A 56,424-nucleotide genomic window follows, 5' to 3' on the forward strand; every position below is an offset into this window, starting at 1 on the left:
GTAGAGATCCTGGCCCGGGTATTTTTTGAGAAAGGAGAACATGGCGACGATGACAAGATGGCAGAACAGCCCGGCGAACAGGACGGTAACCCATGAATCCTGGCCGGTCATTTTATAAATTTTGCGTTGAAAGCTGGCCGCTCCCACACCTATCTGCGCTGTTGTAATGATAAAGAAAAGCAGATAGGCGCGCAGTGAAATACGGGGAGATTCCGGATAGCTGTTCATGTCAGTCACCTAGTTTTCTTCTTGGAATGGTTCGAACAAATCTATATTTTGCCGGTTATCCGGGGTCTCTGCGGTGTCCCCTTTCTTTTTCCGGGCTTGGAAAGAGAAGGTTTTGACAAGGTTGTCCATGAATTTGCCGTAAGGCCGTCTGATAAACAATTCGGTAAATTCGGAGCTGTCAAACGGATAAAACGGCTTCAGGTACGGCGTGCCGAGCGAAGTGAGCCTCAAGAGATGGATAAGCAGAAAAGATACGCCGATGACAATGCCGACCCCGCCCCAGAATCCGGCGATCATGATCATGGGGAAGCGGAGAATCCGGACGGCCGTTCCCATCATATATCCCGGGGAAGTGAAGGAGGCCAGCGCGCCGAGCGCGACAATCATGATGAGCAGGTTGCTGGTGAACCCGGCCTGAACGGCGGCTTGCCCGATGACGATACCGCCTACGATGCCCATCGTCTGACCGACTTTGGTCGGCAGTCTCGCGCCCGCTTCCCGCAGAAGCTCAATGATGAATTCAAGCAGCAGAGCCTCGAATAAAGGCGGGAAAGGAACCTTCGCCCTGGAGGTTGAAAGAGGGTCGAGCAGGGCAGACGGGATCATTTCGTAATGAAAGGTGAGCGCGGCCACATAAAGGGGAGTCAGCAGCATGGAGAAGAAGACGGCCAGCATCCTCAAAGTGAACACGAAAGCGGACATCTGCCAGTGTACGTAACGGTCTTCTTCGGCTTTGAAAAAATCGATGAACGTGGAAGGACCGATCATGACACGGGAGCTGCCTCCGACGAGTACGATCACTTTGCCTTCGAGCAGCGAACCGACGGTCCGGTCGGGCCTTTCCGTCAGGAAATACATGGGGAAAATGCTGTCGGGATTGTCTTCGAGCAGCTTGGCGATCATGCCGCTGTCCAGAATGCCGTCCGTCTTGAGATTGGACAGGCGGTTGCGGACCATTGCGACATACGCGTTATTGTTGAGTCCCTCCATGTAGAGCATGATCGTTCGGGTTTTGGTCTGATTTCCGATCATGAACGATTCGGTTTTGAGCAGCGGATCGTTCAGGATGCTGCGGATCAGAGCCATGTTCTGATCGAGCGATTCCGCGAAACTGACCTGTGGCCCGAAAATCTGGCTTTCGTTCTCGGCAGCAGTCAGATTCCTTCCGGGAAACTGATCCGCCTGAAGGATCACCCCTTTTTCGAAACCCGCCGGATGAACGTAAACCCAGCCTGCGAGCAGCAGAGAAGGGATTTCACCCCATTGGTTCATTTTTTTGCCCCCGCCCACGGGCAGGTACGAAAGAAGCTCATCCGGACCGAGACCCCCGCCGAGTTCCAGCAGCGGATGGAGAATGTCGCGGTGCAGAATATCTTTGTTAATCAGCTGGTCGAGATAAAACAGCTCGTAAGACTCTCCGGGTATCCCGATGATTTTGCTTTGGATCTGATTCGTCCCCTGGGAACAGTACGCTTTGAAATCAGCAAAGCTGCGGATGGTAAAATCAGGCATTGGGCAGACACGTCCTCCCTTGCGGGCTTGGTCCGCTTAGTATGACCGGAATCGGCTCTCTTTACTTACATTTACCGGGAAGAAAGGAAAATAGGCAGGCGGAAATCGTTGTTGCGGGAAGATAAGCCCTCCGGCCTGTGATATAGTGGTTAAAAGCGGAAGGCTAGACTTCGACGACGGAGGGGAAATTCATGGAGCCGAAACCGACAAAAAGCTGCTGCGGGGGAAGCCGCGGACAGTTCACGGAACTTTCAGGCCTGCCGGATGAGACGCGGACCGGGGTCATGACAGGCATGAAAAAGGCGGATACCGATCCGGCCGAGGGGATGATTCTGCTCCCGGGCTGCCGCAAGGAGTAAAAACACTCCGGACAGCTCTGCCGGAAATATCGGGTTCCGGTGTGCGGCCGATGCTTGACGCCGGGCCTCATTGTGCCCGTAAGCAGGTCCGGAAAGGCTGGAATACAGCCTGCGAACCTGCTATAATGTGGGAACCGAGGTGATGAGTGATGGGGAAAAAGAATAGACCCGCCCCTGCGCCGCGTGCCGCCGATACGGATAAGCCCGCAACGCTTAAGGACCTGCTTAACCCGCAGGTTATCGAGAAGTTGAAGGCTCAATCCGATCAGATGAAGGCGGACGAAGCGAAGCGCCGCGAGGAAGAGCAGCGGAAAGCGGCGGAGGCCCGCAAGGCCGAGCAGAAACGGCTGGACAACAATTTCGAACATTTGCTGGCCAACAGCGAGATGGATTGGCGCAAATACAAATAAGCAAGCAACCCCAGGCAGTCTGCTCCGGCAGGCTGCTTTGTTTTTGCCGGGCCGTATGCTCTGCTTCAAGGGGGCGGGACCGCTGTTGCTCCTCAAGCGGATTCATTATATAATTATGTAAGCATGTACACATTCGTAAAGGAGCTTAAAGGGTGGAACAACTGCAAAGCTTGGCCGATACGTTTAAGCTCATGGGAGACAAAACCCGGCTGACGATTCTTGCCCTTCTGCGGGAACGGGAGCTCTGCGTCTGCGACCTGGTGGACGTGACGGGAATGTCCCAGCCGAGCATTTCCCAGCATCTGCGGAAAATGAAGGATGCGGGACTGGTGAGCGAGACGAGAAAGGGACAGTGGATCTACTATTCACTGGCGGCTGATCAGAAGGACCGGACTCTGGAGCTGCTCCGCCAAGTCCCTTCGCTGAGACACAAAATCGCTGAAATAGAAGAGAAAACGGACGGAAACGGACGCTGCGGCTGAGTCCTTCAAAAGTCTTGCCTTCACAAGTAATGGCGGGGGTAACGATCCGTCACGCTTCGTCCCGTAATGGCACGGCCCGGAAATAAATTCCGGGCTTTTTTTGCTGTTGACACTGACATCCATGTGAGAGTTTATAATAGCCTCAGGAACGAATAAAGGCAGAAAGGAGTTTGCCGGAATGAAAATCGGAGAACTTTCCGCCCGTACCGGAGTCAGTATCCGCTCCCTCCGCTACTATGAGGAACAGGGGCTGCTTTCGCCGGTCCGCGGAGACAACGGATACCGGGAATATGCTTCATTCGCCGTAGAACAGGTGCGGACGATCCAACTGTACCTCGGGCTCGGGCTCAATACCGAGCAAATTTCCGGATTTCTTCACTGCGTGCTGATGAACAATGAAGCCTTCTGTTCCGAAGTGCTTCCGGTTTACAAGCAAAAGCTTTCGGAAATCGAAGAGCAGATCGGGGTGCTGCAGAGCATCAAATCGAATCTGGAAGAGAGAATCCATTATATTTTAAACAATAAAACCAAGGAGGAGAAATTTCAATGAGCCTGACAACCGTCAACGATGCAACGTACCTGGACCATATTTCCGATGGAGGCGTGACCGTTATCGATTTTACCGCCGTGTGGTGCCCGCCTTGCAAAACGCTTCTTCCTATTCTGGAAGAACTGAGTAACGAGTATGCCGGCAAAGTGAATATGCTGAAAGTCGATTGCGACGACTCGCCGGAAGCGGCTTCGGCTTTCGGTGTCATGTCGATGCCTACCGTGCTTGTTCTGCATCGGGGCGAGCCGGTGGAGAAGCTTGTCGGCCTGCGGCCCAAATCCGTATACCAATCGGTTTTGTCCCGTTATCTCGGCTGATGGCTCCCTGCTTCGGCGATCCGGAGAATGAAAACGAAAGATTTCGTTCAACTTATACAGAATCGGGGTAAAAGAAGAGAGAGCCTCATTACGAGAAGGAGGGTTACCCATGGCTAACGAGCTCCAGCCCGTCACGGACTGGTTAAATGCCAACACGAACAAGGCAATCCGGATCGCCAAAGAAGAACAGGAAGATATCGACCGGGTCGATCTTCAATTGAGCCAGTTTGAATACCGGGAGTATCAGCCCGATGCTCCGGACGACTATTCGAACGGCAGCGCTTTGCTTCTTTACGGGGAAGGAACGGTCCTTAATAACGGCAGCGAAGAAGCTCTTCCTCAAGGAACCTTTGTTATCCCGCTCGAAGGCCTCTCCGTGGCGGATTTAAGCGAAGACAGCGTCGTGCTGAGAACAGAACGCGCCGTTTATTCGCTGACTCTCGAGTAAGCAGCCGCATGCCAAGCGCATGCGGACGATCGGCAGCCCCCTTTCGGGGGCTATTTTTTTGCCCGTGGCCTTATGGACCGAATAAAGATGTATAAATGGGCGCTGCGCCGCGTCTATTAAAAGAAGAACGTTTTTAAGCATTTGAAGAGGACAGGGAATACTTCCAATCAATTTGTAAGCGATTTCTTTCGAATTAGGAATAATACTCCGTATTTTAAATAATATTAAGGTGGAATTATCCAACTATATTCCGGGGAGGGTTTTTGTTGAAAAGATCTATAAGATGGCTTCCATTGGTTGTCGCCGTACTGCTGCTGTTCACGGCAGCCTGCTCCAAATCCGGAACGGATCCGGGTACGTCCGCATCGCCGGGCGCTTCCGCAGAGCAGTCACGTAAGGGAGATAAGAAGGAAATTACGTTCTGGACGATCGCGTTAAGCCCGACATTCGACGATTACTTAAATGGTGTCATCCAAGATTTTGAAAGTAAAAACCCCGGCGTTACGGTGAAATGGCAGGACATCCCTTTTGAGGCCATAGAACAGAAAACGCTTACATCCGCAGCGTCCGGCTCCTTGGCCGACGTGCTGAACCTGAACACGGATTATTTGAAAAAGCTGGCCGCTCTCGGCGCGGTTGCCAATATGGATGAACTCGCTGCGGACGTGAAAAAGGACTACTTCGAAGGCGTATGGTCGGCCGGCGAGTTTCAGGGAGTCTCGTACGCTCTGCCCTGGTATTTGTCGAACAGCGTCCAGCTTTACAACAAGGAACTTCTTAAAAAAGCGGGCTTCGACGCTCCGCCGAAGACAGAAGAAGAATCGTGGGAAATGTCCAAGGCGATCAAAGAAAAAACGGGCGCCTACGGGAACACCTTGAAAGACATCCACTTATATCTGCCTCAGAACGGGATCAAGCTCGTCAGCGACGATTACAAGAAAGCGGCTTTTAACAACGAAAAAACGCTTGAAATTTTCAAGAAATTCAAGGAGCGGTATAAAGGGGGGCTTATCCCCGATGAAATTTTACTGAACCAGGCAAAGCCCCAGGAGTGGTACGCCCAGGAGAAAATCGCGTTCTGGGGAACGGGCCCGCAGCTGTTCCGGCAGGTGAAGGATTTGTCGCCTCAAGTGTACGCCAAATCGGATTCGGCCGGCGCTCTGGTCGGGTCCAGCGGCAAGGTGAACGTGGCTATCATGAACATCGCCGTTTCCGCCAAAAGCAAACATAAAAAAGAAGCCGCGGATTTCGCCAAGTTCCTGACCAACGGCGAGAACCAGCTGAAGTTCGCCCAAATCGTCGCCATCTTGCCCTCCGTTAAGAAAGCGGCGGAAGATCCGTTCTTCACGAAGGGGAAAGATTCAACGGACCCCGCCGAGAAAGGCTTGTATTACGCGGCCAAACAGCTGGAAATTTCGGAAAACATGTTCCCGCCGGTCGAGAATATTTCGAAAATCAACAAAGCCATCAACGACGAGTTCCAGAAAGTGCTGCTGGAGGATAAAGATCCGGCCAAAGCGCTGCAGGACGCGGAAGCGGCCGTCAACAAGCTGCTTAAATAGGTGAAATCACGCCACCGGACATCACGGTTTTTTTACGGAAGAAGACAAGATCCCGTCACCGGGTTGTACACGTTTACAGCCCGGCGGCTGACGGACTAGGAGGTCTCTTCAAGATGTACAAGACGATTCACGCCTGGGCTTTCCTGGCGCCGGCCGGGATTCTGCTGCTCCTGTTCAGCATTTTCCCTTCCGCGGCGGCTCTTTATCTCAGTTTTACGTCCTATAACGTCTTCGAACCGATGGAATGGGTGGGGCTGGCCAACTACCAGACCCTGATGCGGGATACGGAATTTTGGCGGGCGATGTTCAATACGTTCTATTATTGGATTCTCGTTACGCCCGCGCTGGTTATTCTTCCCGTATTTCTTGCCATCCTGGTTAATCAGGGCCTGACCGGCGTGAAAGTTTTCCGCCTGATTTACTATTTTCCCGCTCTTGTATCCGTTGTCGTCACGGCCTTCTTGTGGGGCTGGATGTTTCAGAGCGAAGGCATTTTCAATTATATGCTGAGCCTGTTCGGAGCGGAGCCGGTGAAGTGGCTGACGAGTAAATATTTCGTGATGCCGAGTCTCGCGATCGTCACCGTCTGGCAGGGTCTCGGCTATTACATGCTGTTTTATCTGGCCGGACTGCAGGCCGTGCCGGAAGATTTGTACGAAGCGGCGGAGCTGGACGGCGCCGGGTTCTGGAGCAAGCATGTCCGCATCACGTTTCCGATGCTGAAGCCGGTTATTTTCTTCGTTTCGGTCGTCTCCACCATGGGCGCCTTCAAAGAGTTTACGCTCATGCTGACCATGACCGAGGGAGGCCCCATCGGGGCTTCGACGACCGTTGTGTATAGGGTGTTCGACGAAGCGTTCAAGCAGCTCGATATGGGCTACGCCAGCGCTATCTCGTTTGTGCTGTTTATCGTCATTCTGCTGTTAACGCTCGTTAACAAGCGTTCGATGGAAGGAGAGTGAGGGACGCGATGCGATTAGAACCGGCAGCTGTGCCGTCCGTCCCGGGCCGGCGGACAAGGCGGAAGAGACGCGTGGGAGTCCGGCGGCTTATTTCTTACGTGTGCCTGACTCTGATTGCGGTCGTCATGATTCTTCCTTTTTTGTGGACGCTGTCCACTTCTTTAAAAGGGCAGAATGAGACCATCTACTCGATGCCGCCCCGCTTTATACCCGAGCTGTTTACGCTGGAAAACTACGCGACGGTGTGGAATTCCCTGCCGCTGCCTTTGTACGTATGGAACAGCACCGTACTCGCTTTCTTCGGAGTGCTGCTTCCGGTCGTATTCTGCTCCATGGCGGCTTTTCCTTTGGCAAGAATGACTTTCAGAGGGAAGGGAGCCGTCTTCCTGATCATTATCGCGACGATGATGATTCCGGGCGAGGTGACCATGATTCCCGTCTATCTGATTCTGAACAAGCTGCATCTTCTCGGTTCGTATACAGGCGTCATTCTGCCCGCCGCCGTCTCGGCCTTCGGCATTTTTCTGATGAGGCAGGGGTTCCTCGGCATCCCCAAAGAAATCGAAGAATCGGCCGTGATCGACGGTGCGGGTGTGATCCGGATCTTCCTGCTGATCATGATGCCGATGGTAAGGCCGATGTTGGCCACGCTTGCCATTCTCAGCTTTATCGGCTCGTGGAACAATTTTTTGTGGCCGTATCTCGTCATTGAGGACGACCGCCTTTATCCGCTCACACTCGGTCTTTACAAGCTCAAAGGCACGTTCGTCACGAATACCAGGCTGATCGCGGCAGGTTCGGTCATTGCTTTACTGCCCATTCTGGCCGTATTTATCAGCTTCCAGAGCTATTTTATAAAAGGCGTCCAATCGGGCGCGGTAAAAGGGTAAGCGCTTTAATGAACGGAATGTGGAGCCGCCGTGCAAGCCGGGCGGCTTTTTCTTTTTTTCATAAAAAGTCCGGAGCCGGGCAGGATAAGAATTCCTTTATAAAACGCGCAAATTGTATTATAATTTCTAATGGATCACTGGACATGAACGCCATTGATTTTTGGGCAGACAAATTTAGGATCCTTGGACGTAGACGCCAACGGTTTAAAGGAAGGTTACTTTTGGAGAAGAAGACTGCACTGAGCCAATTATCAAGCCAGACGGGAAAGATGCTCAGGGAACGTTTTGGCAAAGGACCTGAGTCCATTTTTATCTCGTATAATGAATACGGCATTACTCTACATTTCCGAAATTTCGTGAGTGCAGTGGAAATGATTCTGCTGGATAAGCAGAAAGGCGAAGCCGTCCGCGAAACCCGCCAAATGGTCATGGATGTGCTGCTGCCGGACTTGAAGGAATTCATTACTCAGACCGTAGGTATTGCGATCGAGGAAATCTATTATGACTGGGATTTGGAAGACCACTCGGGCATCATGATCGGCCTGACGAATAAATCCCTCGATGCGGATATACAGGAGAAATACGCCGGATACGAGAAAGTTCATCAGCAGGTGAGCGATGTAACGGCACACGTACAAAAAATTCCCGACCATATTTATTCGTTCTGGACGAATCCGAGAACACTCATTATCGTCAGGGAAGGCTTGCTCATCATGCTGGAGAAAGAGCTGATTAATACGGGGTACGAGAATGCCCTTAGGGTCGCCAAAACATCCCTCGAAAAGAAGCTCTTACTGCATGATGTAGATATGGAACAAGCGATTGGAAGAACGGTGACCGGTTTGTATCTGGACTGGGATTTCGAGAGGGACAGAAGTGTTCTTGTCTATACATTTAAATAAAATCATACGGACTGAATGCCCAGATATCTTACATACGCTGGTCATGAGCCAAGATCGCGCGGAAGCGCGTTTCTTGGCTCTTGCTTTTTTATTGAATCAAATCGTCAAAAGGAGGAATCCGGAACTCTTGATACACGTACATGGAATGAGTAAGCAAATGCCGTATAATCAGGCAGAGAGCGGCAGGCAGACCGGCGGAGCGGACGGAAGTTCCTCCGGACGCAGGTTCGAAAAGCCTAAACCGCGGGGATATACGTACACGTCGGAACGAAAAATCAGGCTTCCGGAGAAAATAGCCGTTTCGAAGGAGCTGGATCTGACCGGCGCCTATCTGTTATTCCGCTTCTCGGATTCACCGGGACCGGCTTATCCGGCTTTGTCTCTGCTGCCCTCGGCTCCTTCGAAGAGAGATTCCCGGAATGGGGAGGACTTGTCCATCCTACTCGCGGAGGACAATCCGATGAACCGGAAGCTCTTGCAGACCATTCTGAGAAAACGCGGGTTCGAACCCGACATCGCGGAGGACGGGGCCGAGGCGGTCGAAGCTTTTGCGCGTAAAGCATACGATCTTATCTTTATGGACATCGCGATGCCCAACATGGACGGCCTTGAGGCGGCAAGAAGAATCCGCGAGGCGGCTCCCGGTGACAACAGTCCCGTAATCGTGGCCGTGACGGCTTACGCCCGCAAAGAAGACCGGGTGAAGTGCCTGGCGAGCGGGATGCAGGATTATGTCAGCAAGCCTTTCCGGATCGCGGAAATCGAGGACGTGCTGACGAAATGGATCGGTTATATCCAAGGGTACAAAAAATAAGAAAAGAAGCTGGTTTTCGGTTGGCGAAAATCAGCTTTTTTTTGTGTTTAGGTGCCCATGGGCTGACTGGGCCGCTTCATTTACTTTATTTGCTTCATTTACAGGAGATTGCAGGATGAAACGGGAGGTTAGCGGAAAAACTTAAAAGGTGCTTTGACAAACCGTTACGGAAATTGTTACACTGGGAGTCCGTCAAAATTCAGGGTTATCCCCGCGGAATAGAACCTTTTACCAAATTCTAACTACGAAAGAAGCGTCTGCATAATGGAAAGCAAATTTGTCAAAGAAACAAGATGTATGAAAGTAGCCCGGGTATTCCCTCCCGATGTTAACAACCACAACACGATGTTCGGCGGTAAGCTGATGTCTTATATCGACGATATTGCCTCCATCTCGGCGTCCAAGCTCTGCCGGGTAACGGCTGTTACGGCATCTACGGACTCCGTCGATTTTCTATACCCGATCCGTCCTTCCGATTCGGTCTCCCTCGAGTCTTTCGTCACCTGGACAGGCAGAACGTCCATGGAGGTGTTCGTTAAAGTCATTACCGAAGACCTGGTGACCGGCGAAAGAAAAATCGCGGCGACCTCTTTTCTGACCTTTGTCGGCCTGGATGATAACAACAAGGCGGTGCCGGTTCCGAGAGTCATTCCCGAGACCGAAGAAGAGAACAAGCTTTACGAGACCGCCGAACACCGCGCGGAAATTCGTAAGGTCAGAAGAGAAGCCAGCAAAACGTTTGCGGACTACCTGCTGACCAAATATCCTTGGGAATAAGCGCAAGGCAGGCTGGGAGCTCCAGCAAAAAGACTTCGGCGGCAATTAACCGGAGTCTTTTTTTGTTTCAGCCCGACTGACAGCGGGTAAAGAAATGGTTTATTTCCTTTCCGGGATTCGATATAATAGCGGGTAAGATTAACGAAGACTATCGAGGAAGGGATTGAAGGATCGGTTGAAAAATCGGTTGATTGAAGATCGTGTCGCACGGCTTTTGCACGAATCGAACAGTCAGGTTCAAGTCACGCTGGAGTCGCATTTTCCCGGAGGACGGATGGCCGGCGGAAAGTACAATATGGGCCGTCATCTCATCACCTTATATATAGAAGAAATCAAAGCGCAGTGCATGCAGCTGTACGGATCGCTCGACCTGCTGGAAGCGTATGTCGACATTGTCCTTGCCCACGAAATCGGTCATGCCGAGGACGCGGATCTGGACCGCCTGGCGTCCCTGATGGACGCGTCGGACAGCGAGCTAGAGCGTAGTCGGATCGCGCTGCGCATCGAAGAAAACGCCTGGGCTTACGCCCGCGCGCTGCTGCCGGAAACGAGCGGTCCCATGCTCGACGAGATCGTCCGGGAGTCGCTGCAGGCTTATCGCGAAGCGATTGACGAACTGGAGCTTGAACTCCAGCCGATCGGAGCTTAATGAACCCGCCTTATGCACGTTTAAAAGAGCGTGGAGGCACGCTAAGCTTGGTTGGTTTCCTACCAATAAAAAAACCGGAAGCTTCCGGTTTTCGAACCCGCAGACCCGTTCCATCCGGAACGGAACCTGCGGTTTTTTTGTTGTGCGGATACGAAAGCGGCAGTGGAAATCTGGCGGCCGGACAACTACCGGACGTGCGGGAGCCGGGGATCTTTTGGCCGGGCGGAGCCGAGAGAGAACGGAACATACATGAGCAGGAAAATGACGAAAGCCGCGGCTTCCAGAGACAGAAGGTACCACGGATACGGGCCGAGATAGTCGATCAGGGAAGCCGTTTCGGGCTTGCGTGCCAGGAACATATAGTTGCCCCCGGTCAGGAGGTTAACGGTCCCGACTCCGAGCAGCAGCACATTGAGGTAACCCATGGCCAGGAACACGGATTTGAAGGTCGGGCGGAAGCCCTCTACCCAGATCAGATAAAGAACCCCGAGAATAATAGCGATATGAGCGGCAAAAAATTCAAAAAAACGGAAATGCGGGAAATCGTACCAGAGTACCGGCGTGGCAAGCGCCATAAGCGCCCCGCCGATTCCGGTGAAATAAACCACCTGAAACAGGAGCCTGCTTTTAAAAAGCAGCATAAACACACTGAGATAAAGGGAAATGCTGCAAAGTTCAAGCGGAAGGGTGTACCGGACGTCGTAGATTCCCTCCGCCGCGTACCACACGTTCAGACCCGTTTCGCACAACACCAGAATGACGGCGATGACGATTCGTCCCCGCAGAGCCCGATTCCCCTGAGTGAACCAATTCCTCGAACCATAGAGCGCAAGAACGAGGGCCGCAAAAACCGTTAAAGCCGCCCAGTGCGCTCCCGAAAAAGCGGTAAATCCCTCCGCTTCGTTTGCGCCGAAAAAGCGCTCCATTTCTTAAGCCCCCTCAAAAAACTCATTTTTTCATTATATTAACATATTTACCTGTGTGTCGAAGGTTTTTTTGCTAAATCGCTCTTTCAAACTATCCGGGATTGGTTAAGTAAGGAGAGAGGAGGTGTTCATTAGATGATGAGTAATCATGAAGAAGCCCGCAAGGCCGATTTTTCCAATGAGACTCCTGAGATAACACCCAAGACACCGCCGGAAATCAAACCGAATGATGTGCCGGAAGTGGCTCCGCGAACGGTACCCGAAACACCGCCGGCCGCTCCGCCGGAAATCAAGCCGACGGTTCCTCCGGAGATCAGCCCGCAGAGAAATCCGGAGTTTCCGGATCAAAACCGATAGATTGAGAGAGACGGGGCGGGCAGCTCCGGACACTGAAAATTTCCGACTTGTCTTTTTCCATTTTCCAACAAAAAATTGGAAAATAATCGCCGAGAGTTTGACAAACATCTCGGCCGACAAGATCTATAATCACATTCATGCGCGTAATCGCACATATCCAAGCGGGTTCCGTCATAGGTATCTTGTAGAGTGTTTTCAAAGAGTAGCTCGACTATGACAGGCAAACGCTAATTGACATGCACAGAAGGAGAAGATTAATTGTTTATGGAGAGAAGAGAAGAACCCGTGATTTTGTTCCAGGCCTCACTGTCTTTAGTCGTGTCCGCAGCTAATAAATCACAGGCTGCCGAAACGGCTGCTTTCATCTTAAACAAGGAAAGCATTGATCTTGGCCCCGTTCAGATGCTTAACGTGCAGGGAGAGAAAGCTGAATTCCGGATGGAGTCCGTAGATGCGGTCGAGTGGACGCGAGTGGAGGATATCCGCGAAGGAGGCCGTTTCAAAGTGTACGGCACGATCAGGCTGAAGCTGAGAGCAGGCAGCCCGGAAGATTACGCGTCCGTGATTCAAGCAGGCTTGTCCGGTTATCACCTGCCGCGCTCGGTCATCCACGATCACACGGTATGGGTCATTCCGACAAACTGCGGTCCGGCATTCGCATGTGTGCTGGATGAGAAAGCGTCCTGGAAACCGGCCGTCCAAGAACCCGCCATGCTGGTTGCGGTTGGTTAACGATAAAGACTGTCTCCCCCCTGGGAGACAGTCTTGTTTTATGTCTTTATTTTTTTCTCATTTCGAAAAACTCGCAGCCGAGACGGTCGTGATAAGTCAGTTCGCTGACCCGGGTCTGCACCACAACCATGGAATCGTCGAAGCGGGTAATGACGGCTCCCGTATCGATAATATGATCGTTTTTGAACACGCGGACCGGCGATTGGCGGTCCATGGCTTCTTTAAAATCCTGGTCGGTCGTTAAACGGCGGTTCTGGGACATGGGCAGCTCTCCTTGATCTTTAAGCACGTTCTTGGTTATAAGTCTTTACCCGCTCTATGTTACCATACATGCCGGAAGGAGTCAGGTCTTTACCGGTAAAAGGGTACCGCCGGGCGCTGGTAGATTGCTGGAAGTTGCCGTCCGCCACCCCCATATCTTCAACGCGGTACGAAAGGTAAAGGAGAAGGGGGATTGGAAGGATGGAAAAAAAACGGTGTTTATTCTGCGATCAAATCGTGCCGATCGGCCGTGAGGACGGGTACGATTTATATACGGGATGCTATTGCTCGCCGGATGGCTCCTACGGACTTCACCGGGACAGCTACGACCCTTACAGTGTTTTGTCTTATCAGACCAAACATCTCATGTTTCCCGTCATATCCGCCTACATCCGGGAGCTTACGGACTGCGGGGAGACGGTTCGCCTTACCATTGACGATCTGGAAGGAATCCGGAACTCGCCCCGTGTCCCGGTTACGATAGAAGACAAAGGCATCCGGCTTCTGCAATTTTTTCACAGGCACAGCGAAGGCCCGGACGAAGCCGTCGTGCTGCAGCAGCTTCCGAAGAGTTACAACTTGACGTATTCGCCCAACCTGCAGGAGCTGATCTATATCATCGAGAAGTTAAAAGAAGAACGGCTGCTCGAACGCATGGGCTCCAGCTTCAAACTGACGGCGCAAGGCTGGAAAACGGCCGAAGAAAGCCTGGGCGGCAAGCGGCTTAAGCCGTGCTTCGTCCTGCTTCCCGAAGACGTGGAGACCCGGCTCCAGTGGACGGAGAAAGTGCTGCCCGTCATTGAGCAGTGCGGCTACGAGCCGCGCACGTCGGAGAGAACCGCCCGGGAAAAGGAAGCGGACTACAGCCTCCGAATGATCGCGGACAGCAAGCTCCTCATCGCGGACTTGGGCGCCCAAGGGCCGGAAGTGTTTCTGGCGGGCGGATACGCGCTCGGGCGCAATATCCCTGTCATCTGGACGTCCAGACGGGTCGGGGATGAGGCGACCGCATCTCCTTCCGAGAAAATCCGGCCTTTCGTCTGGGAGACGGCGGAGGAGCTCGCGTCTATTTTGAAGCAGCGGCTTACGAGCGAAGTGTTTTAAGGAAAGGTTTTAGGGACGGCCATCCGGGAGGATGGCTTTTTTCATGTGCCGTCCGGGAACGGAGACCGTAACTTTTCGTCATTTTCTGCGTCCAATACAAAGTAAACATGGGGAGGGCACATAATGAAGAATAGAAAATGGATGGCGGCAGCCGTCTTAGGCTGTATGCTGACAGGTTCAGCCACGGCGAACGCCTATGAATCGAGATTGAAACCGTTCGGGGACGTGCCGGAGAGCACCTGGTCCGCCGAACATATTTATACGCTAGCGGCCGTGCAGGCGCTGGACGGCTATCAGGACGGCGGGTTTCATCCGCTTGCGGCCATGTCCCGCGAAGAGTTTATCAAGCTGCTCGTCACGGCGGCGAAAACCGGGTATGATGCGGATCATCCCGTCACCCTTAAGGATGTCGGCCGGGAGCGCTGGTCCTATCCGATGATCGGCGCCGCTCTTCAGCGCGGCTGGATCAAAGCGATGGTGGACAGCGGCGGAGCCTTCCATCCGGCAGCACCGATCCGCAGGGAAGAGGTGGCCTACGCGATGGGAAGCCTGCTGCTGGACAAGCTGAGCGAAGCGGAGCGCGCAAGCTGGCTGAAGAGCGGCTGGAAGCGGGAACAGAGCAGCCGGGCGTTCGCGGACGCGGCGGGAGTCGACGAGGCGCTGAAGCCTTACGTCTATTACGCGGTGAACCGCGGAATGCTGGAAGGCAGCGAGAACGGCCTTGAGCCGGACGAGCAGCTCAGCCGACAGGAAGCGGCTGCGGTCATCAACCGGCTGCTGCATAAGGAAGCCGGGAACAAGCCGCTGGAGGTGACGGGGTTTTATGCCGTACAGTCGTACAACAGCCTCGGCAAAATGCCTCTTCTGGACCGCGTTGCCCTCGGCTGGTGGCACCTGAATTACGAAGGTGCCGGCTCCGCGAAGCTCGGTTCGACAGGCGACCCGTTCAAGTTCAACCGGCCAGACGGCTGGGAAGAAGTGACGGCTGCCGCAAGCTCCAGTCACGTTTCCAAAGATTTGATGATTTTTGCCAACAAATCGCACCGTGTGGAAGAGTTTCTGGGGGATGCCGCAGCGCGTAAGGCGTTTACGGCAGCGATTGCGGAAACTCTTTCCGATCCGAAGTACGGCTTCACCGGGGTTTGCATCGACTTTGAGGATTTGTACGGAGCGGACAAGAAAGCGGAGTTTGCCGCCTTCCTGAGCGAAGTCAAGGAAGCGGCGAAAGGCAAAACGCTCACCGTAGCGGTGCCTCCAACCTACTATTTCGAAGGTTACGATCTTCCGTCCATAGGTAAGACGGCGGACACGGTCATTCTCATGGCGTACGATTTTCTGTACAAGCCGGACCGGCTCCCGTCCGCACCGCTTCCGCTAGTGGCCGAAGCCGTGAGGGATACGATTAAGGCGGGCGTCCCGGCGGAGAAACTGGTTCTCGGCGTCAGCAAGAAAACGGACCAGTTTATCGATCAGGGCGGAACGACGACCTACGCCTCGCCGGCGAGTTCGGCCGTGGAAGAGCGTCTGAAGAAACCCGGAGTCCAGTCGACCTTGTCCGTTCCTTATCTGCTCGGGCATATCCGGTACACGGATGGAGGCGCGCACGAATTGTTTTACGAGGATTCCGACAGTTTGGACCGCAAAATCTGGCTGGCGCGCTATTACGGCTTAAAAGGGGTTTCCCTATGGTATATGGGTCAGTTTACGGATAGCGATTGGCAGCGGATCGACGCAGTGAAGTGAGAGATGCCGGAGCTTTGAAAAATAGACAGAAGCCGGGAATGTCCGCGAAAATGCGGCTGTTCAGAGCCGCATTCGCCGTTCTGGCCGCCGTATTGTCCGCGATCATGCTGATTCAGCTCGTTATGACCAAAACGGACGAGAAAAATCTGGAGGAGCTCGGACTGAACAGCGCCCGGTTGTTGACGGGGCTGGACCCGGGAGTCGCCCGGAAAATGGACGAGCTGCTGGCCAAAACGGCGGCTATCGGCATTCAAGTCGTCATTACGGACGATTTCCGCAGCATGGAAGAACAGGACAAGCTGTACAGCCAGGGGCGGACAAGCGAAGGAAAAATTGTGACGCACGCCAAGGCGGGCGAGTCTTATCACAACTACGGCCTGGCAATCGACTTTGCCCTGAAAACGAAATCCGGCAAAATCATTTGGGACATGAACGCCGACTTGAACGGCGACGGCCGCAAAGACTGGACGCAGGTCGTCGCGATTGCCAAGGAGCTCGGTTTCGAATGGGGCGGGGATTGGACCAATTTCCCCGATTATCCCCATCTGCAGCTCAGCTACGGTTTAAGCATCGCCGAGCTTCAGCGCGGCACGAAGACGGCCCGTTCGGGCCCTTAACGGATAAAAAGGCGGTTTCACGGGGACGACACCCCGGAAAACCGCCTTTTGGTATGCAGTTACGCGTTCTCCCGGGAATCGGGGCTGAACGTCATGCAGTTTTTCCCGCTGCGCTTAGACATATACAGAGCCTGGTCGGCTAGGCGCATCGTTTCGATCGGATCCTCATGATGAAGCGGCCATACCGCTGCGCCTATACTGCAGCCGATTCTTAACGCTTGGTCGTCCACGAGAAACGGCTCGTTCATTCTCTCCAGAATGCTCCCCGCCAGACGGATGGCGGCGGGATCGGGCGCGGAAGCGCCTGTCGGAAGGACGATGACAAATTCGTCTCCGCCCACCCGTGTAAGGATGCTGTCCGTACTCATTCCTTGTGTGAGCCTGAGGGCGGTCTGCTGGAGAAGCTTGTCTCCGAATAGATGTCCCAGCGAATCGTTTACTTTTTTGAACCCGTCCAGATCCAGATAAAGAAAGGTCAGTGTCGTACCGTTCTCTTTCGCCTGCCGCATCGCCTGCTCCAGATAAGCGTCCAAGGCGATCCGGTTCGGCAGTCCCGTCAGCTTGTCGTGAAAAGCGAGATCGGACATCTGGTCCAGAGCATTCTCGGTTTTCGTCAAGTTGTCGACGAGGCTGCGCAGGGAATCCGATAAGATGCGGATCTCCCGGATAAACGTGAATGCGGGGAATGCGGCAGGCTCGCCTTTTCGGAGCCGGTCCGCGGACCGGGTAATTTTTTGCAGCGGACGGACGACCCAGCCGGCGAGAAATGCGGCAAACACCGCAAATACGAGGGACAGAATAATACCGGCTGCAGTTATGTACGTTTTCAGTTCGCGAACGGACGTAAACGCGACGTCTGCGGGCTCCCTCACGAGAACGGACCAGCCCAGCCCGGGATAGTCCAGGTAGCCGTCTCCGTACGCGTAGCCGCTCAAATAGGTGTGCCCGCCCGGATATGTTTCCGTCAGCCAGCCGTTGCCGCCTGCCTGAGCCTGACGGATGCCGTCCGTGTCCAGCGGACGATACAGGGATTCTTTCGGTCCGAGAAGGACCGTATTTTCTTTTTTACTCACAATGAGCACTTCGAGCTGTTTCATTTTGTCTTTAAGCGGCTGCAGAAGCGTGGCTTCGACTTCCCGGGACCACTCCCAGCTGAGATGGGCGGCGAGTACACCGGTAAGCTGACCCTGCTTGTTGTAGACCGGGGTGCTGATGTCGACGAACTGAAGTGGTTCGCCCGACGGATTGGGCAGAAGTTTGGCGAGCAGGACGGCTTCGTGGACGTCTCCGATAAACCGCCCTTTCTTCCCTTCGGTAAAAACGGGACGGGAGGCGATGTTGGTTCCCGTCAAAATGCCGTCCGTCGAAGCGGTCACTTTTCCTTCGGGATCGATAAAAGCGACCCAGGTGTAGAAGGGAAAGCTTTTTTTCAATTGTTCGAGCAAATTGTGAAGCTCTTGGGCGTCACCAGAGGCTTCCCGGTCAGAAAGCAGTTCGCTCAGGACGTCGATTTCACCGGCGCGCGACCACATAAAATGGTCCAGCTTGTCCGCCATTTGATAAGCGACCTGAGAGAGCGAGGTGCCGATGGATTCTTCGACCTGACGGGTCGTTTTTTTGCCGATCACCGTACTCAGCACCACTGTCAGAAGACAGATGACCAAGGCGGATACGAGGGCAAACGTAGTGCGTAAACTGAGCGACATTCAAGCGGTCTCCTTGTTCATGTAAATCCGGTTCCCCGACCCCGAAAATTGTAATCGGGAACAACCTTATTTATATCGACATCTTCGGACAGCTTGTTTAGAGGAGGCGGACCGGGATAAGGGGATGTGCAAAATCAGAAGAATTGATCATTGACTTGTGATCAAACGGTGGTTTACAATATCTAATATAATACAAACGAAACTATATATTGTTTAGTTAAATGAAAGAGGAGAGAGCGATGGACAGAAGGGCAGAGCTGATTCGGCAGTTTAGAGAGATGGAGACGGAAGCAGGGGTGTATCAAATCCGCAATACGACGAACGACAAGATTTTTGTGGAGAGCTCCCCCAATTTCAAAAATATAAACGGGCGGACTTTTGAACTCAACATAGGCTCCCATCTGAACAAGGAGCTTCAGAAAGATTGGACGGAGCTGGGTGAAGAGAAGTTTGTCTTCGAAGTCCTGGAAATCGTCGAGAAGAAAAAAACCGGCTATTTCGACTTGAAGGACGCGTTGAAAAAGATGGAGCGGAAGTGGCTGGACCGTCTTCAGCCATACGGTGACAAAGGGTACAACAAGCCGCCTAGAGCGTAAACAAGCGGCCCAAATGCCGAAGTTAAGAGGGGATGCTGTCCGGAAGGGCAGCACGCCTCTTTTTTCTTTGTAGGCGGAGTCCCGATATTGGTATAATGGGTGAAAAGATTTCAGGAGCCGGGGGGAATCGGAATCATGACATACATAGCCTCCTTTGATATCGGTACGACCCAAGTAAAAGGAATTCTCGTCAACAGGGACGGGGAATTGTTTTATGAACAGAACGTTTCCCTGACCTGCCGCCAGGAACCGCCTTTCATCGAGCAGGAACCCGAGCAGTGGTTTAAAGCGGTAGGCACGATTGTGAGCGAGTGGTTCCGGGACGGAATCGGCGCCGGGCAAATCGGCCTCGTCGCGTTCAGCGGGCAAATGCAGGACTGTATCCCGGTGAACGGGCAGGGGCACGCTGTCCGTCCGGCCATCCTGTACTCAGACAGCCGTGCGGGAGCGGAAGCCCGGATGATCCGCGATGAAATCGGGGAAGAAGAAATTTTCCGAAGCGCGGCCAACCGGATGGACGGTACGTTGACGTTCCCTAAGCTGCTCTGGCTGAAAACGCATGAAGCGGACAACTGCGCCCGTACAAGCCGCTATCTGATTTCTTCGAAGGATTACGTCATCGCGCGCCTGACCGGGGCCTTCGTTACGGACCCGACCTCGGCGGCGACCACAGGATGCATGGATATCAGGCGGCGGGAGTGGAGGGAGGACTGGCTCGCGCGGATGGGGCTTCCCGCCGGCAAGCTGCCGGACATTCTCCCTTCCGGGGAGACGGCCGGACGGGTGCACGCGGAAGGCAGCCGGCTTACGGGCCTGGCCGAGGGCACGCCCGTTCTGTGCGGCATCGGCGACGCGGGAGCCGCTACGCTCGGAGCCGGTGTCTACGAGCCCGGCGAGGTGTACGCCTACATCGGAACGACCGGATGGATAGCCGGCGTATCCGGCGGGGTGGCTGACCCGGCGGCGGGCCTGTTCAACCTCGCTTACGCGGAGCCCGGCCGCTACATAAATGTCGCTCCGCTGACGAACGCCGGCAATGCCCATCAATGGGCCGCCGAAGTGTTCGGACCGGAAGCGGCCGGGACGGACGGCCGCGGGATATACGAGGCGGCCGAACGCCTCGTGGAAGCATCCGACCGGGGCAGGAACAAGATCCTGTTCCTGCCCTATCTGAACGGGGAGAGATGCCCCGTTCAGGATGAGGAGGCATCAGGCTGCTTCATCGGCCTGCGTCCTTCCACGACGAAAGCCGATATGGCGGCCGCCGTGCTGGAAGGCGTCGCCTTCGCGATGAAGCAGGTCATGGAGCTGCGCGGGGCGCCCGAAGGGGCTGCTTCTCTGACCTTAATCGGGGGAGGAGCGAGAAGCCGCCAGTGGTGCCGGATCCTGGCCGATGTGTTCGAGACGGAAGTATCCGTGCCCTCGGAATCGCAGTTTTTGCCGTGCCTGGGTGCAGCGGCGCTCGGATTTCCCGGGTTGGGCTGGGAAAGCAGCTATGACCGGTTATGCGAGAAAATTAAAAATAGACGAAAATGCGAAACGTTTAGTCCGGATGCGGAGAAAAAGGCGCATTACGAGTCCAAATATGCACGCTATCTGGAATTGTATCCGGCGCTTGCTCCGGTTTTCCGGCAGGCGGCGACGGAAGCTTAACAAGATGGGAGATTGACATGGAGCACTATCAGACGCTAATCGGGGTGGTTCTGGAGAAATTGAGCCAGTCTCATCAAGAACTGAAATTTAATCTGGACGGGTTGAACAGCGTGCTGGCCAACCATACCGCGGAAGAAATCGCAGCCGCTCCCGAGCTGCTGACGATACGCGAGCTTAGGGACGCGTATGCGGACATAGTCGCGGCGGCGGAAAAGCGTTTCCCGGGCTTGAAGGGATAGCCGTTCGCACGCTCAGCGAATAACGCCAAATAAACCGGATCGTGAAGTTTACGATCCGGTTTATTTGCGTCTGTGAGCCTAACGTCAGCGAGCCTAACGTCAGCGAGCCTAACGTCAGCGAGCCTAACGTCAGTGAGCCGTGCATCAGCGTCCGCATCTCAGCTGTATTTGCCGAGCAGTTCGGCAAGCATGCCTTTCATTTCCGCCAGAAGTTCAGGCGAATCTGTCACGGTTGCTTCACCGCCCAAGCCAATAAAAAACCTTGCGAAATAGGGGAGATCCTCCCTAGCAATGGTTCCTTGAAGCCAGCCGGTGCCATCTTCACGCATGGTAAGCTTCGGTTCCGGCCACGGCTCCGCCTCGCACGCCTCGACCCCTTCAAGGCTCAATTCCGCAAATACACGTACCTCGTTCCGCTCCTTGCGTCCCGCGGATGCCTTGTTTTCAAGATGAATATGGCGGAGATCAAGCGGTTCCGATGCCGAAGGGATAGCCGAATGAATGCGGTCGCACCGGAATACACGCATCCCTTCCGACCGGTGACAGTAGGCGGAGCAATACCAGAGGCCGTTTCTCGTAAAAATGCCGATCGGCTGGATTTCGCGGTCGGAACTTTTTTCCCGGGATTGATACCGGATGAGCAGCACTTTCTGCTGAACGGCCGCATCGAGCAGAATGGATAAATAAGGAGAGACAGCCTTCCGCGCCGGTGTGATAAAATCCACCCGGTTCTTCATCTGATCGATCCGTTCACGGACATCCTCGGGCATGTACGCGTAAAATTTTTTCAAGGCGGAAGAAGACTCCGTTTCAAACGGGAGGGAGGAATAGTGCCGGAGGGCGTGAACGGCGAAAAAGATAGACACGGCTTCTTCTTCGGTAAAGGCGATAGGAGGCAGCAGTCTCTCCCTCAGCACTTGATACCCGCCGTGCGGACCGACCTCCGAATAGAGAGGGACCCCTAATTCGCCCAGCTCCTGCAAATCCCTCAAAATCGTTCTCTGCGAAACGCCGAATTCCCTCGCGAGCTCTCCCACCGTAAACTTACGCTTCCGGTTCACCGTCATCATCAGTTCCATGAGTCGTTTTGATTTGGACATGTATAGGCTCCATTTTTTAATTATGACAAAAGTTGTCACTATTATGCGTTATACTGAGTACAAAGTCCAGGAGAGATTCCCAAAAGGGAGCCCAGAAAGCAAAAATTTGAACGACGATAAGGAGATTAGAAGATGGAACTTCTAAAGGAACATTCATCCGCAAAACGCAACTATTTCAGATCCGGAGCCAACGAGCTTTCTTACGTGGATTACGGCGGTGCCGATAAACCGGTACTTCTGCTGCTGCACGGACATATGAACGATGCGGGAACGTTTACGGACCTGGCCTCCCGGTTGCAGAAAGACTGGAGGGTCATCGGTCTCGACCAGCAGGGACACGGCTGGAGCGGGCATCCGGCCGACACGGATTATTCCAGAGAGAGTTACGTCACCGATATCCTGAATCTGATCCGTCAGGAGCTGGGCGGTCAGCCCGTTGTCATCCTGGGCCACTCGCTCGGCGGCATCAATGCCTATCAGTTCGCGGCGCGTCATCCCGAATATGTCCGGGCCGTGATCGTGGAAGATATCGGGGCGGAAATTCACGCCGACCTTTCTTTTGCCGAGAAACTCCCGGAGCGTTCTTCGACCTTACAAGATCTGAGGGATTCGCTGGCACGGCTGGGACTTAAAGCAATCGATTATTTTTCCGAAAGCGTGTTTGAGGATGAGAAAGGCTGGGGATTCCGGACCGATTTAAAGGGAATGAAGTCCTCCCAGGAAAACAGCAACGGGCAGTGGTGGGAAGACTGGCTGTCGTCGACATGTCCTATCCTGCTCATTCACGGCAAAAAAAGCTTTGTCATGAACGCCGAACAGGCGAAATGGATGCAGTCCCGGCGGCCGGATACTTCCCTCGAAATTTTTGAAGATTGCGGCCACGGAGTTCATTCCGACAATCCCGACGGGTATTATGCCGTTGTAAAAAAATTTCTCGACGGACTGGGCGAAAGCAAGAACGAGAATGAGAACGTGAGAGCGAATGACTAAAAGGGGAAAGGCAAAGCTAATCGCTTCCGGTTGAGAAGCGGGAAAAGCCGGCAAGCGGTAGAAACACAAAAGCAAGAAAATTCCCCGGCGGGGGTGCGGCGTCTTATGACAGCGGTCACCCGCAGTATGCAAGAGAACGATTATAGAAGGAAAAAGAAAAGGAAGAAGGGCGAACGGTATGCCTTTCTTCCTTTTTTCACGATGTAAAGGCCGGCCACGGGTGTCCCATCAGTCGCTGTCAGACCGGAATACAAAAAGGCCATCTCAAGATGGCCTCATCCCTTCCCGGGATCGGGTTCCGAGCCGCCCCCGCACAGCAGCAGCGCTTCTTCCCAAGATAGAGAAGGTGCGGTGGACACGGGCTTTTCGCCCTCAGGACCGAACTCAATCTCGATCAGCTCGACTTGACCGGAGGAATCCGCGAGCAGCGCATGCCCTGCGGCCGGCTCCAGATGGAGGGCGTCTCCGGCCTTTACACGGATTAACCGCGCGTCCAGAATCATTTGGCCGGAACCGGACAGCAGCGTCCAGCTTTTTTTCGCGCTGCCGTTGGCCCGGTAGGGAAAAGATCTGCCGGGCAGCAGGGTAATCCGGCGGATGACGACCTTCGTTTCAGAGCTGTCCTCCGTACTGCCGAGCGTAGTGACGGTACCCCACCTGTATTCCTCGTACATGGGAGCTCTGCCTTTACCCGGATTGATTTGCTTGATCCGACTGCTGCCTGCTTTGCTGGCTACGAGAATTCCGTCGGGACTTGCCGCCACGATAATCCCGGACACGTCGATGACATGTACAGGGGAGGAAAGCTCGTTGACGATGTGCGTATCCGCCGAATCGTCGGATACTTCGCCGGGGCCGACGGACCGGCTTTCCAAATGCGGAGCCAGCGCCTGCCAGCTCCCCAAGTCGTCCCATCTGCCTTCGTACGGGAGGACAACGATCGGCTTCGTCTTCTCGACGACTTCCTCGTCAAAACTCAGTTCCGGCAGTTGGTCGTATAAGCCGAGCAGCTGCCCGTAATCGTCCGGCAAACCGCGCGATGCCAGAACCTCCAGCATGAATGAATTCGCAAAAGCAAACACGCCGCTGTTCCAGAGCGCTCCCCGGGACAAGAGCGCCGAAGCGCCCTGTTCGTCCGGTTTTTCCGCGAATTCCGCGACGGAAAGATACGGCGCTGCCTCCCGGTCCTGCGCAGGAGCCGGTACGATATACCCGTACTGGGTGGACGGGTAGGACGGCTTCGTGCCGATCAAAGCCATGCGGGCGCCGGACTGTGCGAGGACAGAGGGGAGGGAGGCGACCTTCTCGAAGAAAGCGGCGTCCACGAACGGATCGGCAGGCATAAAACAGACGATCTCGCCGGGGCTTACGCCTTGGGTGTGCAGGTACCGGCTGGCGAGGCCGATCGCCGTGAACGTCCCTCTTTTGTGCGGTTCCGCCAAAACCGGAATTTTATCGCCGACCTGGTTTCGGACGATTTCAAGTTGGCTGAAGTGGGTAACGATAGATGTCGAGCTGAGCAGCCCGGCGGCGGCGAGCTGCCTGCACACGCGCTGAAGCATAGACTCTCTGCCGCCGTCAGGCGCCGGTAACAGCTTCAGAAACGTTTTGGACCGGATTTCGTTGGACAGCGGCCAAAGCCTTTTGCCGGATCCCCCCGACAGCAAAATGATTTTCACGGCCCTTCCTCCTTGTCTCAAAAGTGCTGGTCAAGAAAAATTCGCCGGGTGACCGGCTGCTATTTGGCTTTTTTGGCTTTGAAATAGTAACCTCCCCGTTTATGGAACGAGAGCGACCGGAATTTGCCGGCCCATTTCTCCCTTTCGCTGTGAGGGACGAACCGGATGCTTTTTTTGAATTCCTTGTTGCGGGAGGGTTTTAACAGGGAAGTGCCTGGATACCGGGCATGAACGAAGTTGCCGTACGTTTCGAACTCGGAAAATCCGAACTGTTTGGTCGTGTTCAGGTTTTTGAGAATGGCCCTGTACCACGGCATTTTGTGATGGGCAGAGATCGCCTTTTTCAGGCGGGACAGTTTGACTTTGTCGTAGAGCATATAGTGGTTGACATAGGAAGAACGGGAAGAAGCTTTCTGACCCAGAAGCTTGGCATGAATGCGGAAATATTCCTGGTGGCTCCAGTTCCGGGTAAAGAACACCTGCTTGCCTTTTTCCAGAAACCGGTGAGGGCGAATAAGCACGGTATCCGCGTCGGTGACGAGAAAATAGCGGTTGCCGCAAATTTTATCGCCGTTTAGTTTCAGCAGCTGCTGGTACAGCCAGCCTGAGCGATCCCATCGGTTGGAACGGTAACGGATGTCTTTTTTCGTCAGAGGAAGAACGGAATTTTCATGCACAAACTTGCATTTTTTAACCTTACAAAGTTTTTTGATCCGGGGACTGTCGGGCGAAACGATATAGATACTGCCGATCGGATGTTTAACATGCCGGCGGAGGCCGTCAATGACGAAAGGAAGAGTTTCCAAATCTTTGTCGATAGCCGGGATCAACACATCGATGGGGGTTCTGCCGTTTCCGGAAGCTTCGCTCATTCTCGCTTCATCTCCATTTATCAAAATCTATCGAAAGTCATGCAATAAGATATGCGAGGGGGGGCCAACCCGTTTGTGTCCCTGTCTACCTCCTTTCATAGAAAAAAGAGGGCGGGGCCGGATAAGAGAATCCTTATCGGCCTTAACAAAAGCAGGAAAACGTGACGAAATGTCGAATGGGATTCTTAAGACCTAGGTCAATTCGACTCGCTGCCTGCACCGGGTCCTTTTCATGTTTCCGCCAGGGGCGGAGCTGCCGAGGGCTGCGGGAAGCTTGTTAAAATAAACGGAAAGCGACGGAAACAGCATGAAAACTCGACAAGTGAAGGTCTTGGGAACCGGGGCCTATCTGCCGGAAAAGCGGGTAACCGCAGAAGATTTGGATAGAAGGCTCGGCAAACCCGAGGGCTGGGTGTATAAAAAATCGGGAGTAAAGGTCAGGCATTACGCGGAAAACGAGAGCGTTTCGCAGATGGGGGCGAAGGCCGCTTTCGCGGCACTGGCGGACGCCGGTCTGGAAGCGGAGCAGCTCGACTGCATCGTTTGTACGAATGCGGTTCCGGAGCAGCCCATTCCATGTACGGCGGCGCTGATCCAAAGTGAAATGAAGCTGGGCGATTCGGGCATTCCGTGTCTGGACGTCAACTCCACCTGCCTGTCGTTTCTGGCCGGGCTGGATCTGATTTCCTATCTGATCGACGCGGGCCGGTATGAGCGTGTCCTGCTGGTGGCCCCGGAAATTGCCTCGGTTGGCCTGAATTACAGCCAGTCGGAAAGCGCGATCCTGTTCGGGGACGGAGCGGCCGCCGTGGTAGTCGGGAAAACACCTGCGGGCGAAAGCTCGGGGATCGTGGCTTCCCGTATAGAAACCTACGGCTCCGGCGCGGCGCTCTCCGAGGTGAGAGGGGGCGGCTCCAAGCTGCCCTCGATCGCTTACGAGCCGGATCGTATCGCGGATTTCCTGTTCGATATGCAGGGGGAAGCCTTGTTTAAGAAGACGTCCAAGCTGCTGCCCGATTTTCTGAAAAAGCTGTTCGGAGAAGGCGGCGTCACGCTGGAAGACGTCGCACTCGTCATTCCCCATCAGGGAAGCGCCATGGCGATGAGGCTGCTTCAGCGAAAGCTGCGGATTCCGGACGACAAATTGATGAACATCATCGAACATCACGGCAATATGATTGCCGCCTCGCTGCCGATGGGGCTGCACGAAGCGGTCCGGCTGGGCCGGCTGAAACGCGGAGACTTGACGGCCGTTATCGGCATCTCGGCCGGGCTGTCCCTGGGCGGGCTTCTTCTTGAGTACTAGCAAGAAGTCCGGAAGCCGCCGCATTCTCATTACCGGCGGCCGGGCGCCTGCCGCGCTGGATTTGGCCCGCCAGCTATCGGCCCTCGGCCATACGATTTATGCGGCCGACAGTCTGGCAAACCCTCTGCTGCGCTTTTCGCGCTGCATTGAGAAGTTTATCCGCATTCCGGGACCGCGGGACAATCCGTCCGCTTTTGCGGAAGCGCTACAGGCAATCGTCCGGGAGCAGAGCATCGACCTGCTGATCCCGACGTGCGAAGAGATTTATTACATCGCTCAAATAAAGGACAAGCTGCAGGGCTGCACCGTGCTGGTCGATGATTTCGGCAAGCTGATCGCCCTTCATGATAAAGCGTCCTTTATCCGCCGGGTAAAGGAGATGGCACTGCCTGCACCCCATACGGTCCTTCTGGAAACGGAAGAGGACATGCACGCGCTTCTGGAACGGGAGGGCGCGCGGAAATGGGTGCTGAAGCCTGTTTTCTCCAGATTCGCGAATCACATACGTCTGTTCAGTCCGGGTGAAGAACGGCCCCGGATTAACGTCTCGCATGAGAATCCCTGGATCGCTCAGCATTTCGTCGAAGGGCAGGAATACTGCGTCTATGCCATTGCCCACAACGGCCGGTTGACCGCGTATGCGGATTACGCCGCGGATTTCACGGCGGGACGGGGCGCGACTATTTATTTCAAAACCTGCGGACGTCAGGATCTCTTCGGATGGGTGGAGCATTTTGTCCGTGAAATCGGATTTACGGGACAGATCGCGTTTGACTTTATCGTCAATGAAGCCGGCGTTATTTATCCGCTGGAGTGCAATCCGCGGGCAACGAGCGGGCTGCATCTGTTTACGCCCGAAGAGGGAATAGACCGGGCCCTGATGGACTGCACGGACACGGTTATAAGCCCTTCACCCGGCGGCCGTCCCGCGATGATTGCCGCTGCGATGCTGATGTACGGGGCGGCCGCGTGCGGAACGCCTGCCGGGCTGCGCCACTGGATCGCCAGCCTTGCGCGGGGCAGGGATGTGATTTTCAGTCCGGGCGACTGGGGACCTGCTCTGGCCCAAGGCCGGATTTTGCTGGACTTATGGAGAGAAGCGCGGGCAAAACGCGTGCCTCTTAAAGAGATTACCACTTACGACATCGAATGGAATGGTTACTATGAAAGCGTTAGTGACGGGGGCGACAGGTTTTCTCGGAGGAAATCTGATTCGCCGCCTGCTGGAGGAAGGTTATGAGGTGACGGCGGTCGGGCGCAACCCGGAAGCCGGAAGAAGGCTGGCGCAAGAAGGGGCCGATTTTGTACGGATGGACCTGGCGTCGGAGGATATGCCGGAGGCCGTGCGCGGCCACGAGATTGTTTTCCACTGCGGAGCGATGTCCTCTCCGTGGGGGGCTTACCGCGATTTCTACACGTCCAATGTGACCGGGACGCGGCAGATCATCCGGGGCTGCATGAAGCACGGCGTCCGGCGGCTCGTTAATGTGTCCACCCCGTCGATCTATTTCGACTACCGGGACCGCTACGGTATCTCCGAAGAAGAACCGCTGCCGATGAGAGGCGTCAATGCCTACGCGCAGACGAAACGTCTGGCGGAAAGCGAACTGGACGCCGCCCGCAGGGCCGGTCTTCCGGTGATCACGATCCGGCCGAGAGGGCTTTTCGGTCCCGGAGACACGGCGATTTTCCCGCGTCTGCTGCGGGCCAACGAGGAGAAGTTCGTGCCCGTTTTCGGCGGCGGACGCGCGTTTATGGATGTCACCTACGTGGACAACGTGACGGAAGCGCTTCTGTGCTGCGCCCGCGCCGATAAGACCTGTGACGGGCAGAAGTATAACATCACCAACGGAGAGCCCGTCTATGTGTACGAGCTGCTGGCGGAGCTTTTCCGGCTGCTGGAGATGCCCTTCCGCGCCCGGAAGGTTCCGTATCCGGCAGCTTACGGCGCCGCAGCGGCGATGGAAGCGTTCGCCGCACTTCCTTTCGCGCGCAAAGAACCGATGCTCACGAGATACACAGTGGCGCTGCTGGCCTTCAGCCAGACGCTGGATATTTCCAAAGCGGAGCGGGAGCTCGGCTACAAGCCCCGGGTTTCTGTCGCGGACGGCATCCGGCGGTTCAGCCTATGGTGGCGGGAACAGGAGGGACACGCATGAAGCTGACGATGCACTGCACGGGTACCTGCAAGCAGTTGGAGATCCTGTCACTTCGCGGGGGGAAATGGCGGTCCGTCGCGTTTCCGGGCCTTTTTGCCATGCTTGAGCATCCGTCCGAAGGGTTAATTTTGTTTGATACGGGATATTCTCCGCGTTTTGCGGAGGCGACACGCCGGCTTCCCTATGCGCTGTACCGCTGGACGACTCCGGTGGAGACGGGGGAACATCTAACCGCCGCGGAGCATGTAAGGGCGGCCGGATACGCTCCGGAGGATGTGACTGCGGTCATAATTTCGCATTTTCATGCGGATCACATCTGCGGGCTGGCGGACTTTCCGAACGCGAAGTTCATCTGCTCGAAAGCGGGCCATGATTCGGTCGCTTCCTTAAAAGGGCTGGCTGCGGTAAAAAGAGCGGTGCTCCCGGACTTGATTCCTCCCGATTTCGAGGCCCGGGCAAACTGGGTGGAGCAGTGCCCGGAAGCGACGCTGCCCGCCGCATGCCGCCCGTTCGAGCGGGGCTGGGACCTCTTTGGCGACGGGAGTGTGACCGCCGTGGATCTTTCCGGCCATGCCGCTCACCAGATCGGCGTCTTCCTGAGGGGAGCGGACGGAAATCCCGTGCTGCTCGGCGCGGACGCAAGCTGGTCGGCGCAGGCCGTGCGGGAAAACCGGCTGCCCAGTCCGCCCGCTTTTATTTTGTTCGACGGCAGGCGGGACTACAAACGTACTTTCGGCAATCTCGTGGAGCTGCACCGCAGGCAGCCGCAGATGCGCCTACTTTTTACCCACTGCGCGGAAGCCTGGGAACTCTGCGGAAAGGAGGGCATTGAACTCCTGTGAAACTCATCCTGCTGCTCAAACAATACGCCCTGACCAAATGGAACGGGCAAAGATGGAAAAGCCGGGAAGACCTTGAGGCTTGGCAAAACGCGCGGGTGCGGGCTTTTCTGGAAGAAACCCGGCGCAAGTCGCCTTTCTACGCCCGCCTGTTTGAAGGTCTCCCGCCGAATAGCTGGCGCGAATGGCCGACCATAGACAAGACGGCCATGATGGACGCCTTCGACGAGCTGAACACCGCGGGCATCACGAAGGACGAAGCGCTCCATGCGGCCCTTCAAGCCGAGCGGGAGCGCGACTTTACCCCCGAGCTGAACGGGGTTACCGTCGGGCTTTCCTCCGGCACGTCGGGCAACCGCGGGCTGTTCATCGTCAGCGCCGAGGAAAGAGCGGCGTGGGCGGGCGCCGCCCTGGCGAGAGCTCTGCCGGGTTCCCTGCTGCGGAAGCACCGGATCGCCTTCTTTCTCCGGGCGGACAGCAACCTGTACCAGACGGTGCGGTCCCGGAGAATCCGGTTCAGCTTCTTCGACATGATCCGCCCGGTCCCGGAGCATATCGAGCGGCTCGGCCGGCTGCAGCCGACCCTCCTGATCGCCCCGCCGTCCATGCTCCGGCTGTTGGCGGAAGCGAAGCAGCGGGGAGAACTGGCGATTGCGCCGGACAAAATCATTTCCGTCGCGGAAGTGCTGGAACCGGTCGACCGGCAGGTAATCGAGCTTGCTTTCCGGACCCGGGTGCACCAGATTTATCAATGCACCGAAGGGTTTCTTGGCGCAACCTGCGAACATGGGACGCTCCATCTCAATGAGGATATTGCCGTGATCCAGCGGGAGTACGTAGATTCCGGGCGGCGGACGTTTATGCCGGTGATTACGGATTTTTCCCGTACATCCCAGCCCATCATCCGCTACCGGCTGAACGACCTGCTCACGCTCCGGGATGAACCTTGTCCCTGCGGTTCGGTGTTCACGGCGGTCGAATCCGTCAGCGGACGCACGGACGACTTGTTCTTCGGCCGGAGTATGGACGGAGGACAGGACGTTCCGGTCTTCCCGGATTTCATCCGGCGGGCGGTGATGCTGGCTTCGGACGGAATCACCGAATACAAAGTCATCCAGCGTGATCGGGAACGTCTGGAGGTATCGGTCCGCACGAAAGAAGGAGTGCCGGACGTCACCGGACCGCTCCGGCGGGAACTGGCCGGGATTTTCGCCCGGCACGGCTGCCGGCCTCCGGAAATCACGTTTACGCCTTACTCGTTCCAGCCCGGATTAACGAAATTGCGCAGAATTGAGCGCGCCTATACCGTAGAGCCGGACATGACGGCAAGAGACGGGTGGATCGGCAGCACATGAATGTGCTCCTCACAGGCTGCCGCTCCTACGCGGCTCTGGATCTGGCGAGGCGGTTCCGGGATTCCGGGTGGAACGTATATGCCGCGGACAGTGTCAAATTTCCGGTGTGCCGCGGATCGCGGGCGGTAAAAGAATTCTTCCATGTTCCTTCTCCGAGAGAAGGATACCGGGAATTTATTGCCGCGCTGGCGGCCATTATCCGGTCTGCCGGAATCGATCTGCTCCTGCCTACGAGCGAGGAAATTTTTTATATCGCCCATGGGCGGGAAGAGCTGGCCCGGTACTGCCGCGTGTTCTGCGACGATTTCGAAGTTCTGAACTCGCTGCACAACAAATGGACATTCTCCGGACTGACGGAAGGCATGTCCACGCAGACGCCAGAGACGAAGCTGCTCACATCCGCCGCACAATTGAAAGAACTCGGCGATCCGTCCGCATTCGCTTTCAAACCGGTGTACAGCCGCTTCGCTTCGGAGGCGCTTCTGGCTCCGGCGCGGCTTCCGGAGGGATTTGCGCCGTCCGCGGACCGGCCCTGGATCGCGCAGCGGTACGTGCGCGGCCGGGAGTTGTGCAGCTATCACTTGGCCATGGACGGCGAAATCGCCGCGTACGGTACCTACGAGCCTCTGTACCGGCTCGGCCAGGCTTCCGGCTATTACTTCAAGCCGGTGCGTCGCGAGAAAATCGACCGCTTCGCGGCCGAACTGGTCCGCAAGCTTGATTTTACAGGGCATGTGGCTTTCGACTACATAGAAGATAAGGACGGCACCCTGCACGTGCTGGAATGCAACCCGAGGGCGACGAGCGGACTGCATCTCGCAGACACCGCGGGGCTGATGAAGCCGTTCGGCCGCAGGGGAGAACGGCTTTCCGAAGTGACCGGGGGGAAGCTTTTTGCCGGCGGCCGTACTTCTTTGGAAAATCCGGCGGCAATCCGGATAAGACCAGGAAGCCCCGGAAGCCTGGAGCATGCGGAAGCTCCCCCGATGATCGGGTACGCGATGCTGGCGAATCCCTTTTACCACGGCTTCAACCCTTCGGGAATCGGGCGGTGGTTCAACGATTTCCGGCGTGGGCGCGATGTGCTTTTCAGCAGGCAAGACCCGTGGGTGCCTCTGCTGCATGCGGGTAGTCTGGCCGAAACGGTTTTTGACTCGCTGCGCAGGCGGATTCCGTTTAAAGATGCGGCAACCGCCGATATCGAATGGGACGGAGAAGCTTTGAACTGAGGGCGTGCCGCGCTGCGGCGGCCTTTCTTTCAGGCTAAGACCAAAGACAGAACAGGAGGTGCCTGCCGTTGCGGGACTATTTTTTCGACGAAGTGTTCGTTAAAGAAGCGGGAGCGGCGGAGGGAATTCTGGAGAGTTTCCATCAAACATGGAAGCTGCCTTTGACGGAAGAAGAGATTCAGGAAATCACCGCGAGACAGAAGAATCCTTTTCCGGCAAACTCGCCCTTTTACAATAAATACATCCCGATCGATCCGACAAGATGGCGTATGCCGCAGGGGGAACTGCCGGGCGCGTATGCGGAATTTCTGCGTTACTCGGACGGAGGGGAGTTTCGGACCGGGGAACGATATTTCCAGTTTTTCTCCACTTCCGATTTCCGTGAGATGAACCTGGCGTACGAGCTGCCCGAATACATGCCGTTATCCGTTTCTTTTGCGATGGACGGCTGCGGCAATCATTATCTTTTCGATATGAGAAAAGCGCCCGTGGAAGGCGAATATCCTATCCTTGCCGCTCATTCGGGAAATCTGGGGTACGACGATTGCGTCCGGGTGGCGGATTCCTTTGAGGCGCTTTGCCGGGGAAGAAGCTCGCTGGACGAAGAATTAGACAGCCGTTACACGTAAACGGCCGGGGAGGTAGCGAATGACACAGCCGGCTGAATCTATAGAACGGCAGGCAGGACAAACGCCGCGAAGCGGAGCTGTAGCGGGGGATTCCCCCTCGAATGAAATCGGCCCGGGTAAAAATCATCCGGCTAACAAAATGACGGCGGCCTACACCGAGCCGCTGATCGGCAATGGCGCGGGTGCGTATATCCGGAATGTCCGGACGAAGGTGGAGCTGGTCCGGGCCGGGGAGCAGCTGCTTCCCGTGACGGTGAATGAAACGGAGTATGACAACTCGTATGTTTGTTCGCCTTACTCGACCTATGTGTCCTACGCGCTGGAAGAGCTGGTTCTGTTCAAGAGCGAGCTGCTGAAAGGCGCGCTGCGGGGAGTGATCGGCATCCTTTCGCCGCTTCTGAAAAGCGCCCGGATCAACCGGAACGTACACGTCAATAACTGGCTGCTCTCGACGAATTTGTATGAAGAGCTGCCGAAAGAGGATGTCCGTGTGCTGACCGCCGGGCTGCTGGAACGTTTTCCGTCACATGCGATCATTTTCAGGTCGCTGAACGAGGTGACGAATCCGCAGCTGATGAAAGACCTGACCGGACTGGGGTGGATTCTCGTTCCGAGCCGGCAGGTGTATTTTTTCGAGGGGCGCGAGCCGGATTACCTGCACAAACCGAACAATGTATGGGACCAAAAACTGCTCCGGCGCTCACCGCTGCGGATTGTGGAGCACGAAGGGATTGAGCCGTCCGATTATCCGCGTATCGTGGAGCTTTACGAGGATTTGTACATCCGTAAATATTCCCGGCTGAATCCTCGTTTCACGGAGGCTTACATCGCCAATTGCCATCGGCACGGGCTGCTGCGGATCCGCGGTTTGAGAGACAGCTCGGGGGTGCTGCAGGGCGTAATCGGCTGTTTCGATAAAGCCGGTGTCATTACGGCGCCGCTGGTCGGTTACAACACCGCTCTTCCGCAAAAGGAAGGGCTGTACCGGATGCTGATGAGCCTGGTGCTGACCCGGGCTGCCGAGGAAGGGAAGCTGCTGCATTTAAGCTCCGGCGCCGCGCACTTCAAACGGATCCGGGGAGGCCGCCCGGCCATCGAATACAGCGCCGTCTATATCCGGCATCTGCCTCTGAGGCGGCGGGCCGTATGGCTCGGATTGAGTCATCTTTTGAATGGAGTTGGGGTACCCGTGATGAGGAAGTACCGATTATGAATCTGACGAGGAACGATGTTTGCCAGACGGACGCCGGGAAGGAAGTTCTCTATGCCGAGCTGGAAAAGCACTGGCTCCCGCTTTGTCCGTCGCGGGACCTTAAGCGGAAGCCGCTCGGGCTGACGGTGCTTGACGTGCCGCTCGTCCTGTTCCGCACGGAAGAGGGCGCGCACGCGCTGCTGGACCGCTGCCCGCACCGGAACGTGCCGCTTTCGGGAGGCAGGCTGAAAGCGGGGAAGCTGGTCTGCCCTTACCACGGGTGGGAGTTCGACGGGACAGGAGCCTGCACCCGGGTACCGGGGCTGTGCACGTTCAAGCCGGGTCCCCACCACGACGCGTCGCCGGTGGCTTTGCGGGAGCGGGACGGCTTTCTGTGGGTCCGGCTCGGCGGAGGGGCGCGGTTAGGGGAACCGCAGGAAGTATCCGTTCCGGAGCCGGAGCCTTTGGCCCTGCCGTTTATGAACAACCCGGAGTATTACTCCTTCGTCTGGAAAACGGCCGTCCGGGGTTCGCTGCTTAACGCGGCGGAAAATTTGCTGGACGCCACGCACACGCACTATGTCCACGCCGGCCTCATCCGTACGGACAGCGGCCGCCAGACCGTGAACGCCCGCATCCGGGCGGAGGGCGCCGCCGTCGAAATCGAATATACCGGCGAATCCGGGCAGGCCGGTCTTATCTCGCGTTTATTCGAGCGGGACAGGCAGCGGAGCTTCGGCCGGTTTTATATGCCCGGCGTCGCCCAGATCGAATACTCTTCCGCCAAAGGCTTGACGCTGCTTATTACGGCCGTGATGAGGCCGACTTCGTTCGCTTACCAGGATATTTATGCGGTTATCACGATGAAGCGCGGCCGGTTCACGAACGGGCTGAAGAAGCGGATGCTGACCCCTTTTCTGAAAAAAGCCTTGAATCAGGACATCGCCATCGTAGAAACCCAGCAGCGAACCATCGAACGGTGGGGCGGCGAAAGCTTTCATTCCACGCAGGCGGACCTGATCCGCCCGTATCTGGAACAACTTATGAAGGGAAAGGTATACGACACCTCTTTTGAGAAAAAGGTCCAGTTGTTTGTGTAAGGCTATTTATCCCATGATTTCTTTCAAAATCTTGCGATTTTCCGGTATATGTTGTTATTTCCGTGAATTTAGATGGGATTTCTAGAAGTATTCTGTTTTTTTCAAAACCTTTATGCCTGAAAGAGCCGGAAATATAGTACACTTGGAAAGATCGTTATCTGAAAGTAGAGAAAGATGTGTGATAGCTATGACAAACAGGCACCTGGACCCATCCGGTTTTTATAACAATATAGAAGAAGCCGCTGCTCATATAATTGAAGTCGTCAGCGGACTGCTTCAAGTGAATACCATTTTTGTCGCAACGAACGACGGACGGACCAACACGATTCTGAAGGCGTTCAACCGGCGGGAGCAGCTCGTGAAGGAAGGGGATGAGCTTCCTTTCGACATCAGCTACTGCAGTCTCGTGGGACGCCGTGCGGGCGAGCCTCTCGTTATTTCCGACACGGCTTCAAGTCCGCTTACCGCGGAGCTGGAAGTAACCCGTGCGCTCGGAAGCCGTTCTTTTATCGGGCTGCCGATTATTTTGAAGAACGGTCAATTTTACGGCACGATCTGTATTCTCGATCATCCGTCTTATCCCGTTTCGGAGACCGATCTCAAAACGCTGAGCGCCATGGCGGTCTTTCTTGCCCACGTGGTGGAGCTTGAACATGCGGTCGCGGAGCTGCGGGAAGCCCAGCAGATTCTCCGGGATTCCCATGCGGCGTCCGAGCAGTCGTCTAGAATCAAGAGCAAGCTTCTTGCCATGATCGGGCAGGAGATCAAGACCCCGATGACCGGCATCATGGGCATGACGGATCTGATGCAGGATACGGAGCTGAGCGAAGAGCAGAAGAGCTATATGAACATCATTGAAACGAGCAACAGCTCGCTGCTTACTCTCGTAACGGACATTCTGGACTACAGCAAAATGGAATCGGGCGGCGTGGCGGTGGAGGCGGAGCCCTTCGAACTGCTTCCTGCTCTGGAAGAAGTCGTGAATCTGTACGAAATCCGAAATACGGGAGGACGAACAATCCGTCTCGACGCGGAGCCCGGACTTCCTTCCGTCGTAGTCGGCGATCCGGTGAAGATCCGGGATGCGCTGGTCAAATTGCTTGATCATGCCTCCAAGAACGCTCGATCCGGTGAACTTACCCTCGCGGCGGTCAATCTGCCGGATACGGACCATCCCGATGTTCATCATATCCGTTTTGCCGTCAAAGCGCCGCTCATTACACCCGATAAGCTGGAGTTCCTGCTGGAAACGGCCGGCGGCAAAGCAGGCGGATCTTCCGTCCCCATCTATGAAACGAGTCTGGATCTGGCAATCAGCAAGAAGCTGGTCGACCTCATGGAAGGCCAAATCTGGACGGAGAGCGACAGACAGAAAGAAACGGATTTGATTTTCTCCCTTACGCTGAGCAGGTATGCCGAAGCGGCCGAAGCTGCGGAAGTGAAAGAATTTAAATAAAAGATGACAGAAGCGCCCCGCGTTTCTGTCATCTTTTTTTCGTTTGGCGGTCATACTTGTTTTATCGAGAAGGAATGCGGAAAGAACGCGACAAATTATAAAACGAAATGGAGATAGAGGAGGGAAGTCCATGAATGCCGATCCTGAATTCAATGCCATCCGGGCGGCGCTTCCGCAGTGGGTCGAAGAAAGCCGCAAGCTGACTTCCCGGGGAAACGTGGCGTCGTACATTCCGGAGCTTGCTAAATCACCGGCGTCCGCACTGGGCATTCATCTGCTGAACGGGCAGGAGGAACATTTGTCCGCGGGGGACTGCGGGCTGCCTTTCACGATGCAGAGTATTTCCAAAGTGTTTACGCTGATACTTGCGCTAATGGATCACGGGGAAGAAACCGTCTTCTCCAAGGTCGGCAAAGAGCCGACGGGCGACGATTTCAACTCCATGCTGAAGCTGGAGCTGGTCGAGCCGGGCATCCCGTTTAATCCCTTGATCAACGCGGGAGCGATCGCCGTGTCTTCGTTAATCAAAGGCGACGGGACCGAGGCGAAGTCGGCGAGAGTGCTGTCGTTTTTCCGGGAGCTCGCCGCAAACGACAAGCTGGATTATGACGAGGCGGTATACCGGTCGGAAAATGAAACCGGGCATATGAACCGTTCGCTGGCGTATTTTCTGAAGGAGAACGAGGTTCTGGACGGCAGTGTCGAAGAAGTTCTCCAGGTGTATTTCTGCCACTGCTCGATCCGGGTCACATGCGGCGACCTTTCGCGGATGGCCTTGGTTCTTGCTTTTGACGGACAAGATCCGCTCACGGGGAAAAGGCTCATTCCACGGCGCTTCGTACAGATCGCCAAAACGTTCATGACCACTTGCGGAATGTACAACGCCTCCGGAGAGTTCGCCATCAGCGTCGGACTGCCGGCCAAAAGCGGCGTTTCCGGCGGCATTCTGACTCTCGTGCCCGGCCGGTACGGAATCGGTGTTATCGGGCCGGCGCTTAATCACAAAGGCAACAGCGTTGCGGGCGTCGATTTGCTTGAGAAGCTGTCGGGGCGCTTTGACTGGAGCTTGTTTTAAACCTGCTTATTTCTGCCTTGCGCGCGGGGCTTTAGTCCTTCCGGGGCGGCTTTTGGCGCGTGAGCGGGCGGATAACCGGAGCTCGATCCATTGGAGCTTTACTTCAAGCTCCTTTAAGTTTTGCTGAATTTCCAGGTTCTCCTGCTCGGCTTTATAATTGATGGCGATGTCGAGCATCTGTTCCTGTTTGTCTTTGACGGCCTGGCGGTTCTGGCTTTTCTGAATCAGTGTCGATTGAAACAGGGAAAGGATGGACAGGGAGAAGCTCAAAATAAACAACGAATTTCTTTCGCTGTTGACGAGCATCCACACCGTAATGGTGACGGCGGATGCCGTAACAAACCACCAGCTGCCGGCCAGGACAGCAACGTGATCGGCCATCCGGTCCCAGCGGTTCGTCTTTTTCTCCTGCTGCTCGTGCAGATGCGCCTTGATCTTCCCCTGATAGTCGCGGACCATTTCGGTGACGCGATCGACATCCTCTTTGTGAAGTTTCTGCCGGGGATAATTCTCCAACTGCTTAAAAAGCTGTTCTTCTGAAGTTCTCTCCGACTCGTTTTTATTCCTCATGGTGTCTGTTCCTCCCGGCTTCTTAACAGCTTTTATTTTTCTTGAAAAGGTTAGCCAATTTAAGTGAATGGGGGTAAAATAGTGAATTACCCGGTCCGCTTATCCTCTTAACTGGAAAAGAATAGGGGGATGCCGGAATGTTCCCTTTGGACAGGGGCAGAATAAGCGGACCCATACCTACTAAACGACAAGGGAGAAGCCCAATGCGCGCTATCGCGATGCTTCAAAATCCTAAACAGAGAAAACTGCTGTTCAGCGCCGGTTTAAGCTGGCTGTTCGATGCCATGGATGTAGGCATTATTTCGTTTATCGTCGCGGCTCTGACGGTCCACTGGAAGCTCAGTGCGGGGCAGGTCGGTGTACTGACCAGTCTTAACTCGGTCGGGATGGCCTTCGGGGCGGCGATAGCCGGTTATTTGGCCGACCGCTACGGGCGCAAGTCCGTCCTGCTATGGACGCTGCTTATTTTTTCGGCCGCCAGCGGCTTGTCCGCTCTGGCCGCCAGTTTTACCGTCCTCTGCATCCTGCGGTTTATCGCGGGTGTCGGGCTGGGCGGGGAGCTTCCCGTCGCGTCCACGCTCGTGTCGGAGAGTATGCCCGCGCAGGACAGGGGAAGAGCGGTCGTGCTGCTCGAGAGCTTCTGGGCGGGAGGCTGGATTCTGGCGGCGCTGATCGCGTACTTCGTCATCCCGAAGTACGGCTGGCAGTCCGCCTTCGTCATCGGGGCCTTGCCCGCGCTTTACGCGCTGTATTTGAGGCGGGCGATTGAAGATCCTCCGAGGTTCCGGAAAGAACGGTCGGGAGAAACTTCATTTGCCGCGAAAGTGAAATCCGTCTGGTCCCGCGATTACCGCCGGTCGACCGTGATGCTGTGGGTGTTGTGGTTTACGGTTGTGTTTTCGTATTACGGCATGTTCCTGTGGCTTCCTACGGTGATGGTGCTGAAAGGCTTTACGCTCGTCAAAAGCTTTCAGTATGTGCTCATCATGACACTCGCTCAGCTTCCGGGTTATTTTACGGCCGCGTATTTTATCGAGAAATTCGGCCGTAAATTCGTTCTGGTCACCTATCTTGTGCTGACCGCATTCAGCGCCGTATGGTTTGGCGGTGCTTTGACGGAAGGCATGCTGATCGCCGCGGGCATGTGCTTGTCTTTCTTCAACCTCGGAGCCTGGGGCGGGCTGTACGCTTATACGCCGGAGCTGTATCCGACGGCGATCCGCTCGACGGGTGCGGGACTTGCCGCCTCGTTCGGACGGATAGGAGGCATCGTCGCCCCGCTGCTGGTCGGTGTACTCGTAGGCTGGGGAATCGGCATTCAGGCGATTTTCATCCTTTTTTTCGTCGTGATCCTAATCGGCGCATTGGCCGTGCTGTTCTGGGGGGACGAGACCAAGGGCAAGGAGCTTTCTTCCTGACCGGAGACGGCCGCAGATTTGTGACATCGAATCCCGAAACGAGCGGCGTTTGTAAAAAAAGCATATCTCGTCGAACGGCCGGAGGATACCGGGCATTGGTTCCGGCGGGAAATTCATCAAAGGATTGTCTCATCATGGGACAATCCTTTTTTATGGGCGGAAGATGTTCCGGGGCAGCAGATGAGGCCGTCTTGTCTAGAACCAAGGGCGCCCCGAAGAGAGGTCATGCGGGCGAGTGCCGTGAAGGAATAATGCAACACGCATCGGAAACTTTAGGAGGGAGACGGTTTACAGTTCGTTCTCGTTGTGCTATTTTAGATAAAGACCAATCATCCTATGTTTGGAGGTTTGTGAAATATGCTGGAAAAACCGAAAAAATTAACGCTGGTCGAGCAGGTAGCGGATCAGCTCCAAACTTTAATCGAATCCGGCCGGTGGCCCGTCGGAACGCGTATTCCTCCGGAACCCGAGCTGTCGGAGACGCTCGGCGTCAGCCGCAATACGATCCGCGAAGCCGTGCGGGCCATGGTTCATGCGGGGCTGCTTCAGACGAAGCAGGGGGACGGAACGTATGTGTGCTCGTCCAGTGTTCTTGGCGTCGTTCTGCAGAAGCGGGTCAGGCAATCCACCCTGGTGGAGACGCTGGAAGTACGGCAGGCGCTGGAACGCGAAGCGGCAAGACTTGCGGCGGAGCGCAGAACGGATGAAGACATCGACTCCTTAAAGCTTCATCTGGATGCGTGCGCGGCGGCGGAGGAATCCGGGGACATGGAGGCCTACTCGGGCGCGGATATCCGGCTTCACCAGGCAGTCGTCACAGCCGCGCATAACGAGCTGTTCAGCGAGCTTTATGCGCATATGACCGAAGCGCTGGATCATTCCGTGCGGAGTCTGTCGGGGCTTATCCCGGAAATCGGACATTATCGCCGCAGTCACGCCAAAATGATCGACGCCATCATCCGTCAGGATGTGGTAGAAGCCGCAGAGGCTGTCCACGAATATATCTCGCACTCGAGAAACGATCTGAAACGCTTGGAGGAACAATCATGAACACCAGAGACATGACACAACCCGAAGAACTGCCGCTGGCGCGGCAGGATCAAGATACGGCGCGAACCGCCGGCTGGCTGCTGATCGTCGGCATTTTATTTATCGGAGCCGTACTGAGAGCTCCGCTCACATCCGTCGGTCCTTTGATCGGCACCATTAAGGGAGAGCTCGGCATCTCCAATACGCTGGCGGGCACTTTGACGACGCTGCCTCTGCTGATGTTTGCCGTCATCTCCCCGTTTGCGCCCAAATGGGCGCGCAAGTACGGGATCGAGACGGTTCTGCTCGCCGCGGCTGCAATCTTGACGGCCGGAATTTTGCTGCGTTCGGCGTCTGGAGCAGGTACGCTCTTTCTGGGAACCGCCCTGCTGGGAGTAGCCATCGCCCTGTGCAACGTGCTGCTTCCCAGTCTGATCAAGCGGGACTTTCCCGCCCGGATCGGCCTGATGACCGGCGTATACTCCGTGTCGATGAACTTGAGCGGCGCTGCGGCATCCGGCATCAGCGTACCGGCGGCGAACAGCCTGGGCCTCGGCTGGAAAGGCGCTCTGGGGGCCTGGGCCGCGCTGAGCGTTCTCGCCCTGCTCTTCTGGCTGCCGCAGGTGACCGGCATCCGCAAAGCCCGCCAAGGGGCCCGGGTGTCCGCTGTTTCGGCGAATTCTTCCGGCGGTAGAGACGTTTCCGTCTGGAAATCGCCGTTGGCCTGGAAAGTCACCCTGTTCATGGGACTTCAGTCGACGTTCTTCTACGCGTTTGTCGCCTGGCTGCCGGCTGTCCTGAACACCAGAGGACTTTCCGCCGGGTATGCCGGATGGATGCTTTCCCTGATGCAGCTGGCGCTTCTGCCCGTTTCGTTTGTCGTACCCGTCCTGGCGGCGAAAATGGCTAATCAGCGCTTCCTGGTTACCCTCACGTCCGTGCTGTTCCTGGCCGGAATTCTCGGACTGCTGCTGGGAAGCACCGCTCTGGTGCCGCTGTGGATTATCCTGACAGGCATAGCCGGGGGCTGCGCGTTCAGTCTGGCGATGATGTTCTTCAGCTTGCGTACGCGAAGCGCCCAGCAGTCCGCCGAATTGTCCGGCATGGCGCAATCATTCGGTTACCTGCTGGCCGCCGCCGGCCCGATTCTGTTCGGGTTCCTGCATGACACGACAGGCGGGTGGACGACTCCGCTTCTCCTGCTCGCCGCAATCGCCATACTGCTCTTCGTAGTCGGCCAGGGGGCCGCGGCCAACCGGTTCGTCGGAGAAGAACGCGGAGCCGAATGAAGGCTTTACGTTTTACGCGTTTACGAGATCCGAAAGAAATGCGGCGTTCATCTGTGGTAAGATAGGGGGCATGGATCCGGTAAATGGAGTGAGGCTTTTTGACGAAAAAACAAATTAAACTCATACTTGCTTTCGGACTGTTCATTGTCCTGATGATCGCGGTGAAAAACGCGGGCTCTTTCCTCGTCTATACGGAAGAACCGGTTAAATCCGATGTGATCCTCGTTCTCTCGGGAGACAGGGGGGAAAGGACGGAGAAAGGAGCCGAGCTGTACAAAAACGGAGTTGCCCCTTCTCTCATGTTTTCCGGGGGCGAAGTGTACCGGAACAGCAGAATGGCCGATCTCATGAAAGAACACGCGATGGAGCTTGGCGTTCCCGAGCAAGCTATCGTCCTGGAGGACCGGGCGGACAGCACGTATGAAAATGCCGTATTTTCCAAAAAAGTCATCGAGAAACATGCGTTCAAATCCGTGACCGTCGTTTCTTCGGACTACCATATGAGAAGGGTTAAGCTCCTTTTCGACCGGGCGTTCAAAGATTCCGGCATTCAGCTGCATTACGTGGCCGCCCCCGATAAAAGTTTTACTCCCGCGAAATGGTGGGGCAATAACAAGAGCCTGATGGTTACTTTCACGGAGTATCTGAAGTTAACCGGCTATTTTTTCGGCAAAAATTCATAAGTTTAAAAGCCGCGCTTTTTGCGGCTTTTTTTATTTGGCGGGAACGGCAGGGGCAATGTGTCACGGATACATGTCCTTCCGATTACGCTGCTGCGCAAAAAAGAATCAAACCTACATTCGCACCGCGCAAGGCTCCCGGCGCACGTTGCTCGGCGTCACATGAAGGCGGTCAACCGCATGTTGCTTGCCTATGGAGCGGCACGGCCATAATTGCGCTCGAAACGGAGAGCCTGTACTAAGCTTCGCCCGCTGTGAATACAGATGAGTATAAGGGCTGATTGAACTTGAGAACCGGCCTGCCGTTTTCACTGTTTTCGGCCAATCCGGCCTATTTATAGACGAGGAGATGAACCGGTAGATGAACCAGACGACTCCTGCAGCCGCAATTCTGGGAATAGGCACGGCCGTTCCGGCCTACCCGCTGAAACAATCGGAAGTAGTCCTCCGGCTGGCACAGGCTTTGGAACGTTATCCCGATTCCGCCCGCTGGGCCAAACGGCTGTTCAAACAGTGCGGCGTTGAAACCCGGTACACCTGCGAACCCGATCTCCTGGCGCCGGTTTCTTCATGCCGCTATCTGCCGGATACGGAGCCGGGTCTTATCCCGTCGACTGCCGAACGAATGGCGGTTTATAAAAGAGAATCGGTGCCGCTGGCGCGTCAAGCGGCCGGACAGGCACTGGCGGACAGCGGTCTTTCCGCCTCGGACATCACACATCTGATCACCGTCAGCTGCACGGGGCAGTTCCTGCCGGGACTGGACGCCTCGCTTGTAAAAGAACTGGGCTTGTCCAGGGAAGTCTCCCGGATTCCGCTTCAATTCATCGGATGCGCGGCAGGACTGCGTGCCGTATGCCTGGCCCGTGAAATAGCGGATTCCGCCCCGCAGGCGAACGTGCTGATCGTAAGCGTCGAATTGTGCACGCTGCATATACAGCCGTCCGGCGGTAAAGAAGCTCTTTTCGGAGCGTCATTTTTCGGGGACGGCGCGTCCGCCTGCGTAATCGGGCGCACGGGAAAATCGCGGCAGGGGATATTCGGGCTGGGGAATCACCGGTCCGTCCTCATTCCGGAAGCGGCGGAGGAGATGACCTGGGAAGTCGGCAATTTCGGCTTCGACTTGTATTTGTCTCCGGCTATCCCCAAGCTTATTACGAACCGGATTCCGCAGGAGATCGGTAAACTGCTGGACGGGGAACACCTTCCCGGGCTGTGGGCGATTCATCCCGGAGGCAAAGGGATCGTGGATGCGATCGCGCAGGTATACGGCCTGACAGAAGAGCAGACTGCGCCCAGCAGACAAGTGCTGCGGGACTTCGGGAACCTCTCTTCCGCAACGATTCTTTTCGTTCTGCAGCAGATGCGGACGGAGCTCCGAACGGCGGGAGCGGATGCCGCCGACGGGATCGCTCTGGCCTTCGGCCCCGGACTTACGGCGGAGCTTATCCGGTTCACCTACATTCCGGTAGGCGCTGCGCGGGAGAAAACAGCGGATGCCGCCGTTTGACCGCTTGCGCAGCCGTTCGCCGGAAGCGGAGTATATGGATGATCTCACCCGCGGAGGAGCCGAGCTCACGGAGGCTTTACGGCATCTCCGCAGGCTCAACCGTCTGTTTGCGGCGTCCGGCCCGACCTTGTATGGAATCGAAAAATTGTGGACGGCAGCCGGAAAGCCGGTAGAACTGACCATGCTTGATGTCGGTTCCGGTTCCGGCGACGTTAACCGTCACGTGCTTCGTTGGGCGGACGACCGCAAGATACGCGTTACCGTCACTTTATGCGATATTACAGAGGAAGCCTGCGAAGAGGCGCGGCGTTTGTTCCGCGGCGAACCGAGAGTGGAGATCCGGCGGGCCAGTTTGTTCGAGCTTCCCGAAGGCTGCGCCGATATTGTGACCGGCACCCAGTTTCTCCATCACTTCTCCCCGAACGAGCTCCCCAGTGTCGTTCGCACGATGCTCCGGGCGTCCCGCCTCGGCATCGCCGTTAACGATATTCACCGTCACTGGCTGGCCTGGTCCGCCGTTTGGCTGGCTTCCCGCGTTTTGTCGGGAAACCGCTACATCCGTCATGACGGACCGCTATCTGTCGCCAAAGGCTTCTCGCCGGAGGATTGGTCCGTTCTCGGGAAAGCACTGGAGACGCCCGGTTATCACGTCTCCTGGAGACCGCTGTTCCGCTATGCGGTCGTGATTCCCCGGCAGCCACAGCCGGAAGGGGGATCGGAGCGTAAGCCATGAACGTAACCGAGACGGACGTTGCCGTTCTGGGTGCGGGTTTAGCCGGAAGTCTTATCGCTAAAAGCCTGGCGGAGAAAGGATGGCGGACGCTGCTGGTGGACCGGCACCGCTTTCCCCGCCATAAGGTGTGCGGGGAGTTTCTGTCGCCGGAAGTCCGGCAGACGCTGGATGCGGCCGGTCTGCTGGACCGCGTGTCGGCCCTTCGCCCTGCCCGCGTCGAGCGGGCGCGGCTGATTTCCGCGGAAGGCGGTCATGTCGACATCCCGCTGCCGGGAACCGCAATGGGACTGAGCCGCTTCCGGCTCGACGAAGCGCTGCATGAAGCCGCCGCAGCGGCGGGAGCCCGGGTCCTGACCTCAGCGGCGGTTCTCTCGGTTACGAGGCTTGCCGATGAGAGCTGCGAGGTAAGAGTGAAGAGAGAAGGCAGGATGGAGGTCATCCGGGCCCGCACGGTTATTGCCGCCTGGGGAGCGAACGGGCAGGCTCTCGTAACCGGTGCTTGTTGCCCGGGTGACTCCGGCGGGGAGAGGTTTTCCGGAGCACCGGGAAGTCTGCAGGCGCCTCAAGGTGCGTCGATCCTGACAAGCGCGGAAACGGAGGGGCAGTTAAATTCTTTCATGCCGTTAAATTTGCTGAACCCGGCAGATCAGAAAAACCAAGCTAGCTCATCAAACCCGTCAAACCCGACAAACCCAACAAGCCCAACAAACCCAACAAATCCAACAAACCGGGAAACCCCGGCAACCCCGGGAAAACCGGCCCGCTCCGCCCAAGCCAGGCGTACCCGCCGATCCCTGAACCCGTGGAAACGCAGCGCCCCCGACTATATGGGCGTCAAATCTCATTACACGGGAATCGAGATGGAGCCGGTCGTCGAGCTGTATCTCTTTCCCGGCGGCTACCTGGGGCTGTGCCCCATAGAAGACGGCCTCGTCAACGTCTCCGCGCTGCTGTCGCGGGATGCGTTCCGCGGCGCGGGCAAGAGCGTGCTCGCGCTGCTGGAAGCAGCCGCGCAGCGGTGCCCCCCGCTTCATTCGAAGCTGAAGCGGGGGCTGCCTGTGCCGGGTGCACAGGCAGCGGTCGCGCCGGTGAAGCTGAACCGGCGCTTGAACCCCTGGGACATGGTACCGCGCCTGGGGGATTCATCGGTGATGATTCCCCCGCTGTGCGGGGACGGCATGTCCATGGCCCTCCGCTCGGCGCGGCTGTGCGCCCCCCTGGCAGACGACTATCTGCGGGGGAAGCTCAGCCTTGCCGGGTGGGAAGAGCAGTACGTCCGCGCCGTTAAGCGGACGCTCGGGAGGCCGCTGAGGTGGGGACGACTGCTTCAGTCCTCCCTCGATAGTCCGGCCGCGGTGCGCTTGCTGCTGCGTCTTGCGCAGCTTTCGCCGGGTATGGCGTCCGGATTATTAGAGGCCACCCGGCTGAAGCCGGAAGGAGAATACTAATCTTCGGTTGCTATTCGGAAAGAGAGGAGGGCATGGGCTTGCACAGACTGGCTGTCCTCGCTTTCCGCTATCCGAAGATTATTCTCGCCTGTTGGGCGGCCGGCCTAGTTTTCTTCGGGGGCTATGCGCTCAACCTTCCTTCCGTGCTCCAGGGGCACGGGCTCGACCCCAGAGGCTCGTTCGGCACGGTCCGGGAGCGGCTGGACGCGGGTTTTAACCGGCCTGCCGAGCCGGTCGTTCTCTGGTTCGAGCAGAACACGCCCGGTCCGAAGGAGGAATTTAGAGCTTATATCCGCTCCGTCCTGCGCAATGCCGAGGGCTTGCCTGGACTGGAGCGGATCGTTTCACCCCTGGATCAGGAGGAAATGCTGCGTTCCGGCAAGGCCTACGCGCTGCTGGATATCCGCTTTACCGGACGGAATGAACAGGAGGTGCTGGGTGAGCTGCGCGGACGCCTGCCCACTCATCCCGGCTTCGTGTGGAAGCTCACCGGGAAGCCGGTCGTTCAGGCGGATGTGAATGCGGCGAGTGAAAAAGATATGAGAAAAGCGGAGCTGCTCGGGCTTCCGGCTGCGTTTCTTATCCTGTGGATAGCCTTCGGCGGAGCGGCGACCGCTTTGATTCCGGTCGTACTCGGATTGGTTTCCACCGTCGTCTCGATGGGGATCGTTTACTGGATCGGGATGGTGACGGATTTGTCCAATTTCGTTCTCAACGTCATTCCGATGGTGGGGCTGGCGCTGAGTATCGATTTTTCCCTGATGCTGGTGAGCCGGTTCCGGGAAGAACTGAGCTGCGGCAGGGCCGAACCGGCGCTTCGGTTTACTATGCGGACTTCGGGAAGAGCGGTATTGTATTCGGCCGGTTGTGTGGCGCTTGGCTTGCTCGGCATCCTGTTCATCCCTCTTCCGATGTTCGCCTCGGTCGCTTGGGCTGCCTTTACCGTCCTGATTGTCTCCGTGTTCTTGTCATTTACGCTGCTGCCTGCGGTGTTGTCTTTGCTGCGGACAAGGATTGAAGCGGAAAACGCCGCCAGGTTTCCCGTTAACGGCGGCCGGTTCTGGCATCGTTTGTCTGCGGCCGTTATGAAAAGACCCCTGCAGATGGCGCTGCTCGCCATCCTGATCGTTATCCTGTTCATCCTGCCGGTGGGCCGGATGAAGATGGCGGTTCCGGATGCGGCTTCGCTTCCCGAAGGCACGGAATCGCGCGCCGCAGCCGAACGGCTGGCCGTCCGTTTTCCTTCTCCGGAAGCCACCCTTCTTCTGGGTGCGAAAGATGCCGGTGCGCACAGCAGACAACGTTTTGACTGGCAGCATGCTTACCGGCTGTTTCAGCGGCTTCAACGGGACCCGCAAGTGGTCCAGGTGGATTCGGTTTTCTCCAGACTGGGCATGAACGGCGAACAGCTCTCTCTGTATCTTGAAAAGCCGGGTGTCCGTCACGTAGCCGACTTGTTTCGCTTTTATTTTCATCAAAATCAGCTGGTCATGGACGTTTACCTTCGCACCGATCCCGATTCGGAAGAAACGAGACAGTGGCTGCGCAAATGGGAGGCCGCGGGCAATCAAGAGCAGATTCCTTTTCAACTGGGCGGAGAGACCAAGTATCGTCAGGAAGTGTACGACGCGATTTTTACCAACTTGCATAAGGTGCTGCTGTTTGTCCTCGTTACGAATTTTTTCCTGCTGTACAAGGCGTTCGGGTCCGTATTCATTCCTCTTAAAACGCTCCTGATGAATGTTCTCAGCATTACCGCCTCATTCGGTCTGTTGACCTGGATTTTTCAGGAAGGGGCGGCCGATGGCGGCGGCTCTATCGCGATCATGATTCCCGTATTCATCTTCGGCCTTGTTTTCGGCATCAGCATGGACTACGGAGTGTTCCTGGTCGCCCGGATTGCCGAAGTTTACCGGCAGACGCAGGACAACGATTACGCGGTTGCTGCGGGACTGGCCTCCTCAAGTCGGATCATTACGTCGGCGGCGGCTATCATGATCGCCGTCACGCTTCCGTTTGCGGGAGCGGACGTAGCGGGGGTCAAACAGCTGGGAACCGGTATTGCGGGGGCCATTTTTCTGGATGCCACCCTGATCCGCATGATTCTGGTGCCTGCCTTGATGAAACTTCTGGGCCGGTGGAACTGGTGGTCGCCCTAAAATATAAGGTACGGAAACCGCAGCTCCTGCGGTTTTTTTGTGTGTTTATAAGGGATTGAGGTTGTTTTTCAATAAGAAATACTTGTCACTTTTTACGAAGTTATAACTATATCGGGGGGATGGGCGTTTATTTGTGCTACAATCGAAGTAACTTTGTGCCTTACGCTTGATCTCTAGTCCAAACTTCGTGAGTGAGGAGCAGCGCTATGTCAGATGATGAACCCGATGATTTACAGGAAACCGGAAGTCTCAAGGAAGCCGAACCGGCCGGAATTTCCACCGGCTCAGACCGGGGAGATGAGCATGCGTCCCCGGCTCATGAAGCGGTTACCTTCTGGAAGCTGCTTGTCTTCTTCGTACCGCTCGGCATAGCGGCCAGTCTGGTCACGATGTCCCATTCGATCATTAACAGTACGCTTGCCCGGGCGCCCGATCCCGAACATGTTATCGCGGGATATGCCATTGCGATGAGCCTTCTGGGGATAACGGAGAAGCCGGCCGTGCTGCTCAGGCAGACGTGTTCCGCGCTTGTCCGCGACCGGGTCTCGTTTCGCGCCATGCGGCGGGTCGCGTTTTACGTATTCGCGTCCATTATGGCGGCCGGACTGATCTTGTCTTATTTACCGCCCGGAAAATGGCTGATGGGCGCCGTTTTCGGAATCGGCGGCGCACAGCTCGAAAACGTTCTGAACGTTTACCGGATTCTCATGTTCGTCAGCCTGTTTTCCGGGCTGAGATGCCTTTATCACGGCTTGATTATTTATAACAAAAGAACGTTCTGGCTCACGATCGGGATGGTCGTCCGTCTTATCGGCATGTATCTCGTCGCGCAGTATTACATACGGGTACACGGAGTTACCGGAAGCAGCGTGGGCGCGATCATTTTCCTCGTCGGCATGGTGATCGAGAGCGCCGTTGCGGTGTGGGAGGGCAGTGCGCTGCTTAAACACAAAATACCGGAGAAGAATCCGGAGCATACCGTTGAAAAAACGGGCGATGTTTTCCGCTTTTACAAGCCGCTCCTCTTCTCGTCGTTTATTGCGGTCGTGATCGGACCTTCGCTAAACGCTTTACTCGGCAAGGCGGGAGACGCGGTTATCGCTATCGCGGCGTTCGCGGTCGCTTCCAATTTGACGCAGCTCGTCCAAAGCTTTTTTTCGTACATTCATCAGATTGTCCTGAATTTCTACCGGATTCATCCGGGACGCGTCAAGCGTTTCGTGCTGGTCATCAGTTTTATTCCGTCCGTTCTGATCGGGCTGCTCGCTTATACGGATGCCGGGCCCTGGTTTCTGAACGAAGTCATCGGTGTCGGCGACCGGCTGATGGAGGAAGTGATCAAAACGCTGCGCGTGTTTATGATTCTCACACTTGTGTTTCCCTGGCTTGATTATGGCAACGGGATTCTTATGCTGCGCCGGGAAACGAGGACGATGGTCTATTCGCAATCGGCCAACGTTACCGTGATGCTCGTCTCGCTTGTTCTGCTGATTGTGATAACACCGGGCTGGAACGGGGCAATCGGTGCGTATGCCCAGTCAGTCGGAACGCTGGCTGAGTGTATCGTCGTATTCGCTGCGGTGAAGCGAGGCAGGGGAGAAGGGCTCATAAGCGTCAGTGCCCCGCGAGAAAAGTCCGTCTGATCGTTTCCGAAATTTAAACGAAATTTAAACAAAACCCTTCCTCCTTTTAAATGGCAAGGTTTAGCATAAAAGTGGTCATCCTCGTTATGACGCTTTTACTTACCGGCTTACTTACTAGGGGGAATTTCTTTTGTATTCACATCATCTGAAACTAAAAACCATTAAAACGACCATCGCCTTGACGATAGCCGCCGTCTGCGCTTTTCCCGCTGCGGGTATGGCAGCCGCCGATACCACTGCGGACAGCAAGCCGCCCGAAGTCAGCACAACGCAGCAATACGGCAGCAACTGGGCGAACTGGATTCAGAGCCATGCTTATGCCCTGGACCGCATCCAGCCTGAAGCAAGCGTGAAAGGCGTCATAGAGAAAGACAGGTTTAAGGATCTGGAATTTCTGAAACCGCTGCTGATCGACAAAAAATTGGTCTACCTCGGTGAAAACACACACGGGGCGGCGGAATACAGTTCTTCGAAAGTCCGCCTCATTCAATACCTGCACCAGGAGCTCGGTTACGATGTCATCGCCTTCGAATCGGGACTTGGAAATGCGTCCGCCGCCCTTTCCAAAAGCGCCGATTCGACCCCGGAGCAAATGATGAAAGAGGCCATTTTCGGAGTGTGGTGGTCCAAGGAGACGCTGCCTCTATTCGACTATATCAAGCAGACGCTCGCAACGGACAAACCATTGATCCTGAGCGGATTCGATATGCAAATTCAATCCCCGTATTCGGAGTTCGTCCGTGATTGGATCGGGTCTAGAGACGCCAAACTGGCCGGAGCGTTCGCGGATGCGGAGCAGGAGCTGGGCGATTGGAGCTTCAGTGAAGACGAAGCGGGATACGCCAAGGCGAAACCGCGCCTGCTGGAAACGTATGCGAGCATGAAAACGTTTGTGAAAGAGAACGCCGACAAGCTGAAAGCGGACTATCCTCGCAATCCACACTTGATCGAGATGACGCAACGCGTCCTGGATAACCGCATCGAGGTCATCCAAACGTATACCGAAGCGAATATCCGCAGCAACCTTGCGCTCAAGAAGAACGATATCATCCCCTTCCAGGAAACCGTTAGGATGCGTGACGAGATGATGGCCGCTAATCTCACCTGGCTTGCCGAACAAATTTATCCGGACAAGAAAATCATTGTCTGGGGACACAACGTACATATCCGGAAGAAAAACTCGGCGGTTTTAAATTCGGCCTACTCGGGTCTGAGCCTTATGGGCGAGAGCATGCCGGCCCGTTTAAAGAAACAGAGTTACGTGATCGGCCTGTATACGTATCAAGGCGAAGCCGCCAACAATATGGGGCAGAGCTATCCCATCGTTAAGCCGGAACGGGGTTCGCTCGAAGACATTTTGAAGCAGCACGGGCACCCTTATACGTTTGTAGACATCAAATACCGCAAAGACAAACCGGGAACTTCCTGGATGTTCGAACCCCGTCTTTCACTCGATTGGGGATTGATGCAGGAAAGTTTCATTCCACGCGACCAGTTTGACGGGCTGCTGCTTATTGATACGGTCCATGCGCCGTCTTACATGCGCGGTAAACCGGGTACGCAGTAGCACTGCTCTCCCAAAATGAACGGCCGGAATCTGCTTGGGCAGATTACCGGCTTTTTTTCGTTTAACCCGAAAAGATGCAAGCGGGATACAAAATCCGATATAATCAAAAATAAAGTAAAATTGTTCCAATGAAAGAAGGTTGGATAGATGGACTATTTTGAGGACCGGATCGAAGCCGAAGCGGAATTGAGGGAGATGCTGGGGTACCCCAACAAAATCGTGGAAGCGATGAAAATCACTTATATGGAGCGGCACTGCCGGGAGTTTATCGGGCTGTCGCCTATCCTGTTTGCGTCAACGGCCGATCTCCGGGGAAATTGCGACGTTTCGCCGAGAGGCGATGCGCCCGGTTTCGTGAAGGTGCTGGACGATCATCATCTGATTATCCCCGAAAGGCCGGGCAACCGGCGCATGAATACATACCGGAATATCCTGGAGAATCCCCATATCGGACTTATTTTCATTATACCGGGCCTGGAAGAAACTTTGCGGATCAACGGAAAAGCCTGTCTGACGAAAAATCCCGGTCTGCTCGCTCCGCTTGAGGCGCACGGCAAGATTCCGAAGCTGGCGATCGGGGTCGAGGTGGAAGAGGTTTTTCTCCACTGTGCGAAAGCGTTTAAACGGTCCGAACTGTGGGATACGAAGACCTGGCCTGCGGAGCAGCCCTCCGTACCGGAAATGATTGCTGCCCACGCCAATCGTCCGGATATTACGGCGGATGAGGTTTCCAAAGGGTTGAAGGACAGCTATGAGAAGAGAATGTATTGAGACTGTCAGCATAATTTGCTTATATAGGAGGTCGGTTTAATGCCAAACGCCGAGGAAGAAAAGGAGCTTACCGGGGAACGCCCCGGCTTTGTTTCCTTGTGGGTGGGACAGTTCAGCGAGGATGAAGGCCTCAGGCGGTATACCGAATTTACGTATGATGAAGACGGAGAAAGCGTATTGCCGGCATTTTGCGCCGACTTCGGCATCGACGGGTTCGACGAAGATTTTTTCGAAGCCTATCTGGCCCTGGAAGAAAGCTCTTCGTTAGCTGAGCTGCTGGAAGGATGTTCATACGACGAAAAGATCATTCCTGAGTTCGAGGCGCAAGGACTTCCGGAGGGAACCGCCTGGAATACGGTGGTGCTCCTACACAATTTCGGCTACCCCTTAAAGAACCGGGGAAAAAGTGCCGCGTCCGGAGCGAACCGTCTTGTATTCGCAGGGATGGCCGAGTACGAGTAGGGAGAAAACTTTTTGTTATCCCGCTGATTAAAAGGATGATTTTTACATCGTGTGCTTTTGCCTGTAAGGTAGATAGCAGAGGTGAAAGGTCATGACAATTGATTTCGGAAAAGAGAAAGAAGAAGCGGCTTTCCCGTAAATTGGTTTGAGGAGTGGGAGCGGCATGGATTCCGTCTCAGGCACGAATGGGAACAGGCTTATACGCTTGCCTATACCCACGAAGACTGGTGCGGCAAAATCAGGTCGGTTTCCTGGCTGGCCAACGAATCCAAGGAACTCCGCATGAAGGTGAGCGGCGAACTGCTGCGGAATCTGTCCGACTTTGACGCGGTTTTGCCTATTCCGCATAAATACTCGGTGGCCGTGTTGACTCTGGAGAGCTAGAGCGGTCTCCGCATTTTAGGAAAGAGGGTGACTTCCATGATTATATGGGTCAACGGCGCTTTTGGCTCCGGTAAGTCCCAGACGACATACGAACTGCACCGGAGGATACCCGGCTCGTTTTTATACGATCCCGAAAACGCGGGATATTTTATACGCAAAAATGTGCCTTCTTCCACAGCGCTGGATGATTTTCAGGATTATCCGATGTGGCGGGAAAGCAATTACGGCATGCTGAACTACATAAGCGGCAAATTTGACGGCGTTATCCTCGTTCCGATGACGCTCGTCAACCCGGTTTATTTCGACGAGATCGTGGGGAGGCTGCGCCGGGATAACAGGACGGTTCACCATTTCGCCCTCTGCGCGTCCAAGGAAACGCTGCTCAAACGATTAAGATCGAGAGGAGAAGGCGCGAATTCGTGGGCGGCCCGTCAGATTGACCGCTGCAGGGAGGGACTCTCGCAGGAAGTTTTCAAACATCACGTAGATACGGATTTTTTGACGATCGGTGAAGTAAGCGAGGAAATCGCCGCGATTGCCGGGATACAGCTTCTCCCCGACAACAGGAGCACAATCCGGAAGAAGGCCGACCGCCTGCTGACCCAGCTCAAACAAATCCGGTTCTAGAAAGGAGATCGCCGTGACGACCATTCAAAACATCACAGGCTTGTTTCTTCTCGTGTTCGGAACGTTTTTCTCATTTTCGGCAGGCAATCTGCCGGCAGCGTTTATAAGTCTGGTGGGCGGTTTTGTCCTCATGTCCTTGTCTAAGCTTGTGGATCTTCAACAGGCGGCGTATCTCAAAGCGCTTGGACTGCCGGTAACGGGGGACCAGCTCCACCTGATTAAGAAATATTCGCCGGAATATGCGGTCGAGTCTGCGGATTTTGACGTTTATCCGGAAAGTCATAAGGAGTATGCTCTCATTCGTCTGGAAGGCGAATTATACTTGTCCGTACAGGTTTTTAAAAACGTAATGACCCAGGTGGAGAACGAGTATACGTTCCGCTTTCCGGGGCGGGAGCCCATCAGCCTTTACCGTACCCTATCGTTATACAAAGGGGCCGAGTTGTTTGATTACGGGGGACTCGCGTTTGTCAGCATTTCGGCATTAAATCTGGTAAGCAGCATCTGCGAAGGCCGGCTTCTGCTGAATTTCGCGGCACGAGGGAGTGAGGCGGACCATTAAACTATTATTTCTTTGCAGCCGGAACAGGTGGCGGAGCTTAACGGCCGAGAAAGTGTTTAACGGGGTAAAAGATTGGCAGGTCCGTTCCGCGGGAACGGAACAGAACGCGCGAATAAAGGTGACCGAAGGTCACGTCGGCTGGGCGGACGTTATTTTCGTCATGGAAAAGAAGCATAAAAGAAGAATTGAGGACAAATTCGGCTCCATCGTGAGGCAGAAGCGGGTGATTTGCCTGGAGATTCCGGATGAGTACGGATTTATGGACGAGGAGCTCATCGAACTCCTGGAATCCCGGGTATCGGACTATTTTCCTCTCACGGCAAACGAATGATTTTTCGGCGTGGGGGTTGCATTTTTGAAGCGGAAGGACAGGGTTTGGAGAAGGATGTCATCTGAACGATTATCTTAGCGTTTTATGCGGTTGCCCGGGAAATGAATCGCTTATTTCTCCGATTATTTCCTGAGGGTCAAGCATGCGGGGAATGGAGGGACGCGACTTTGGAGGTAAACGGGGAAAACGGGATCGGCTGGCTGACACTGGCGCTCATCAATGCGGGTCTGGCCCAAGGGAAAAACAGGAGCGGATTAAACTGGTTTTTCATTTCGCTGCTGATCGGACCGCTGGCTACTCTGCTTATTGTCGTTTGGGATAGAATCCCGAAGGAGCCACAGCGGAAAAGAATGTACTAAAAAAGAGCTGTCTTCCTCTGAGGGAGACAGCTCTTTATACTATCGGAACCGGGGAGCGGGATGATGCGCCGGCGCCCCGATGCGGGTCATCTCTACGGCGATAGAGCCCATGAACTGGGCCAGCTTGCGGATAGCGATCACGCCGACAGGAGCGGCCAGGATGCCGATTCCCGTATGGATCAGGGAAAGCTGCATGGAATCGATCCGTTCGTTCATCAGGAAGAAGTTCAGCTGATCCTGAAATATATCGATGTGGAGGGTCTGAAGAAGAACCCAATACACAATCGGAGAAACCAGCAGAGCCAGGACGACCGAGGCAATCGAGACCGCGAACGCAAAAGCGAGAATGCCAAGCGGCAGGCGGATGAACTGCCAAAGCAGCGCGCTGAACGATCTTGCGTCGACCAGCTCCGCGCCGAGCAGGGCCCAGAAGGACTTCCGTTCTCCCCGAAGAGTGCCGCCGGACGTTTCCGCCTTGGTCTGCGGTTCCAGGCCAAGCAGCCGGGAGGCGAGTCGGGCGTCCAGATCCGTCAGGTTCCGATTCGTCCGCAATACAAACAGAAGAAGCGGGAATCCGATAAAAATCGGCATAAGCCCGATTGACAATGCGATCCCTACGACTGCATATACAAAGCCGAACAGTCCCATGGGAAGTAGAGCAAGCAAATAAAAAAACGATGCTGTAAAACCTGGTGATTTATTCAATGTCTTCCACCGTCCTTATGTGATCTGCCTAATAAGACGACGCTGGAGGACGATTCCCTTCAAAACCTACAGAAACGGGATTTTGAAAGACTTTTTGTAGAACGGATACAGCCATTTCACGCCGCTTGGCGTCAAGGTATCGGCGAACAGATGGGAGAAGTAGCCCGCGACGGCGACCATCATAATGCCTTCCAACTGCAGCTGTTTCTCCAGCTCCATGCCTATGGCGCCCCAAGCCGCAAGCGCCCATACCGTGTGCGTCATCCCGCGGTGTTTCAACCAGGGAGCCCAGACGACAAAAGCGCCGAGTCCGATCAGCCATCTCATTTGAATATTCCAGCCCCAGTAAATGAGGCCCGCTCCGACCAGACTGACCAACGCGTTGCGGATGATCCCTTCT

60 protein-coding genes (2 of these 60 cut by a window edge) are annotated in these 56,424 nt (G+C 55.5%); 49 read left to right on the forward strand and 11 right to left on the reverse strand.

Annotation, left to right across the window (positions count from 1 at the left end; translation table 11 throughout):
- Both AC2TF6_RS11415 and AC2TF6_RS11420 read right to left on the reverse strand, forming a co-directional pair.
- Positions 1-228, reverse strand: the beginning of a protein-coding gene (locus AC2TF6_RS11415) for a GerAB/ArcD/ProY family transporter (RefSeq protein ID WP_491311082.1). 888 nt of this gene lie to the left of the window's left edge; the window shows 228 of its 1,116 coding nt (coding positions 1-228); it begins with the start codon at positions 226-228; the stop codon falls past the left edge of the window.
- Between the two features lie 9 nt (positions 229-237).
- Complete coding sequence (locus AC2TF6_RS11420) at positions 238-1,740, reverse strand: spore germination protein (protein WP_491311083.1); 1,503 nt, start codon at positions 1,738-1,740, stop codon at positions 238-240.
- Between the two features lie 191 nt (positions 1,741-1,931).
- On the opposite strand from AC2TF6_RS11420, the gene AC2TF6_RS11425 reads away from it, so the two are divergent.
- The 13 genes from AC2TF6_RS11425 (at position 1,932) to AC2TF6_RS11485 (ending at position 10,862) form a co-directional block, all read left to right on the forward strand.
- A complete protein-coding gene (locus AC2TF6_RS11425) occupies positions 1,932-2,099 on the forward strand; it encodes a hypothetical protein (RefSeq protein ID WP_491311084.1) in 168 nt (55 codons plus the stop codon).
- Between the two features lie 149 nt (positions 2,100-2,248).
- On the forward strand, positions 2,249-2,509 hold the full coding sequence (locus AC2TF6_RS11430; protein WP_009672917.1) for a YqkE family protein: 261 nt from the start codon (positions 2,249-2,251) through the stop codon (positions 2,507-2,509).
- 152 nt (positions 2,510-2,661) lie between these two features.
- On the forward strand, positions 2,662-2,991 hold the full coding sequence (locus AC2TF6_RS11435; protein WP_491311085.1) for an ArsR/SmtB family transcription factor: 330 nt from the start codon (positions 2,662-2,664) through the stop codon (positions 2,989-2,991).
- 178 nt (positions 2,992-3,169) lie between these two features.
- The gene (locus tag AC2TF6_RS11440; RefSeq protein WP_491311086.1) at positions 3,170-3,541 is read left to right on the forward strand and encodes a MerR family transcriptional regulator; all 372 of its coding nucleotides are present in this window, start codon (positions 3,170-3,172) and stop codon (positions 3,539-3,541) included.
- A complete protein-coding gene (locus tag AC2TF6_RS11445; protein ID WP_491311087.1) occupies positions 3,538-3,858 on the forward strand; it encodes a thioredoxin family protein in 321 nt (106 codons plus the stop codon). Before AC2TF6_RS11440 ends, AC2TF6_RS11445 begins: the two co-directional genes overlap by 4 nt.
- A gap of 109 nt (positions 3,859-3,967) precedes the next feature.
- Positions 3,968-4,306 carry a protein YmzB gene (gene ymzB, locus AC2TF6_RS11450; protein ID WP_491311088.1) on the forward strand — a complete coding sequence of 113 codons (339 nt, stop codon included), beginning with the start codon at positions 3,968-3,970 and terminating at the stop codon, positions 4,304-4,306.
- Positions 4,307-4,572: 266 nt separating this feature from the next.
- Complete coding sequence (locus AC2TF6_RS11455; protein ID WP_491311089.1) at positions 4,573-5,868, forward strand: ABC transporter substrate-binding protein; 1,296 nt, start codon at positions 4,573-4,575, stop codon at positions 5,866-5,868.
- A 113-nt stretch (positions 5,869-5,981) separates the two neighbouring features.
- Positions 5,982-6,830, forward strand: a complete 849-nt coding sequence (locus AC2TF6_RS11460; RefSeq protein ID WP_491311090.1) for a carbohydrate ABC transporter permease — start codon at positions 5,982-5,984, stop codon at positions 6,828-6,830.
- A gap of 8 nt (positions 6,831-6,838) precedes the next feature.
- The gene (locus AC2TF6_RS11465) at positions 6,839-7,720 is read left to right on the forward strand and encodes a carbohydrate ABC transporter permease (protein WP_491311091.1); all 882 of its coding nucleotides are present in this window, start codon (positions 6,839-6,841) and stop codon (positions 7,718-7,720) included.
- Between the two features lie 221 nt (positions 7,721-7,941).
- Entirely contained in the window at positions 7,942-8,622 is a 681-nt protein-coding gene (locus AC2TF6_RS11470; RefSeq protein WP_369996852.1) for a Na-translocating system protein MpsC family protein, read from the forward strand.
- 127 nt (positions 8,623-8,749) lie between these two features.
- Positions 8,750-9,436, forward strand: coding sequence for a response regulator (locus AC2TF6_RS11475; RefSeq protein ID WP_491311092.1), 687 nt, complete (start codon positions 8,750-8,752; stop codon positions 9,434-9,436).
- Positions 9,437-9,700: 264 nt separating this feature from the next.
- Positions 9,701-10,213 (forward strand): acyl-CoA thioesterase, encoded by a 513-nt coding sequence (locus AC2TF6_RS11480; RefSeq protein ID WP_491311093.1) that lies wholly within the window; start codon positions 9,701-9,703, stop codon positions 10,211-10,213.
- Positions 10,214-10,388: 175 nt separating this feature from the next.
- Positions 10,389-10,862 carry a hypothetical protein gene (locus AC2TF6_RS11485; RefSeq protein ID WP_491311094.1) on the forward strand — a complete coding sequence of 158 codons (474 nt, stop codon included), beginning with the start codon at positions 10,389-10,391 and terminating at the stop codon, positions 10,860-10,862.
- A gap of 185 nt (positions 10,863-11,047) precedes the next feature.
- Here the strand turns inward: AC2TF6_RS11485 and AC2TF6_RS11490 are convergent, their stop codons facing one another.
- Positions 11,048-11,788 carry a YwaF family protein gene (locus tag AC2TF6_RS11490; RefSeq protein WP_491311095.1) on the reverse strand — a complete coding sequence of 247 codons (741 nt, stop codon included), beginning with the start codon at positions 11,786-11,788 and terminating at the stop codon, positions 11,048-11,050.
- Between the two features lie 135 nt (positions 11,789-11,923).
- Here AC2TF6_RS11490 and AC2TF6_RS11495 point away from each other — a divergent pair, with 135 nt between their 5' ends.
- Together AC2TF6_RS11495 and AC2TF6_RS11500 are read left to right on the forward strand one after the other, a co-directional pair.
- The gene (locus AC2TF6_RS11495; RefSeq protein ID WP_491311096.1) at positions 11,924-12,145 is read left to right on the forward strand and encodes a hypothetical protein; all 222 of its coding nucleotides are present in this window, start codon (positions 11,924-11,926) and stop codon (positions 12,143-12,145) included.
- Positions 12,146-12,409: 264 nt separating this feature from the next.
- Entirely contained in the window at positions 12,410-12,877 is a 468-nt protein-coding gene (locus AC2TF6_RS11500; protein ID WP_491311097.1) for a hypothetical protein, read from the forward strand.
- Positions 12,878-12,923: 46 nt separating this feature from the next.
- Here AC2TF6_RS11500 and AC2TF6_RS11505 read toward each other — a convergent pair whose 3' ends face one another.
- A complete protein-coding gene (locus AC2TF6_RS11505; RefSeq protein ID WP_491311098.1) occupies positions 12,924-13,139 on the reverse strand; it encodes a hypothetical protein in 216 nt (71 codons plus the stop codon).
- Positions 13,140-13,339: 200 nt separating this feature from the next.
- Here AC2TF6_RS11505 and AC2TF6_RS11510 point away from each other — a divergent pair, with 200 nt between their 5' ends.
- The 3 genes from AC2TF6_RS11510 (at position 13,340) to AC2TF6_RS11520 (ending at position 16,602) form a co-directional block, all read left to right on the forward strand.
- On the forward strand, positions 13,340-14,242 hold the full coding sequence (locus AC2TF6_RS11510) for a hypothetical protein (protein ID WP_491311099.1): 903 nt from the start codon (positions 13,340-13,342) through the stop codon (positions 14,240-14,242).
- Between the two features lie 123 nt (positions 14,243-14,365).
- A complete protein-coding gene (locus AC2TF6_RS11515) occupies positions 14,366-15,985 on the forward strand; it encodes a glycosyl hydrolase family 18 protein (protein WP_491311100.1) in 1,620 nt (539 codons plus the stop codon).
- A gap of 38 nt (positions 15,986-16,023) precedes the next feature.
- Positions 16,024-16,602 (forward strand): M15 family metallopeptidase, encoded by a 579-nt coding sequence (locus tag AC2TF6_RS11520; protein ID WP_491311101.1) that lies wholly within the window; start codon positions 16,024-16,026, stop codon positions 16,600-16,602.
- A 59-nt stretch (positions 16,603-16,661) separates the two neighbouring features.
- On the opposite strand, the gene AC2TF6_RS11525 is transcribed toward AC2TF6_RS11520, so the two are convergent.
- Positions 16,662-18,308, reverse strand: a complete 1,647-nt coding sequence (locus AC2TF6_RS11525) for a diguanylate cyclase domain-containing protein (RefSeq protein ID WP_491311102.1) — start codon at positions 18,306-18,308, stop codon at positions 16,662-16,664.
- Positions 18,309-18,547: 239 nt separating this feature from the next.
- On the opposite strand from AC2TF6_RS11525, the gene AC2TF6_RS11530 reads away from it, so the two are divergent.
- The 3 genes from AC2TF6_RS11530 (at position 18,548) to AC2TF6_RS11540 (ending at position 20,796) form a co-directional block, all read left to right on the forward strand.
- Entirely contained in the window at positions 18,548-18,904 is a 357-nt protein-coding gene (locus AC2TF6_RS11530) for a GIY-YIG nuclease family protein (protein ID WP_491311103.1), read from the forward strand.
- Between the two features lie 135 nt (positions 18,905-19,039).
- Positions 19,040-20,557, forward strand: coding sequence for a xylulokinase (locus AC2TF6_RS11535; protein WP_491311104.1), 1,518 nt, complete (start codon positions 19,040-19,042; stop codon positions 20,555-20,557).
- Between the two features lie 17 nt (positions 20,558-20,574).
- Positions 20,575-20,796 (forward strand): hypothetical protein, encoded by a 222-nt coding sequence (locus tag AC2TF6_RS11540; protein ID WP_491311105.1) that lies wholly within the window; start codon positions 20,575-20,577, stop codon positions 20,794-20,796.
- Positions 20,797-20,954: 158 nt separating this feature from the next.
- Here AC2TF6_RS11540 and AC2TF6_RS11545 read toward each other — a convergent pair whose 3' ends face one another.
- Positions 20,955-21,896: a helix-turn-helix transcriptional regulator gene (locus AC2TF6_RS11545; protein ID WP_491311106.1), complete on the reverse strand. Its 942-nt coding sequence runs from the start codon at positions 21,894-21,896 to the stop codon at positions 20,955-20,957.
- Between the two features lie 132 nt (positions 21,897-22,028).
- Here AC2TF6_RS11545 and AC2TF6_RS11550 point away from each other — a divergent pair, with 132 nt between their 5' ends.
- Positions 22,029-22,886 (forward strand): alpha/beta fold hydrolase, encoded by an 858-nt coding sequence (locus tag AC2TF6_RS11550; RefSeq protein WP_491311107.1) that lies wholly within the window; start codon positions 22,029-22,031, stop codon positions 22,884-22,886.
- A 275-nt stretch (positions 22,887-23,161) separates the two neighbouring features.
- On the opposite strand, the gene AC2TF6_RS11555 is transcribed toward AC2TF6_RS11550, so the two are convergent.
- A complete protein-coding gene (locus tag AC2TF6_RS11555) occupies positions 23,162-24,565 on the reverse strand; it encodes a sugar phosphate nucleotidyltransferase (protein WP_491311108.1) in 1,404 nt (467 codons plus the stop codon).
- A gap of 59 nt (positions 24,566-24,624) precedes the next feature.
- Positions 24,625-25,437 carry a DUF6492 family protein gene (locus AC2TF6_RS11560; RefSeq protein ID WP_491311109.1) on the reverse strand — a complete coding sequence of 271 codons (813 nt, stop codon included), beginning with the start codon at positions 25,435-25,437 and terminating at the stop codon, positions 24,625-24,627.
- 307 nt (positions 25,438-25,744) lie between these two features.
- Between AC2TF6_RS11560 and AC2TF6_RS11565 the strand changes: the two genes are divergently transcribed.
- From AC2TF6_RS11565 to glsA, 11 genes are all read left to right on the forward strand, one after another.
- On the forward strand, positions 25,745-26,743 hold the full coding sequence (locus tag AC2TF6_RS11565; RefSeq protein WP_218228653.1) for a beta-ketoacyl-ACP synthase III: 999 nt from the start codon (positions 25,745-25,747) through the stop codon (positions 26,741-26,743).
- Positions 26,733-27,983 (forward strand): ATP-grasp domain-containing protein, encoded by a 1,251-nt coding sequence (locus tag AC2TF6_RS11570; RefSeq protein ID WP_491311110.1) that lies wholly within the window; start codon positions 26,733-26,735, stop codon positions 27,981-27,983. The genes AC2TF6_RS11565 and AC2TF6_RS11570 overlap by 11 nt, the downstream gene beginning before the upstream one ends.
- Positions 27,907-28,902, forward strand: coding sequence for an NAD-dependent epimerase/dehydratase family protein (locus AC2TF6_RS11575; protein WP_491311111.1), 996 nt, complete (start codon positions 27,907-27,909; stop codon positions 28,900-28,902). Before AC2TF6_RS11570 ends, AC2TF6_RS11575 begins: the two co-directional genes overlap by 77 nt.
- A complete protein-coding gene (locus AC2TF6_RS11580) occupies positions 28,899-29,744 on the forward strand; it encodes an MBL fold metallo-hydrolase (protein WP_491311112.1) in 846 nt (281 codons plus the stop codon). The genes AC2TF6_RS11575 and AC2TF6_RS11580 overlap by 4 nt, the downstream gene beginning before the upstream one ends.
- Positions 29,741-31,096, forward strand: a complete 1,356-nt coding sequence (locus AC2TF6_RS11585; protein WP_491311113.1) for a F390 synthetase-related protein — start codon at positions 29,741-29,743, stop codon at positions 31,094-31,096. The genes AC2TF6_RS11580 and AC2TF6_RS11585 overlap by 4 nt, the downstream gene beginning before the upstream one ends.
- A complete protein-coding gene (locus AC2TF6_RS11590) occupies positions 31,093-32,325 on the forward strand; it encodes an ATP-grasp domain-containing protein (protein ID WP_491311114.1) in 1,233 nt (410 codons plus the stop codon). The genes AC2TF6_RS11585 and AC2TF6_RS11590 overlap by 4 nt, the downstream gene beginning before the upstream one ends.
- Positions 32,326-32,393: 68 nt before the next feature.
- On the forward strand, positions 32,394-32,954 hold the full coding sequence (locus tag AC2TF6_RS11595) for an SMI1/KNR4 family protein (RefSeq protein ID WP_491311115.1): 561 nt from the start codon (positions 32,394-32,396) through the stop codon (positions 32,952-32,954).
- A 19-nt stretch (positions 32,955-32,973) separates the two neighbouring features.
- Entirely contained in the window at positions 32,974-34,167 is a 1,194-nt protein-coding gene (locus AC2TF6_RS11600) for a GNAT family N-acetyltransferase (RefSeq protein ID WP_491311116.1), read from the forward strand.
- Positions 34,164-35,246, forward strand: coding sequence for a Rieske 2Fe-2S domain-containing protein (locus AC2TF6_RS11605; RefSeq protein WP_491311117.1), 1,083 nt, complete (start codon positions 34,164-34,166; stop codon positions 35,244-35,246). Before AC2TF6_RS11600 ends, AC2TF6_RS11605 begins: the two co-directional genes overlap by 4 nt.
- 187 nt (positions 35,247-35,433) lie before the next feature.
- Positions 35,434-36,702 (forward strand): GAF domain-containing sensor histidine kinase, encoded by a 1,269-nt coding sequence (locus tag AC2TF6_RS11610; protein WP_491311118.1) that lies wholly within the window; start codon positions 35,434-35,436, stop codon positions 36,700-36,702.
- A 130-nt stretch (positions 36,703-36,832) separates the two neighbouring features.
- The gene (gene glsA, locus AC2TF6_RS11615; RefSeq protein ID WP_491311119.1) at positions 36,833-37,777 is read left to right on the forward strand and encodes a glutaminase A; all 945 of its coding nucleotides are present in this window, start codon (positions 36,833-36,835) and stop codon (positions 37,775-37,777) included.
- Between the two features lie 6 nt (positions 37,778-37,783).
- Here glsA and AC2TF6_RS11620 read toward each other — a convergent pair whose 3' ends face one another.
- A complete protein-coding gene (locus tag AC2TF6_RS11620) occupies positions 37,784-38,347 on the reverse strand; it encodes a DUF1003 domain-containing protein (RefSeq protein ID WP_491311120.1) in 564 nt (187 codons plus the stop codon).
- A 203-nt stretch (positions 38,348-38,550) separates the two neighbouring features.
- On the opposite strand from AC2TF6_RS11620, the gene AC2TF6_RS11625 reads away from it, so the two are divergent.
- The 16 genes from AC2TF6_RS11625 to AC2TF6_RS11700 all read left to right on the forward strand — a co-directional run bounded on the left by AC2TF6_RS11625 (position 38,551) and on the right by AC2TF6_RS11700 (position 55,319).
- On the forward strand, positions 38,551-39,765 hold the full coding sequence (locus AC2TF6_RS11625; protein ID WP_491311121.1) for an MFS transporter: 1,215 nt from the start codon (positions 38,551-38,553) through the stop codon (positions 39,763-39,765).
- Between the two features lie 357 nt (positions 39,766-40,122).
- Positions 40,123-40,815, forward strand: coding sequence for a FadR/GntR family transcriptional regulator (locus AC2TF6_RS11630; RefSeq protein ID WP_491311122.1), 693 nt, complete (start codon positions 40,123-40,125; stop codon positions 40,813-40,815).
- Complete coding sequence (locus tag AC2TF6_RS11635; protein WP_491311123.1) at positions 40,812-42,083, forward strand: CynX/NimT family MFS transporter; 1,272 nt, start codon at positions 40,812-40,814, stop codon at positions 42,081-42,083. The genes AC2TF6_RS11630 and AC2TF6_RS11635 overlap by 4 nt, the downstream gene beginning before the upstream one ends.
- 98 nt (positions 42,084-42,181) lie before the next feature.
- On the forward strand, positions 42,182-42,766 hold the full coding sequence (locus tag AC2TF6_RS11640; protein ID WP_491311124.1) for a YdcF family protein: 585 nt from the start codon (positions 42,182-42,184) through the stop codon (positions 42,764-42,766).
- Positions 42,767-43,124: 358 nt separating this feature from the next.
- Positions 43,125-44,273 carry a type III polyketide synthase gene (locus AC2TF6_RS11645; protein WP_491311125.1) on the forward strand — a complete coding sequence of 383 codons (1,149 nt, stop codon included), beginning with the start codon at positions 43,125-43,127 and terminating at the stop codon, positions 44,271-44,273.
- The gene (locus tag AC2TF6_RS11650; RefSeq protein WP_491311126.1) at positions 44,260-45,006 is read left to right on the forward strand and encodes a methyltransferase domain-containing protein; all 747 of its coding nucleotides are present in this window, start codon (positions 44,260-44,262) and stop codon (positions 45,004-45,006) included. Before AC2TF6_RS11645 ends, AC2TF6_RS11650 begins: the two co-directional genes overlap by 14 nt.
- On the forward strand, positions 45,003-46,454 hold the full coding sequence (locus AC2TF6_RS11655) for an NAD(P)/FAD-dependent oxidoreductase (RefSeq protein WP_491311127.1): 1,452 nt from the start codon (positions 45,003-45,005) through the stop codon (positions 46,452-46,454). Before AC2TF6_RS11650 ends, AC2TF6_RS11655 begins: the two co-directional genes overlap by 4 nt.
- A 32-nt stretch (positions 46,455-46,486) precedes the next feature.
- Positions 46,487-48,613, forward strand: a complete 2,127-nt coding sequence (locus AC2TF6_RS11660) for an MMPL family transporter (RefSeq protein ID WP_491311128.1) — start codon at positions 46,487-46,489, stop codon at positions 48,611-48,613.
- 206 nt (positions 48,614-48,819) lie between these two features.
- Positions 48,820-50,256, forward strand: coding sequence for a multi antimicrobial extrusion protein MatE (locus AC2TF6_RS11665; protein WP_491311129.1), 1,437 nt, complete (start codon positions 48,820-48,822; stop codon positions 50,254-50,256).
- Between the two features lie 130 nt (positions 50,257-50,386).
- A complete protein-coding gene (locus AC2TF6_RS11670) occupies positions 50,387-51,823 on the forward strand; it encodes an erythromycin esterase family protein (protein ID WP_491311130.1) in 1,437 nt (478 codons plus the stop codon).
- 147 nt (positions 51,824-51,970) lie between these two features.
- Positions 51,971-52,594, forward strand: coding sequence for an MSMEG_1061 family FMN-dependent PPOX-type flavoprotein (locus tag AC2TF6_RS11675; RefSeq protein WP_491311131.1), 624 nt, complete (start codon positions 51,971-51,973; stop codon positions 52,592-52,594).
- A gap of 39 nt (positions 52,595-52,633) precedes the next feature.
- Positions 52,634-53,056 (forward strand): immunity 22 family protein, encoded by a 423-nt coding sequence (locus tag AC2TF6_RS11680; RefSeq protein WP_491311132.1) that lies wholly within the window; start codon positions 52,634-52,636, stop codon positions 53,054-53,056.
- Positions 53,057-53,476: 420 nt separating this feature from the next.
- Positions 53,477-54,067 (forward strand): AAA family ATPase, encoded by a 591-nt coding sequence (locus AC2TF6_RS11685; RefSeq protein WP_491311133.1) that lies wholly within the window; start codon positions 53,477-53,479, stop codon positions 54,065-54,067.
- Between the two features lie 13 nt (positions 54,068-54,080).
- Positions 54,081-54,629, forward strand: coding sequence for a hypothetical protein (locus tag AC2TF6_RS11690; RefSeq protein WP_491311134.1), 549 nt, complete (start codon positions 54,081-54,083; stop codon positions 54,627-54,629).
- A gap of 52 nt (positions 54,630-54,681) precedes the next feature.
- A complete protein-coding gene (locus tag AC2TF6_RS11695) occupies positions 54,682-54,960 on the forward strand; it encodes a protein tyrosine phosphatase (RefSeq protein ID WP_491311135.1) in 279 nt (92 codons plus the stop codon).
- Positions 54,961-55,127: 167 nt separating this feature from the next.
- Complete coding sequence (locus tag AC2TF6_RS11700) at positions 55,128-55,319, forward strand: hypothetical protein (RefSeq protein WP_009672779.1); 192 nt, start codon at positions 55,128-55,130, stop codon at positions 55,317-55,319.
- Between the two features lie 39 nt (positions 55,320-55,358).
- Here the strand turns inward: AC2TF6_RS11700 and AC2TF6_RS11705 are convergent, their stop codons facing one another.
- Positions 55,359-56,024 (reverse strand): sensor domain-containing protein, encoded by a 666-nt coding sequence (locus tag AC2TF6_RS11705; protein ID WP_491311136.1) that lies wholly within the window; start codon positions 56,022-56,024, stop codon positions 55,359-55,361.
- A 66-nt stretch (positions 56,025-56,090) separates the two neighbouring features.
- Positions 56,091-56,424, reverse strand: the 3' portion of a protein-coding gene (locus AC2TF6_RS11710) for a metal-dependent hydrolase (protein ID WP_491311137.1). 314 nt of this gene lie beyond the right edge of the window; only the last 334 of its 648 coding nucleotides appear in the window; its start codon lies off the right edge, out of view; it ends in the stop codon at positions 56,091-56,093.

The organism is Paenibacillus sp. JNUCC 35, from assembly GCF_058269095.1.

Excerpts from the sequence above, each read along its gene's own strand:
- AC2TF6_RS11635 (WP_491311123.1), top strand. The coding sequence starts at position 40,812 with ATGAACACCAGAGACATGACACAACCCGAAGAACTGCCGCTGGCGCGG.
- AC2TF6_RS11655 (WP_491311127.1), top strand. The coding sequence starts at position 45,003 with ATGAACGTAACCGAGACGGACGTTGCCGTTCTGGGTGCGGGTTTAGCC.
- AC2TF6_RS11500 (WP_491311097.1), top strand. The coding sequence starts at position 12,410 with ATGGAGAGAAGAGAAGAACCCGTGATTTTGTTCCAGGCCTCACTGTCT.
- AC2TF6_RS11685 (WP_491311133.1), top strand. The coding sequence starts at position 53,477 with ATGATTATATGGGTCAACGGCGCTTTTGGCTCCGGTAAGTCCCAGACG.
- AC2TF6_RS11425 (WP_491311084.1), top strand. The coding sequence starts at position 1,932 with ATGGAGCCGAAACCGACAAAAAGCTGCTGCGGGGGAAGCCGCGGACAG.
- AC2TF6_RS11605 (WP_491311117.1), top strand. The coding sequence starts at position 34,164 with ATGAATCTGACGAGGAACGATGTTTGCCAGACGGACGCCGGGAAGGAA.
- AC2TF6_RS11525 (WP_491311102.1), bottom strand. The coding sequence starts at position 18,308 with ATGTCGCTCAGTTTACGCACTACGTTTGCCCTCGTATCCGCCTTGGTC.
- glsA (WP_491311119.1), top strand. The coding sequence starts at position 36,833 with ATGAATGCCGATCCTGAATTCAATGCCATCCGGGCGGCGCTTCCGCAG.
- AC2TF6_RS11480 (WP_491311093.1), top strand. The coding sequence starts at position 9,701 with ATGGAAAGCAAATTTGTCAAAGAAACAAGATGTATGAAAGTAGCCCGG.
- AC2TF6_RS11625 (WP_491311121.1), top strand. The coding sequence starts at position 38,551 with ATGCGCGCTATCGCGATGCTTCAAAATCCTAAACAGAGAAAACTGCTG.
- AC2TF6_RS11520 (WP_491311101.1), top strand. The coding sequence starts at position 16,024 with ATGTCCGCGAAAATGCGGCTGTTCAGAGCCGCATTCGCCGTTCTGGCC.
- AC2TF6_RS11660 (WP_491311128.1), top strand. The coding sequence starts at position 46,487 with ATGGGCTTGCACAGACTGGCTGTCCTCGCTTTCCGCTATCCGAAGATT.
- AC2TF6_RS11430 (WP_009672917.1), top strand. The coding sequence starts at position 2,249 with ATGGGGAAAAAGAATAGACCCGCCCCTGCGCCGCGTGCCGCCGATACG.
- AC2TF6_RS11580 (WP_491311112.1), top strand. The coding sequence starts at position 28,899 with ATGAAGCTGACGATGCACTGCACGGGTACCTGCAAGCAGTTGGAGATC.
- AC2TF6_RS11575 (WP_491311111.1), top strand. The coding sequence starts at position 27,907 with ATGAAAGCGTTAGTGACGGGGGCGACAGGTTTTCTCGGAGGAAATCTG.
- AC2TF6_RS11610 (WP_491311118.1), top strand. The coding sequence starts at position 35,434 with ATGACAAACAGGCACCTGGACCCATCCGGTTTTTATAACAATATAGAA.
- AC2TF6_RS11645 (WP_491311125.1), top strand. The coding sequence starts at position 43,125 with ATGAACCAGACGACTCCTGCAGCCGCAATTCTGGGAATAGGCACGGCC.
- AC2TF6_RS11630 (WP_491311122.1), top strand. The coding sequence starts at position 40,123 with ATGCTGGAAAAACCGAAAAAATTAACGCTGGTCGAGCAGGTAGCGGAT.
- AC2TF6_RS11490 (WP_491311095.1), bottom strand. The coding sequence starts at position 11,788 with ATGGAGCGCTTTTTCGGCGCAAACGAAGCGGAGGGATTTACCGCTTTT.
- AC2TF6_RS11440 (WP_491311086.1), top strand. The coding sequence starts at position 3,170 with ATGAAAATCGGAGAACTTTCCGCCCGTACCGGAGTCAGTATCCGCTCC.
- AC2TF6_RS11665 (WP_491311129.1), top strand. The coding sequence starts at position 48,820 with ATGTCAGATGATGAACCCGATGATTTACAGGAAACCGGAAGTCTCAAG.
- AC2TF6_RS11420 (WP_491311083.1), bottom strand. The coding sequence starts at position 1,740 with ATGCCTGATTTTACCATCCGCAGCTTTGCTGATTTCAAAGCGTACTGT.
- AC2TF6_RS11510 (WP_491311099.1), top strand. The coding sequence starts at position 13,340 with ATGGAAAAAAAACGGTGTTTATTCTGCGATCAAATCGTGCCGATCGGC.
- AC2TF6_RS11445 (WP_491311087.1), top strand. The coding sequence starts at position 3,538 with ATGAGCCTGACAACCGTCAACGATGCAACGTACCTGGACCATATTTCC.
- AC2TF6_RS11540 (WP_491311105.1), top strand. The coding sequence starts at position 20,575 with ATGGAGCACTATCAGACGCTAATCGGGGTGGTTCTGGAGAAATTGAGC.
- AC2TF6_RS11620 (WP_491311120.1), bottom strand. The coding sequence starts at position 38,347 with ATGAGGAATAAAAACGAGTCGGAGAGAACTTCAGAAGAACAGCTTTTT.
- AC2TF6_RS11550 (WP_491311107.1), top strand. The coding sequence starts at position 22,029 with ATGGAACTTCTAAAGGAACATTCATCCGCAAAACGCAACTATTTCAGA.
- AC2TF6_RS11465 (WP_491311091.1), top strand. The coding sequence starts at position 6,839 with ATGCGATTAGAACCGGCAGCTGTGCCGTCCGTCCCGGGCCGGCGGACA.
- AC2TF6_RS11600 (WP_491311116.1), top strand. The coding sequence starts at position 32,974 with ATGACACAGCCGGCTGAATCTATAGAACGGCAGGCAGGACAAACGCCG.
- ymzB (WP_491311088.1), top strand. The coding sequence starts at position 3,968 with ATGGCTAACGAGCTCCAGCCCGTCACGGACTGGTTAAATGCCAACACG.
- AC2TF6_RS11530 (WP_491311103.1), top strand. The coding sequence starts at position 18,548 with ATGGACAGAAGGGCAGAGCTGATTCGGCAGTTTAGAGAGATGGAGACG.
- AC2TF6_RS11495 (WP_491311096.1), top strand. The coding sequence starts at position 11,924 with ATGATGAGTAATCATGAAGAAGCCCGCAAGGCCGATTTTTCCAATGAG.
- AC2TF6_RS11590 (WP_491311114.1), top strand. The coding sequence starts at position 31,093 with ATGAATGTGCTCCTCACAGGCTGCCGCTCCTACGCGGCTCTGGATCTG.
- AC2TF6_RS11515 (WP_491311100.1), top strand. The coding sequence starts at position 14,366 with ATGAAGAATAGAAAATGGATGGCGGCAGCCGTCTTAGGCTGTATGCTG.
- AC2TF6_RS11545 (WP_491311106.1), bottom strand. The coding sequence starts at position 21,896 with ATGTCCAAATCAAAACGACTCATGGAACTGATGATGACGGTGAACCGG.
- AC2TF6_RS11650 (WP_491311126.1), top strand. The coding sequence starts at position 44,260 with ATGCCGCCGTTTGACCGCTTGCGCAGCCGTTCGCCGGAAGCGGAGTAT.
- AC2TF6_RS11565 (WP_218228653.1), top strand. The coding sequence starts at position 25,745 with ATGAAAACTCGACAAGTGAAGGTCTTGGGAACCGGGGCCTATCTGCCG.
- AC2TF6_RS11460 (WP_491311090.1), top strand. The coding sequence starts at position 5,982 with ATGTACAAGACGATTCACGCCTGGGCTTTCCTGGCGCCGGCCGGGATT.
- AC2TF6_RS11680 (WP_491311132.1), top strand. The coding sequence starts at position 52,634 with ATGCCAAACGCCGAGGAAGAAAAGGAGCTTACCGGGGAACGCCCCGGC.
- AC2TF6_RS11675 (WP_491311131.1), top strand. The coding sequence starts at position 51,971 with ATGGACTATTTTGAGGACCGGATCGAAGCCGAAGCGGAATTGAGGGAG.
- AC2TF6_RS11535 (WP_491311104.1), top strand. The coding sequence starts at position 19,040 with ATGACATACATAGCCTCCTTTGATATCGGTACGACCCAAGTAAAAGGA.
- AC2TF6_RS11505 (WP_491311098.1), bottom strand. The coding sequence starts at position 13,139 with ATGTCCCAGAACCGCCGTTTAACGACCGACCAGGATTTTAAAGAAGCC.
- AC2TF6_RS11560 (WP_491311109.1), bottom strand. The coding sequence starts at position 25,437 with ATGAGCGAAGCTTCCGGAAACGGCAGAACCCCCATCGATGTGTTGATC.